At 64.6% G+C, this 56,558-nt stretch carries 54 protein-coding genes (2 of these 54 running past the window's edge); 19 read left to right on the forward strand and 35 right to left on the reverse strand.

What is annotated here, in order from left to right:
- A protein-coding gene (locus LDO41_RS23225; RefSeq protein WP_223992494.1) for a LysR family transcriptional regulator crosses the window boundary here: on the forward strand, positions 1 to 713 show its 3' portion. 223 nt of this gene lie to the left of the window's left edge; 713 of the gene's 936 nt are visible here — the last part of the coding sequence; the start codon falls outside the window, past its left edge; the stop codon is at positions 711 to 713.
- Between the two features lie 36 nt (positions 714 to 749).
- Here the strand turns inward: LDO41_RS23225 and LDO41_RS23230 are convergent, their stop codons facing one another.
- A complete protein-coding gene (locus LDO41_RS23230; RefSeq protein WP_223992496.1) occupies positions 750 to 1,094 on the reverse strand; it encodes a hypothetical protein in 345 nt (114 codons plus the stop codon).
- Between the two features lie 209 nt (positions 1,095 to 1,303).
- Here LDO41_RS23230 and LDO41_RS23235 point away from each other — a divergent pair, with 209 nt between their 5' ends.
- Positions 1,304 to 1,792, forward strand: coding sequence for a GFA family protein (locus tag LDO41_RS23235; RefSeq protein WP_223992498.1), 489 nt, complete (start codon positions 1,304 to 1,306; stop codon positions 1,790 to 1,792).
- 17 nt (positions 1,793 to 1,809) lie between these two features.
- Positions 1,810 to 3,141, forward strand: a complete 1,332-nt coding sequence (locus LDO41_RS23240) for a PQQ-dependent sugar dehydrogenase (protein ID WP_377742431.1) — start codon at positions 1,810 to 1,812, stop codon at positions 3,139 to 3,141.
- 12 nt (positions 3,142 to 3,153) lie between these two features.
- Here LDO41_RS23240 and LDO41_RS23245 read toward each other — a convergent pair whose 3' ends face one another.
- Complete coding sequence (locus LDO41_RS23245) at positions 3,154 to 3,669, reverse strand: DUF1993 domain-containing protein (protein ID WP_223992500.1); 516 nt, start codon at positions 3,667 to 3,669, stop codon at positions 3,154 to 3,156.
- A 57-nt stretch (positions 3,670 to 3,726) separates the two neighbouring features.
- Positions 3,727 to 5,013 (reverse strand): MFS transporter, encoded by a 1,287-nt coding sequence (locus LDO41_RS23250; protein WP_223992502.1) that lies wholly within the window; start codon positions 5,011 to 5,013, stop codon positions 3,727 to 3,729.
- 178 nt (positions 5,014 to 5,191) lie between these two features.
- Between LDO41_RS23250 and LDO41_RS23255 the strand changes: the two genes are divergently transcribed.
- The 5 genes from LDO41_RS23255 to LDO41_RS23275 all read left to right on the forward strand — a co-directional run bounded on the left by LDO41_RS23255 (position 5,192) and on the right by LDO41_RS23275 (position 10,701).
- Positions 5,192 to 6,112: a LysR family transcriptional regulator gene (locus LDO41_RS23255; protein ID WP_223992504.1), complete on the forward strand. Its 921-nt coding sequence runs from the start codon at positions 5,192 to 5,194 to the stop codon at positions 6,110 to 6,112.
- Positions 6,109 to 7,017 (forward strand): LysR family transcriptional regulator, encoded by a 909-nt coding sequence (locus tag LDO41_RS23260; protein ID WP_223992506.1) that lies wholly within the window; start codon positions 6,109 to 6,111, stop codon positions 7,015 to 7,017. The genes LDO41_RS23255 and LDO41_RS23260 overlap by 4 nt, the downstream gene beginning before the upstream one ends.
- 175 nt (positions 7,018 to 7,192) lie before the next feature.
- Positions 7,193 to 8,128, forward strand: a complete 936-nt coding sequence (locus tag LDO41_RS23265) for an N-carbamoyl-D-amino-acid hydrolase (protein ID WP_223992507.1) — start codon at positions 7,193 to 7,195, stop codon at positions 8,126 to 8,128.
- Positions 8,129 to 8,200: 72 nt separating this feature from the next.
- Complete coding sequence (locus LDO41_RS23270; RefSeq protein ID WP_223992508.1) at positions 8,201 to 9,229, forward strand: Bug family tripartite tricarboxylate transporter substrate binding protein; 1,029 nt, start codon at positions 8,201 to 8,203, stop codon at positions 9,227 to 9,229.
- Positions 9,230 to 9,234: 5 nt separating this feature from the next.
- Positions 9,235 to 10,701 carry an N-acyl-D-amino-acid deacylase family protein gene (locus tag LDO41_RS23275; RefSeq protein ID WP_223992509.1) on the forward strand — a complete coding sequence of 489 codons (1,467 nt, stop codon included), beginning with the start codon at positions 9,235 to 9,237 and terminating at the stop codon, positions 10,699 to 10,701.
- Positions 10,702 to 10,755: 54 nt separating this feature from the next.
- Here the strand turns inward: LDO41_RS23275 and LDO41_RS23280 are convergent, their stop codons facing one another.
- The 7 genes from LDO41_RS23280 to guaB form a co-directional block, all read right to left on the reverse strand.
- Positions 10,756 to 11,070 (reverse strand): hypothetical protein, encoded by a 315-nt coding sequence (locus tag LDO41_RS23280; protein ID WP_223992510.1) that lies wholly within the window; start codon positions 11,068 to 11,070, stop codon positions 10,756 to 10,758.
- Between the two features lie 103 nt (positions 11,071 to 11,173).
- Positions 11,174 to 11,434: a hypothetical protein gene (locus tag LDO41_RS23285; protein ID WP_223992511.1), complete on the reverse strand. Its 261-nt coding sequence runs from the start codon at positions 11,432 to 11,434 to the stop codon at positions 11,174 to 11,176.
- 207 nt (positions 11,435 to 11,641) lie between these two features.
- Positions 11,642 to 12,166: a helix-turn-helix transcriptional regulator gene (locus LDO41_RS23290; RefSeq protein WP_223992516.1), complete on the reverse strand. Its 525-nt coding sequence runs from the start codon at positions 12,164 to 12,166 to the stop codon at positions 11,642 to 11,644.
- Positions 12,167 to 12,169: 3 nt separating this feature from the next.
- On the reverse strand, positions 12,170 to 12,445 hold the full coding sequence (locus tag LDO41_RS23295) for a hypothetical protein (protein ID WP_223992518.1): 276 nt from the start codon (positions 12,443 to 12,445) through the stop codon (positions 12,170 to 12,172).
- A gap of 254 nt (positions 12,446 to 12,699) precedes the next feature.
- The gene (guaA, locus tag LDO41_RS23300) at positions 12,700 to 14,319 is read right to left on the reverse strand and encodes a glutamine-hydrolyzing GMP synthase (RefSeq protein WP_223992520.1); all 1,620 of its coding nucleotides are present in this window, start codon (positions 14,317 to 14,319) and stop codon (positions 12,700 to 12,702) included.
- On the reverse strand, positions 14,294 to 14,950 hold the full coding sequence (locus LDO41_RS23305; protein WP_223992522.1) for a hypothetical protein: 657 nt from the start codon (positions 14,948 to 14,950) through the stop codon (positions 14,294 to 14,296). The genes guaA and LDO41_RS23305 overlap by 26 nt, the downstream gene beginning before the upstream one ends.
- Before the next feature lie 141 nt (positions 14,951 to 15,091).
- Positions 15,092 to 16,555, reverse strand: a complete 1,464-nt coding sequence (guaB, locus tag LDO41_RS23310) for an IMP dehydrogenase (protein ID WP_223992524.1) — start codon at positions 16,553 to 16,555, stop codon at positions 15,092 to 15,094.
- Between the two features lie 113 nt (positions 16,556 to 16,668).
- Here guaB and LDO41_RS23315 point away from each other — a divergent pair, with 113 nt between their 5' ends.
- Positions 16,669 to 17,649, forward strand: coding sequence for a DMT family transporter (locus LDO41_RS23315; RefSeq protein ID WP_223992526.1), 981 nt, complete (start codon positions 16,669 to 16,671; stop codon positions 17,647 to 17,649).
- 104 nt (positions 17,650 to 17,753) lie between these two features.
- A complete protein-coding gene (locus LDO41_RS23320) occupies positions 17,754 to 18,299 on the forward strand; it encodes a DUF4124 domain-containing protein (RefSeq protein ID WP_223992528.1) in 546 nt (181 codons plus the stop codon).
- A gap of 12 nt (positions 18,300 to 18,311) precedes the next feature.
- Here LDO41_RS23320 and LDO41_RS23325 read toward each other — a convergent pair whose 3' ends face one another.
- Entirely contained in the window at positions 18,312 to 18,683 is a 372-nt protein-coding gene (locus LDO41_RS23325) for an RnfH family protein (RefSeq protein WP_223992530.1), read from the reverse strand.
- On the reverse strand, positions 18,667 to 19,107 hold the full coding sequence (locus tag LDO41_RS23330; RefSeq protein ID WP_223992531.1) for a type II toxin-antitoxin system RatA family toxin: 441 nt from the start codon (positions 19,105 to 19,107) through the stop codon (positions 18,667 to 18,669). The genes LDO41_RS23325 and LDO41_RS23330 overlap by 17 nt, the downstream gene beginning before the upstream one ends.
- Positions 19,108 to 19,222: 115 nt before the next feature.
- On the opposite strand from LDO41_RS23330, the gene smpB reads away from it, so the two are divergent.
- Positions 19,223 to 19,765, forward strand: coding sequence for an SsrA-binding protein SmpB (smpB, locus tag LDO41_RS23335; RefSeq protein WP_290370913.1), 543 nt, complete (start codon positions 19,223 to 19,225; stop codon positions 19,763 to 19,765).
- Positions 19,766 to 19,783: 18 nt separating this feature from the next.
- Here the strand turns inward: smpB and prpR are convergent, their stop codons facing one another.
- The gene (gene prpR / locus LDO41_RS23340; protein ID WP_223992534.1) at positions 19,784 to 21,772 is read right to left on the reverse strand and encodes a propionate catabolism operon regulatory protein PrpR; all 1,989 of its coding nucleotides are present in this window, start codon (positions 21,770 to 21,772) and stop codon (positions 19,784 to 19,786) included.
- 197 nt (positions 21,773 to 21,969) lie between these two features.
- Here prpR and LDO41_RS23345 point away from each other — a divergent pair, with 197 nt between their 5' ends.
- Both LDO41_RS23345 and LDO41_RS23350 read left to right on the forward strand, forming a co-directional pair.
- A complete protein-coding gene (locus LDO41_RS23345; RefSeq protein ID WP_223992536.1) occupies positions 21,970 to 22,854 on the forward strand; it encodes an isocitrate lyase/PEP mutase family protein in 885 nt (294 codons plus the stop codon).
- Between the two features lie 107 nt (positions 22,855 to 22,961).
- Entirely contained in the window at positions 22,962 to 23,885 is a 924-nt protein-coding gene (locus tag LDO41_RS23350; RefSeq protein WP_223992819.1) for a Bug family tripartite tricarboxylate transporter substrate binding protein, read from the forward strand.
- A 61-nt stretch (positions 23,886 to 23,946) separates the two neighbouring features.
- Here the strand turns inward: LDO41_RS23350 and ppsA are convergent, their stop codons facing one another.
- Positions 23,947 to 26,340 (reverse strand): phosphoenolpyruvate synthase, encoded by a 2,394-nt coding sequence (gene ppsA / locus LDO41_RS23355; RefSeq protein WP_223992538.1) that lies wholly within the window; start codon positions 26,338 to 26,340, stop codon positions 23,947 to 23,949.
- A gap of 246 nt (positions 26,341 to 26,586) precedes the next feature.
- Here ppsA and ppsR point away from each other — a divergent pair, with 246 nt between their 5' ends.
- Together ppsR and LDO41_RS23365 are read left to right on the forward strand one after the other, a co-directional pair.
- Entirely contained in the window at positions 26,587 to 27,492 is a 906-nt protein-coding gene (ppsR, locus tag LDO41_RS23360; protein WP_223992540.1) for a posphoenolpyruvate synthetase regulatory kinase/phosphorylase PpsR, read from the forward strand.
- 76 nt (positions 27,493 to 27,568) lie between these two features.
- Positions 27,569 to 28,042 (forward strand): hypothetical protein, encoded by a 474-nt coding sequence (locus tag LDO41_RS23365; RefSeq protein ID WP_223992543.1) that lies wholly within the window; start codon positions 27,569 to 27,571, stop codon positions 28,040 to 28,042.
- 4 nt (positions 28,043 to 28,046) lie between these two features.
- On the opposite strand, the gene LDO41_RS23370 is transcribed toward LDO41_RS23365, so the two are convergent.
- The 16 genes from LDO41_RS23370 to rpsB all read right to left on the reverse strand — a co-directional run bounded on the left by LDO41_RS23370 (position 28,047) and on the right by rpsB (position 43,999).
- A complete protein-coding gene (locus tag LDO41_RS23370) occupies positions 28,047 to 28,826 on the reverse strand; it encodes a TrmH family RNA methyltransferase (RefSeq protein ID WP_223992545.1) in 780 nt (259 codons plus the stop codon).
- Positions 28,827 to 28,841: 15 nt separating this feature from the next.
- Positions 28,842 to 29,522 (reverse strand): ribonuclease HII, encoded by a 681-nt coding sequence (gene rnhB / locus LDO41_RS23375; RefSeq protein ID WP_223992547.1) that lies wholly within the window; start codon positions 29,520 to 29,522, stop codon positions 28,842 to 28,844.
- A complete protein-coding gene (gene lpxB / locus LDO41_RS23380; protein WP_223992821.1) occupies positions 29,522 to 30,721 on the reverse strand; it encodes a lipid-A-disaccharide synthase in 1,200 nt (399 codons plus the stop codon). The genes rnhB and lpxB overlap by 1 nt, the downstream gene beginning before the upstream one ends.
- 57 nt (positions 30,722 to 30,778) lie before the next feature.
- Positions 30,779 to 31,582: an acyl-ACP--UDP-N-acetylglucosamine O-acyltransferase gene (lpxA, locus tag LDO41_RS23385; protein ID WP_223992549.1), complete on the reverse strand. Its 804-nt coding sequence runs from the start codon at positions 31,580 to 31,582 to the stop codon at positions 30,779 to 30,781.
- Between the two features lie 87 nt (positions 31,583 to 31,669).
- Positions 31,670 to 32,122 carry a 3-hydroxyacyl-ACP dehydratase FabZ gene (gene fabZ, locus LDO41_RS23390; RefSeq protein ID WP_223992557.1) on the reverse strand — a complete coding sequence of 151 codons (453 nt, stop codon included), beginning with the start codon at positions 32,120 to 32,122 and terminating at the stop codon, positions 31,670 to 31,672.
- Positions 32,119 to 33,222 carry a UDP-3-O-(3-hydroxymyristoyl)glucosamine N-acyltransferase gene (gene lpxD, locus LDO41_RS23395; protein ID WP_223992559.1) on the reverse strand — a complete coding sequence of 368 codons (1,104 nt, stop codon included), beginning with the start codon at positions 33,220 to 33,222 and terminating at the stop codon, positions 32,119 to 32,121. The genes fabZ and lpxD overlap by 4 nt, the downstream gene beginning before the upstream one ends.
- 62 nt (positions 33,223 to 33,284) lie before the next feature.
- Complete coding sequence (locus LDO41_RS23400; RefSeq protein ID WP_223992561.1) at positions 33,285 to 33,821, reverse strand: OmpH family outer membrane protein; 537 nt, start codon at positions 33,819 to 33,821, stop codon at positions 33,285 to 33,287.
- 21 nt (positions 33,822 to 33,842) lie between these two features.
- A complete protein-coding gene (bamA, locus tag LDO41_RS23405; protein WP_223992828.1) occupies positions 33,843 to 36,122 on the reverse strand; it encodes an outer membrane protein assembly factor BamA in 2,280 nt (759 codons plus the stop codon).
- Between the two features lie 156 nt (positions 36,123 to 36,278).
- The gene (gene rseP / locus LDO41_RS23410) at positions 36,279 to 37,673 is read right to left on the reverse strand and encodes an RIP metalloprotease RseP (RefSeq protein ID WP_223992563.1); all 1,395 of its coding nucleotides are present in this window, start codon (positions 37,671 to 37,673) and stop codon (positions 36,279 to 36,281) included.
- Positions 37,674 to 37,718: 45 nt separating this feature from the next.
- Positions 37,719 to 38,894: a 1-deoxy-D-xylulose-5-phosphate reductoisomerase gene (ispC, locus tag LDO41_RS23415; protein WP_223992564.1), complete on the reverse strand. Its 1,176-nt coding sequence runs from the start codon at positions 38,892 to 38,894 to the stop codon at positions 37,719 to 37,721.
- 21 nt (positions 38,895 to 38,915) lie between these two features.
- Positions 38,916 to 39,737: a phosphatidate cytidylyltransferase gene (locus LDO41_RS23420; protein ID WP_223992566.1), complete on the reverse strand. Its 822-nt coding sequence runs from the start codon at positions 39,735 to 39,737 to the stop codon at positions 38,916 to 38,918.
- Between the two features lie 58 nt (positions 39,738 to 39,795).
- Positions 39,796 to 40,566 (reverse strand): isoprenyl transferase, encoded by a 771-nt coding sequence (locus tag LDO41_RS23425; protein ID WP_223992829.1) that lies wholly within the window; start codon positions 40,564 to 40,566, stop codon positions 39,796 to 39,798.
- A gap of 14 nt (positions 40,567 to 40,580) precedes the next feature.
- Positions 40,581 to 41,141, reverse strand: coding sequence for a ribosome recycling factor (frr, locus tag LDO41_RS23430; RefSeq protein WP_223992568.1), 561 nt, complete (start codon positions 41,139 to 41,141; stop codon positions 40,581 to 40,583).
- Between the two features lie 109 nt (positions 41,142 to 41,250).
- The gene (gene pyrH, locus LDO41_RS23435; RefSeq protein WP_223992570.1) at positions 41,251 to 41,961 is read right to left on the reverse strand and encodes a UMP kinase; all 711 of its coding nucleotides are present in this window, start codon (positions 41,959 to 41,961) and stop codon (positions 41,251 to 41,253) included.
- A gap of 260 nt (positions 41,962 to 42,221) precedes the next feature.
- Positions 42,222 to 43,100, reverse strand: a complete 879-nt coding sequence (tsf, locus tag LDO41_RS23440) for a translation elongation factor Ts (protein WP_223992572.1) — start codon at positions 43,098 to 43,100, stop codon at positions 42,222 to 42,224.
- 155 nt (positions 43,101 to 43,255) lie between these two features.
- Positions 43,256 to 43,999: a 30S ribosomal protein S2 gene (gene rpsB / locus LDO41_RS23445; protein ID WP_223992574.1), complete on the reverse strand. Its 744-nt coding sequence runs from the start codon at positions 43,997 to 43,999 to the stop codon at positions 43,256 to 43,258.
- A gap of 300 nt (positions 44,000 to 44,299) precedes the next feature.
- On the opposite strand from rpsB, the gene map reads away from it, so the two are divergent.
- The 3 genes from map (at position 44,300) to LDO41_RS23460 (ending at position 49,892) form a co-directional block, all read left to right on the forward strand.
- Positions 44,300 to 45,118 (forward strand): type I methionyl aminopeptidase, encoded by an 819-nt coding sequence (gene map, locus LDO41_RS23450; RefSeq protein WP_223992576.1) that lies wholly within the window; start codon positions 44,300 to 44,302, stop codon positions 45,116 to 45,118.
- Between the two features lie 76 nt (positions 45,119 to 45,194).
- Entirely contained in the window at positions 45,195 to 47,768 is a 2,574-nt protein-coding gene (locus tag LDO41_RS23455) for a [protein-PII] uridylyltransferase (RefSeq protein WP_223992831.1), read from the forward strand.
- A 27-nt stretch (positions 47,769 to 47,795) separates the two neighbouring features.
- Positions 47,796 to 49,892: a pseudouridine synthase gene (locus tag LDO41_RS23460; RefSeq protein ID WP_223992577.1), complete on the forward strand. Its 2,097-nt coding sequence runs from the start codon at positions 47,796 to 47,798 to the stop codon at positions 49,890 to 49,892.
- Here LDO41_RS23460 and LDO41_RS23465 read toward each other — a convergent pair.
- Entirely contained in the window at positions 49,889 to 50,794 is a 906-nt protein-coding gene (locus LDO41_RS23465) for a helix-turn-helix transcriptional regulator (RefSeq protein ID WP_223992578.1), read from the reverse strand. The genes LDO41_RS23460 and LDO41_RS23465 overlap by 4 nt on opposite strands.
- 122 nt (positions 50,795 to 50,916) lie before the next feature.
- Here LDO41_RS23465 and LDO41_RS23470 point away from each other — a divergent pair, with 122 nt between their 5' ends.
- A complete protein-coding gene (locus LDO41_RS23470) occupies positions 50,917 to 52,383 on the forward strand; it encodes an MFS transporter (RefSeq protein ID WP_223992579.1) in 1,467 nt (488 codons plus the stop codon).
- A 26-nt stretch (positions 52,384 to 52,409) separates the two neighbouring features.
- Here the strand turns inward: LDO41_RS23470 and def are convergent, their stop codons facing one another.
- The 4 genes in view from def to smc are tightly spaced (at most 46 nt apart) and all read right to left on the reverse strand, a layout consistent with a single transcriptional unit that may run on beyond the window.
- Positions 52,410 to 52,943, reverse strand: coding sequence for a peptide deformylase (gene def / locus LDO41_RS23475; protein ID WP_223992582.1), 534 nt, complete (start codon positions 52,941 to 52,943; stop codon positions 52,410 to 52,412).
- A 16-nt stretch (positions 52,944 to 52,959) separates the two neighbouring features.
- A complete protein-coding gene (gene ligA, locus LDO41_RS23480) occupies positions 52,960 to 55,098 on the reverse strand; it encodes an NAD-dependent DNA ligase LigA (protein WP_223992583.1) in 2,139 nt (712 codons plus the stop codon).
- 10 nt (positions 55,099 to 55,108) lie between these two features.
- Entirely contained in the window at positions 55,109 to 56,500 is a 1,392-nt protein-coding gene (locus tag LDO41_RS23485) for a cell division protein ZipA C-terminal FtsZ-binding domain-containing protein (RefSeq protein WP_223992585.1), read from the reverse strand.
- A gap of 46 nt (positions 56,501 to 56,546) precedes the next feature.
- A protein-coding gene (gene smc / locus LDO41_RS23490; RefSeq protein ID WP_223992594.1) for a chromosome segregation protein SMC crosses the window boundary here: on the reverse strand, positions 56,547 to 56,558 show its 3' portion. The gene runs 3,504 nt beyond the window's last position; 12 of the gene's 3,516 nt are visible here — the last part of the coding sequence; its start codon lies beyond the right edge, outside the window; its stop codon occupies positions 56,547 to 56,549.

The raw sequence follows: 56,558 nt of genomic DNA on the forward strand, positions 1-56,558 counted from the left end.
CGAGCACGCTCACCGAAGCGCGCGCGGCGGTGCGCGCGTCCACTGCAAATGGCCCGGCGCAGATGGTCATCGCCGCGCAGCCGACCATCGCCAACACCGCGTTCGCCGCCATCGCGGCCGCGCTCAAGCAACGCTTTCCGGCGACGAAAGTCCGCTTCGTCGAAGGTCTCGCCAGCCCAATCCTCGCCTGGCTCGCGGCCGGGGAGATCGACGTGGCATTGCTCTATCTGCCCGAGCAACAGGGCGCGCTCAAGGTCGACGTGCTGCTCGAGGAAGACCTCACGCTGGTCACACCGACCTCATGGAGCCATCTGGGCGCAACGTTCCCCGCGCGACGCCTTGGTGAGCTACCGATGATTCTGCCCAGTACCGGCCACGGTCTGCGTGTGCTCGCGGAAACGCTGGCCGCGCGCGTCGGCACCGCACTCAATATGACACTGGAGTGCGATGCCTCGAATACCGTGGCGATGCGTCTGGTGGAGGATGGGTGTGGGGCGACGATGCTGCCGTTCGCAGCGGTCGCCGATCGCGTGGCGCAGGGGCGCCTGCATTCGGCGCGCATCGTCGATCCGGTGGTGACGCGTCAGGTCGCGTTGACCACCGCGCGCAACCGGCCGCCGGTACCCGAACTGTGGGACATCATGCAGGCCGTCCGTATGTCCGTGCGCAATATCGTGATGTCAGGCGCGTGGCCGGGCGCGCGCCTGGTGTAGGCACGCGCCCGACGCGCAACGCTCAATACCGCCGCATTACTGCTTGGTACCTTGCTGCAGGTCCTGCTTGGCATTCTCGTTGGCGGCCTTGTAGGCGTCCTTGCGCTCCTGCTTGGCGGCGCCCACGTCCTGCTTGTATTCGGACTTGGCGGCCTTCTTCTGCGCCGAGTATTCCTGACTTGCCTCGCGGCGTGCCTCACGGCGCTCAACCAGCGGATCCTTCGGCGGCTGCACCTGCGTGTAGCCCGGCGGCACGGTGTTGGCACCGGTGGCGCCCGTAGCCGGCGCGGTAGTCTGTGCAAACGCGGTCATGGACATCAGGCCGGCGGCCAGCGCGCCAACCAGCGTGGTGGTACGGAGGGTAAGGTTCTTCTTCGTCATAAGAGGCCTCTCTCAAGTTGTGGTGACCGAAGTTTAGAAGCGTGATCGTGCCCTGCGTGCCGCATTCACACATCTCCTTACAAAAACTCGTCGGCACTGACAGACATCGCCCGACAGCGCCACAGTTCAACGCCAATGTGGCGCGTTTCGGCTTGCGCACGCGCGCCCCGTGGACCACACTGAACGATGACGTCCTCTATGGAGGCACCATGCATCTGGAAGGATCCTGTCACTGCGGCGCGGTGCAATTCAGCCTCGAATCCGATTCGCCGTACCCGTATATGCATTGCCACTGTTCGATCTGCCGCAAGACCGCCGGCGGCGGCGGCTATGCCATCAACCTCGGCGGCGATGCACGCACGCTGCGTGTGCGTGGCAGAAAGAACGTCGCGATCTATCACGCCGTGATGCGTGAAGCCGGCAAGCGCGCCACACGCTCAAAGAGCCAGCGGCACTTCTGCATCCAATGCGGCAGCGCGCTGTGGATGTGGGATCCGCGCTGGCCCGAACTCGTCCATCCGCACGCGAGCGCGATCGATACCCCACTGCCCAAACCACCCGAAGTCACGGAAGCCGGGCTCGACTACGTCGCCCCGTGGGTCGACGTGCCGCGCGGCAAGGGCCATCGGCACGCCGCCACCTGGCCACACGAATCGCTGCATGACTGGCACGTGCGCCACGGCGTGCTGTCCGAATGAATTCCTGGAGATCCCCGATGGCACAACCCATGGTCCGCGTTCGCACCCTCACGCTGCCGATGATCGCGGTAGCGCTGCTTGCCGCCGGTTGCGGCGAATCGTCCAAGCTGCCCGAGTCGGCCGGCTTCGGTCCCAGTCCGCAACTGCCGGCGCCGAACAAGCAGACCATTCCCACCGTCCATGTCGCCACGGCCAAGGGCTGGTCCGCGGGGAAAACGCCCGTGCCCGCGGAAGGCATGACCGTGACCGCGTTCGCGGACAAGCTCGATCATCCGCGCTGGGTGTACGTATTGCCCAACGGCGACGTGCTGGTGGCGGAGTCGAACTCTCCTCCCAAGCCCGACGATGACAAGGGCATCAAGGGCTGGTTCTCCAAGATGTTCATGACGCGCGCGGGCGCCGCCGTGCCGAGCGCGAATCGCATCACGCTGCTGCGCGATGCGGACGGCGATGGCGTGGCCGAAGTCAAGACCGTGTTCCTGCAGAACCTGAACTCACCGTTCGGCATGGCGCTGGTCGGCGCGGATTTCTACGTGGCCAACACCGACGCGGTGGTGCGGTTCCCTTATACGCCGGGTCAGACCAGCATCGCCGAGCCGGGACAGAAGGTGGTCGATCTGCCCGCCGGCCCGCTCAATCATCACTGGACCAAGAACATTATCGCCAGTCCCGATGGCACCAGGCTCTACGCGACAGTCGGCTCCAACAGCAACGTCGCGGAAAACGGCATGGACAAGGAAGTAGGCCGCGCGGCCATCTGGGAGATCGATCCGCGCACGGGCCAGCATCGCGTGTTCGCAAGCGGCCTGCGCAACCCCAACGGCATGGCGTGGGAGTCCGCAAGCGGCATGCTATGGACGTCCGTCAACGAGCGCGACGAGATTGGCAACGACCTCGTGCCCGACTACATCACGTCGGTGCGTGACGGCGGCTTCTATGGCTGGCCCTATAGCTACTACGGCCAGCACGTCGATGAACGCGTCAAGCCGCCTGCGCCCGACATGGTTGCCAAGGCGATCGCACCCGACTACGCAGTGGGCGCGCATACGGCCTCGCTGGGTCTGACTTCGGCGCAAGGCAGCAGCCTGCCCGCGCAGTTTCAGCACGGCATGATCGTGAGCCAGCACGGCTCGTGGAATCGCAAGCCGCGCTCGGGCTACAAGGTCATCTTCGTGCCGTTCGATCAAGGCAAGCCGAGCGGCGCACCGTTCGATGTGTTGACCGGCTTTCTGAGCGAGGATGGCGATGCGCAGGGCCGTCCGGTCGGTGTGGCCATCGACAAGCGCGGCGGCTTGCTCGTTGCCGACGATGTCGGCAACGTCATCTGGCGCGTATCCGGCTCCAAATAGGCTCAGCGAGACTTAGCGCGGACCGAGATAGTCGTTCTTGCCGATCGGCACGCCCTTGTGACGCAGGATGTCGTAGGCGGTGGTCACGTGGAAGAAGAAGTTCGGCATCGAGAACGACAGCAGTAGCGTCTTGCCGTCGAACGAGATGGGACCCGTGCGCATCTTGATCTCGATCGCGCGCGATTCGCTGCCTTCGAGCTGCTCGGGACGAATCGTCTTCAGGAAGCCGATCGTCTTGGCGATGCGCTCCTGCAGGTCGGCGAACGTCGCCTCGTCATCCGCAAACGACGGCACTTCCAGACCCGCGAGGCGGGCACCGCAACCCTTGGCGGCATCGCTCGCGCGCTGAATCTGCGCTGGCAGTGCGTCCATGTCCGCGACCAGGCGCGTGTCGAGCAGTTCCTGCGGATCGATGCCCTGCTCTTTCGCATGCGCGACGCCCTTGTCGAGAATCGTCGACAGGTTGTTCAGGTACCGGATAAAAACGGGAATCGATGCGTCGTACATCGACAGCGGGGTCTGGCTCATGGGCATTGTCTCCTTGGGGGCAGGTAAAACGACAGCCGAAAGGATAGTGCAAATTCACTATACGTGCCGACGCCGTACCCAGCGGTTCAGGCCCGCGCACAGCAACAGCAACGCCGCCGTGGCAATGAATACATAGCGCAGCCCAATATGCGCCCCCACCTGCCCGCCCAGCAGCGGCCCAATCACCTGCCCTGAGAACTGCGCCGACTGCAGATAGCCCAGCGTCTTGCCCGAGCGGTTCTCATCGACGGACTGGCGCACGAGCTTGGCGATCGAAGGCAGCAGCCCGGCAATCGTCATGCCCATCAGGCCACGCAGGATCGCCAGTTGCCACCATTCGGTGACGAACGCCTGCGGCACCATCACCACCGCGGTCGCTACCAGACAGCCCACGATCACATTCCAACTGCCCACGCGATCGGCAAGCGCCCCGAGACGTGGCGCGGTCAGCATGCTGCCAAACGCGGATGCGGCCATCACGATACCTGCCATGCGTGCCTGATTGGCCGTCGGCACGCCAAGCTCGCCGATATACACGGTGATGATCGGCTCGATCGACATATTCGCCAGCAGTACCATCATCGCGGTGATCAGCAGCGCCACGATCACTATGCGCCGCGATGGATCGGCCGCCATGCCGTCCGTCTGCACGCGTGGCTTGGTGTCGACGCTGCGATCGAAATCCTCGCGCACCAGAAAGATCGTGGCCAGCGCCGCCACCGCGATGATCGCGCCGCCCACAAAGAATGTGCCGCGAATGCCGACCAAACCCGGCAGAAAGCCGCCCACGAGCGGGCCGATCAGGTTGCCGGCCAGCGCCCCCGTGGACAGCACGCCCAGTGCCCAGCCCGCGCGTTCGCGTGGCGCCTGTGTACCGATCATGACGATCGATGCCGAGGCATAGCCACCGATCAGCCCGGCAATCAGCCGCAGCACAACCAGCTCCGTCACGGTGTGCGCCATGCCGATCAGCGACATCACGATGGCCATGCCGATGGCCGCGCGCACGAGCATCGGCTTGCGGCCGAAGCGGTCCGCGAGCCGGCCCCACAACGGCGCGGTAATCGCCGTACCGAAGAATGTCGCGCCGAACGCCACCGCCGACCATTGCACGATGGCTCCGGGCGAGGTTTCGCCAAGCTGCTCCACATACAACGGCAGGAACGGCAGCAGCATGCTCAGGCTGATCAGCGTCGTGAACGAGCCGAACACGCAGACATACAGGTTGCGCCGCCAGTACGCGTGATTGCGTTCCGCGTAGCCGACCCGCGATAAGGCCGGTGCCGCCGCCGCGGCGCTCCCGGCTCCCGGCGCCGCCAGCGCCATATCGTCCTTGCTCGTCATCGCTTCTATCCATCGCCATCGCAGATAGCCAAAGGCTAGGCGCAATCGGCAATCCTGAGAACTAAAAAATGGAGATTACGGTTATCTGATTTCTTGATAGCCATGCATCAATGGCGGAAGCGCGCTACAGTCTTGGCCGTGACTATTGCTGGATAGCAACCTCCGGAGCCAGACCCAAATGGACGTAGCCGACCTGAAAACCTTCGAGGCCGTGGCCCGGCACGGCAGCATGAACAAAGCCGCGGCGGAGCTACATACTGTGCAGTCCAATGTAACGGCGCGCATCCGCGCGCTCGAGGAATCGCTCGGCACGCAACTGTTCGAGCGCCATGCGCGCGGCGTCAGCGTGACGCCGGCCGGCCAGCGCATTCTGCCATTTGTGCCGCGCATCGAGCGGCTGATTGCCGAAGCGCGGGCCGCTGCGCGCGATGACGGCGTGCCCGGCGGCACACTCGCCCTCGGTTCGCTGGAAACCACCACCGCATGGCGCCTGTCGCCACTGCTGACCGAGTTCGCGCGCGCCTATCCGGACGTGCGGCTGACTGTGACGGCGGGCAGCACGGCCAGCCTCGTACGCGATGTCGCGGCCTCGCGACTTGATGGCGCGTTCGTGGCGGGACCGGTCTCGCATCCGGACCTGCATCAGGAATGCGTGTTCACCGAGGAACTGGTGCTGGCCACAAGTCTCGCCATCCGCTCGCCCAGGGCGCTCGCATCGCTGCCCGATCCGCGCATCGTCGTGTTCCAGAGCGGCTGCTCGTACCGGCAGCGGCTGGAATCGTATCTGGCCAGCCTTGGCATCGTGGTGGCCCGGCCGCTCGAGTTCGGCTCGCTCGATGCAATCGTCAGCTGCGTCTCGGCGGGCGTCGGCGTCACGCTGCTACCGCGCGGCGTGCTAGCCCCCGCAGCCGAAGCGGGCCGCATCGCGCTGCACCGCATGCCGCGCGAACTGGCACGGGTAGAGACGCTATTCATCCGCCGCGAAGATGCCTACGCCACCAGCGCCATGCACGCGTTTCTGGCCCTGATCCGCCAGTTCCACGGCAAGCCGTCATCACGCCCATCTCGTAGAGACGTGGAGAGCGGAGTGGCAGCATGAACCTGCGGCAGATCGAGGTATTCCGGGCAGTCATGAGCACGGGCTCCGTGAGCGACGCCTCGCGCCTGCTGCACGTCTCGGTGCCCGCCGTCAGCCGCATGTTGTCCTATACCGAAAGCCGTCTCGGCTTTCCGCTGTTCGAACGGATCAAGGGTCGGCTCCATCCCACCGAGGAGGCGCGCCGGCTCTATCACGAAGTACAGCTGGTCTATCGGGGCGTCGACCGCATCGAAGATCTGATTCATGAGCTTGCCGATCGCCGCCATGGCCTGATCAGTGTCGGCGCCAGTCCCAGTATCGGCCAGATGCTCGTGCCGCAGGCCATCGCGCAGTTTCATATCGGCAACCCCGATGTGCGCATCCATTTCCAGTGCATGACCCATGCGCTGCTCAAGGAGCAGTTGCTGAACCGGCAGATCGAGGTGGGCGTCTCCACGCTGCCGATGGACCACCCCAGCCTGACCACGACGCCGCTCGCCTCGAGCCGCGTGGTCTGCATCTGCCCACCGTCGCACGCGCTGGCCACGCGCACTTCGGTCACCGTCACCGATCTGCTGCCGTATCCGTTGATCGCCTATCCGCCCGACACGCCGTTCGGCCAGCGCATAGACAAGCTCTATCGCGAGGTGGGCGAGAGTCCGCGCGTCGCCATCGAGGCCGGCCTGCCGCATACCGCCTGTGCGCTCGTCCATGCCGGCGCCGGCATTGCGCTCGTCGATGAATTCCTGCTGCGCGGCTGGCCCGGTGCACGCTTTCGCATCCTGCCCGTGGAGAATGCCGCGCCGATCGTCGCGGACCTGGTCCATCTGCGCACGGAATCCGTCTCGCCCGTTGCCGAAGCCTTCATTCGCGTGCTGCGCAATGTGCTCGCGCAGCATGACGTGGCCGCACCGCCAGCTCCGTAATCCCCCCACCCCGCGCCACCCCTGAATTCGTGCACGCCGCACCCTCCATGTGCACCGCACCAGCACGGGGCAACGCCTTAAGTCGCGATTAAGACCGACGTACAAACCGTCATTCGACGTGCCCGCATGCGATTCCGATAATGGCTCGCATCCGAATCAACACCACGGGACTCGAATGAACACCAAGCGCAGCCTGGGCATTGCCGTCGCGCAGATGGGGCCGGTCCATCTGGCCGACACGCGTGCCGCCGTCGTCCGCCGACTGATCGACATGATGCGCGAGGCGCGCGGCCGCGGCGCCACGTTCGTGGTGTTTCCCGAGCTCGCGCTGACCACGTTCTTCCCACGCTACTGGATGGACGAAGCCGAAGCCCAGGAACGCTTCTTCGAGCGCAGCATGCCCGGACCGGCCACGCAGCCGTTGTTCGACGAAGCGAAGCAGCTCGGTGTCGGCTTCTATCTCGGCTATGCCGAACTGACGCCCGAGGGACAGGCTTTCAACACGTCGATCATCGTCGGCGCGGACGGCGCGATCGTCGGCAAATACCGCAAGATCCATCTGCCCGGCCATAGCGATCACAAGCCCGACGCGCCGTTCCAGCACCTCGAGAAAAAGTTCTTCGAGGTCGGCGATCTCGGCTTCCGCGTGTTCGACAGCCAGGACACGCGCTTCGGCATGTGCATCTGCAACGACCGCCGCTGGCCCGAGACGTATCGCGTGATGGCGCTGCAAGGTGCCGAAGTCGTGGTGCTCGGCTACAACACGCCGTCGCGCAACATCCACTGGAACGAACCCGCGCATCTGCGCACGTCCACGCATCTGATCTCGCTGCAGGCCAATGCCTATCAGAACGGCATCTGGGTGGCGGCTGCGGCCAAGTGCGGCAGCGAGGACGGCCATCACATGATTGGCAATTCGGTCATCGTCGCTCCCACCGGTGAGATCGTTGCGCGCGCACTGACCGAGGAGGACGAAGTCATCTCGGTCAGCGCCGACCTGACGCTCGGCGAGCATTTCCGCCAGCACGTCTTCAATTTCGCGAAGCATCGGCGCCCCGAACACTACCGGCTGATCACCGAGCGCGTAGGCGTCGGCGACCCGCTGCCCTGATGCGCACGCTTGTTGCATTCCTGTTCCATCCCATCCCGACGATTGCCCTTGAGTCTCCTCGAAGGACGCCGCATGTTCCCTTGCACTGATTCCTCGCGCCCGCTTCGGCGCATTCGATCGCTGACGCGGCTGGCCACCATTGCCACCACCGCCATTGGCGCCTCGCTGGCACTAACGTTCTCGCTGCCCGCGTTGGCGGCCTGGCCCGACAAACCCATCACGTTCGTGGTGCCGTCGGCGGCCGGTGGCTCACCCGACGTGCTGTCGCGGCTCGTGACCAATGAGATGACGCGCACGCTCGGCGTGCCGATGGTCATCGAGAACCGCCCCGGCGCGGCCGGCAATATCGGCATTCTGCAGATCAAGGGCAAAGCCGCGGACGGCTATACCGTCGGCTACGGCAACGTGAACACGCTGGCCGTCAATCGCTCGCTGTTCAAGAAGCTGCCGTATGACGTGGACAAGGACCTCGTGCCGATCGTGCATGCGTTCGACCTCTACAACGTGCTGATCGTGCGCAGCGACGCGCCCTATCAGAATGTCAAAGGCCTGATCGATGCCGCGAAGAAGGCGCCCGGCACCTTGTCGTTCGGCGCGCCGGGCATCGGTACCACTGGCCACCTCGGCGGCGAACTGTTCAACCGCATGGCGAAGATCGACGTGCTGTTCGTGCCGTACAACGGCGGCCCGGCCGCGCTGCAGGACCTGCTCGGCGGCCGCATCGACTACCTGTTCGCCAATACGTCTGAAGTTGGCCCGCAGATCGCCGCGGGCAAGGTGCGCGCGCTCGGCGTCAGCAGCCTTAAGCGGCTGCCGATCCTGCCCGGCGTGCCGACGCTCGACGAGGCTGGGCTCAAGGGCTACCAGACCGTGGCATGGGGTGGCGTGGTGGCACCGCGCGGCACGCCGCCCGACGTGGTGAACAAACTCAATCAGGCCGCCAACGCGGCGCTCAAGACCGACGTCGTGCGCGACGGACTGGCCAAGCTCGGTGCGGTGCCCGCAGGTGGCAGCCCGGCTGAGTTCCAGGCGACGATCAACGAGGAAACGGAACGCTGGCGCAGGCTGATCGACGAAGCGCGTATCGAAAAGCTCGATTGACGACCATGGCATCTACCTCCACTTCGCGCCTGCTGCTGCGCGGCGGCATGGTGATCGACGGCACCGGCGCGCCGGCCCGCGCCGCCGACGTTCTGATCGAGGGCGATCGCATCGTTGCGCTCGTCGAGCGAGACACTCATTCCGGTACACCGGCCGGCGACATTGCCGTGCGCGATATTACCGGTCTGACCGTGGCGCCCGGTTTTATCGACTCGCATACCCACGACGACGGCTATCTGCTCTCGCATCGCGACATGGTGCCCAAGGTGTCGCAGGGCATCACCACCGTGGTCACGGGCAACTGCGGTATCAGCCTCGCACCCTCGCCAGATGCCGGAAAACTGCCGCAGCCGCTCGATCTGCTCGGTCCACGCGAACTGTTTCGCTTTCCGCGCTTCGCGGACTGGCTCGCCGCGTTGCAGGACACCCCGGCGGCTGTCAACGTGATTCCGCTGGTCGGGCACACCACGCTGCGCGTCGCGGTCATGGAGGACCTTCAGCGCCCCGCTACGCCCGAGGAAAGCGCGCGTATGCGGGACCTGCTGGGGGAGGCGTTGGAAGCGGGCGCGTTTGGCATGTCCACGGGCACGTTCTACCCACCCGCCGCACATGCCACCACGCGCGAGATCATCGACGTCGGAGACGCCATGCGCGCGCGCGGCGGCATCTACGCGACGCACTTGCGCGACGAAGCGGACCATATCGACGCGGCCATCGAAGAAGCACTCGAGATCGGCCAGGCGCTCGGCGCGCGCGTGGTGTTCTCCCACCACAAGCTCGCCGGCGAACGCAACCACGGCCACTCGGCCGTGACGCTCGCCCGCATCGGCCGGGCCAGCACATCGCAGCCGGTCTGTCTCGACTGCCACCCATATCCCGCGACCTCGACGATGCTGCGACTGGACCGCGTCCGCCTGGCTCGCCGCACGATGATCACGTGGTCGGACGGCTATCCGGCCGCGCAGGGCCGCGATTTCGACGAGCTCCAGCGCGAACTTGGCCTCGACGACGACCAGATGCTCGCGCACCTGTCACCAGCCGGCGCGATCTACTTTCTGATGAGTCAGGACGACGTAGACCGCATCCTCGCGGACCCGCAATGCATGGTCGGCTCCGACGGCCTGCCCTTCGACAAGCACCCGCATCCGCGTCAGTGGGGCACCTTCACGCGGATTCTCGCGGACACCGTACGCGAACGTGGCCTGCTGTCGTTGGAGACCGCCATCCACAAGATGACGGGACTCGCCGCCCGCTATTACGGCCTGCCCGACCGCGGCCAGCTGCAACCGGGCATGCGCGCCGACCTCGTCGTATTCGACGCTGCAACCGTCACCGACCGCGCCACCTTCGATGCGCCGATCCAGGCAAGCGAAGGCATTGCGGGCGTATGGGTCAATGGCGTATGCGTGTGGGATGGCAAACACCCGACGGGCGCATATCCAGGGCGGATGCTGGTGCCAATGGCGGTGTAGAAATGGCGGTGTGATCGCGCGGGGCAATGCCCAAGGTGCCGCGACAATTCCCCGCTACTGCTGCCGGATCGCCGCCCATAGCGGCCAGCGCCAGCTCGCGCACGGTCCATCGCGCCGTACCCATGACAGCAGCTTGGCTGACGGCGCCGCATGTGAGACGGCGGCTTGCGCGCCGAGCACGACTTCTTCCGCTTCCGGGGCCTTGCAGGCTAACTCCAGCGTTAATCGCCCAGCCCTCCCAATCCCCACCAACGCGTCCTTGTAGCCCTCCGCACTCAGACGCTCCGCGATCGCACTCAGATCATGCTCACCGCCGTTGAGTTGGTAGTTCAGGACGTAGGTGTATTCCACCGCCTTGGTCTTCGACATGGGATTGCCCTCACGAGTTGAATCATGCAAACCGTATCAGCACGAAACGGCTGAGTGGATCGCCATCCGCTGAAACCACCACGCGGCATGCGCCAGATCAAACTCAGAACAAATGCGCGCCATCACGACGCGTGCAGGAGAGAAACTTCGCCGAGGGCACGGTGGATTCGAGATGGACGACCGTAGCGGTCATGCTCGCGAGCGTTTCCGCGACGGGACACGAAAACGACAGCGTCAGACGCCGTTCACGCCCGATACGAATCAGCGCGTGGTCGAAGCAGGTCTTGCTCAGACGGTGCACTAACCCATCCACATCGCAATCAAACTCAGAAAGTTGGTAATTCAGGGTGAACGTGTAATACATCGATCCCATCCCAGAAAGAGTTGAGATCAAACCGTAGCAGCGCACCAAAACCGACTGAATAGCCGATCGCTCGAATTTGCTTCTTAGCTTCCCGCCAACGCGTCTTTCAGCAAAATCCGATTCGCAGAACGCGCTCCATCTTCCGAACAGCACGCCTGAAAGCCCTGACGGCTTATGCCAGCGTCAAAGAATCCTTAGTACCGACCCTCATCCAAACAGCCCCTCAAGCTCCTTGGCCGCCGCCCGCTGCACCCGCCGCCCCTCTTTCGCGACGTTGACCTGCAAGGCCACCCGCGCCACCTCGAGTACTTCCATCGCGAGCGAATAGCTTCCTCTAGCCTGCAGCCAGGCCAGCACGTCGGCCAGATGCCAGATCGAAGCGCTACCCTCATGCACCGGCACCGGAAAACTGCCCGAATGGGACAACATCAGCTTCCGCATGTTTTGCCGCGACACGCCCACAAGTTCCGCAACGTCGGTGAGTCCCACAAGATCCGGCGCCACCTCTATCAACCGCGCTTCGGGCACTGCGCGTCGCACGTCAGCAAGCGCACTACGCACTGCCGCATCCGCACTTTCTGCCTCGCGCGTAAATTCCAGTGCCAATCGTCCTGGCTGTCCGATGCCAACCAATGCATCGTCACAACCGGCCTCGCCCAGACGCTCAACCAGGGCATTCCCATCGCGCTCGCTGTCGGCCAATTGGTACTTCAACGTAAAGATGTATTCCATCGGCTAGTCCCTCCCATGGTCCGCAGCTTCGAGCAGCTTGCGTTGAATGGTGCAGTTGTCCACGGCACGTCGCAACGCACGTGCATGATTTCCTGAGTTTTTCGGCGTACTCCACACGCTGGAGATACAGAACTCACCGCAGCGGCAATCGCGTGTGTTGTAGGGGCAATAGATTCGCCCCCATGCGTGGCTGCCTCCGGTCTCCACGCGCCAACCTCGTTCCTCGGCATGCCTGAGAGCCTCCTCGACCTCCTTCTTCGGATGAACGTGACGGACCATCGACGATTTCCAGTATGGGGAGACCCCATTTAGTTGTCAAGTGACAACCATATCGCCGCAATGAAATCGCTTGAATAGCCGAATGCTCGAATTAGCGGGGAACAAAGAAAAGAGAGACATCGAGAGAGACATCGAGCGCGCCGCCCCCGACGACAACGCCGTCAGGAGCGGGACATCAACCGATGCATGGAAAGCCGAAGAACTCGGCTTTCGCGGGGCAAACTATACACTCAGGGCCGGGGATGGCCTGAGCTTTATTCCCATTCGATCGTTGCCGGCGGTTTGCCCGAGACGTCGTACACCACGCGGTTCAGGCCGCGGACTTCGTTGATGATGCGGTTCGAGCAGCGGCCCAGCAGCGAGTACGGCAGGTGCGCCCAGTGCGCGGTCATGAAGTCGGTGGTTTGCACCGCGCGCAGTGCCACCACATAGTCGTACGTGCGGCCATCGCCCATCACGCCAACCGACTTCACCGGCAGGAACACTGCAAACGCCTGGCTCGTCAGGTCGTACCAGCTCTTGCCAACCTGGCCGGGTTCGCACAGGCCCGCCGCCGCATCCTGTTCGGTCGCGATGGTCGTGCGCAGTTCTTCGATGAAGATCGCATCGGCACGGCGCAGCAGGTCCGCATAGTCGCGCTTCACCTCGCCGAGGATCCGCACGCCCAGGCCCGGACCCGGGAACGGATGGCGGTACACCATCTCCGGCGGCAGGCCGAGTTCGACGCCCAGCTCGCGCACTTCGTCCTTGAACAGGTCGCGCAGCGGCTCCAGCAGCTTCAGGCCCAGCGTCTCAGGCAGCCCGCCCACGTTGTGGTGGCTCTTGATCGTGGTCTGCTTCTTGGTCTTGGTGCCGCCCGACTCCACCACGTCCGGGTAGATCGTGCCCTGCGCCAGCCACTTCGCATTGCTCAGCTTCTTCGCCTCGGCCTGGAACACCTCGACGAACTCGCGGCCGATGATCTTGCGCTTCTGCTCGGGATCGGTCACGCCAGCGAGGTGGCCGAGGAACTGTTCCGAAGCGTCGATATGCACGACCTTCGCATGCAGACGGCCCGCGAACATCTCCATCACCATCTTGCCTTCGTCCAGGCGCAGCAGGCCATGATCAACGAACACGCAGGTCAGCTGATCGCCGATCGCGCGATGGATCAGCGCGGCGGCCACCGACGAATCGACACCACCGGACAGGCCGAGGATGACCTCTTCATCGCCCACCTGCTCGCGAATACGGGCAACCGCCTCCGCGATATGGTCGCGCATCACCCAGTCCGGCTTCGCGCCGGCAATGCCGAGCACGAAACGTTCGATCATGGCGCGGCCGCGCACCGTGTGCGTGACCTCCGGGTGGAATTGCACCGCGTAATAGCCGCGCGCCTCGTCGGCCATGCCCGCGATCGGGCAGCTCGGCGTCGACGCCATGAGCTTGAAGCCCGGCGGCAGCTCTGCAACCTTATCGCCGTGGCTCATCCAGACCTTGAGCATGCCGTGACCTTCCGGCGTGACGAAGTCCTGAATGTCCTTGAGCAGCGGCGTATGACCGTGCGCGCGCACCTCGGCGTAGCCGAACTCGCGATGGTCGCTCCACTCCACCTTGCCGCCCAGCTGCACGGCCATCGTCTGCATGCCGTAGCAGATGCCGAGCACCGGCACGCCGAGATCCCACACCGCCTGCGGCGCGCGCAACTGATGGTCTTCGTACGTGCTGGCGTGGCTGCCCGACAGGATCACGGCCTTCGGCGCGTACTGCCGCACGAACTCGTCGGACACGTCGTTCGGATGGATTTCACAATAGACGTGCGCCTCGCGAACGCGGCGGGCAATCAGCTGCGTGACTTGCGAGCCGAAATCAAGAATGAGGATTTTGTCGTGCATGATGGGGGGATGGCAGTTCTTCCGTCGCGGGGTCGGGCATCACTTCGGTACCGGGACCGTAGCCCGGCGGCGGCGTGATGACCGGCTCGCGCCGGTATTCGGGATAATCGCGCGATGCGCCGGCCGGACGGCGGCCCGCATCGTCATAAACGTCGTTAGGACCGGCGTTGGCCGGATGCACTGTCGTCGGGGTTGCGGCATTGCGCTCGGCCTCGCGCGCCAGTTGCTGCTCGCGCTCGCGCCGCCGCACGCGCTTGGCCGCCGGAATCTGCACGGCCGCAAAGAACGCGAGCACCGCGGCCAATGCCAGCATCCAGATCTTGCCGGCACCCTGCACGGGCACCTCGAGGAACAGCACCCACGACACGATCAGAATCGCACTGACCAGATTCACCTGCCCGACGGTGCGCGCGATCGCCACCGTCAGTTGGCCGTTGATCGTGGCCTGCACCAGCAGCCAGGCAAAACCGACCAGCGCCACACCGAGCAATTGCCCGTACAGCGCGGGTTGTGGCAGCGGCAATTGCAGCGCGGCATACAGCGTTGCAACAGGCGACAACAACAGCAGGATGCCAAGCAGCAATTGGAGCAAGGCATCGAGAAACAGCACCGCTCGCAGCAGTATTTTCATTGGCGCTCCTGTCGATGAAAACTGATGGGCGACTCCGGTGGGCAGGTCCGGTTTTGATGATCCGATTGTGCGCACGGCCGCGCAACCCCTCCCGCAATGCTGTGCGGGTGAAGCTTCACGCGGCCGTGCGTCCTGGCGCGATCAGTCGATATGGTAGTTCGGCGCTTCCTTCGTGATCTGGACATCGTGCACGTGCGACTCGCGCATGCCCGCTGCCGTGATCTGCATGAACTCGGCCGTCTCGTGCCATTGCGCGATCGAGCTGCTGCCGCAATAGCCCATCGACGCGCGAATGCCACCGGTCAACTGGTGGATGATCGCCTGCACCGGGCCCTTGTAAGGCACGCGACCCTCGATGCCTTCCGGCACGAGCTTGTCGACGTTCGCAGTGTTGTCTTCCTGGAAGTAACGATCCGCCGCGCCGTCCTTCATCGCGCCCACCGAACCCATACCGCGGTAGCTCTTGAACGAACGGCCCTGATACAGGAACACTTCGCCCGGCGCTTCCTCGGTACCCGAGAACATGCCGCCCATCATCACCGTGTGAGCACCGGCCGCGAGAGCCTTGGCCACATCGCCCGAGTAGCGCACGCCACCGTCGGCGATCAGCGGCACACCGGTGCCCTGCAGCGCTTCGGCCACGTTGGAGACGGCCGTGATCTGCGGCACGCCCACACCCGCGACGATACGCGTGGTGCAGATGGAGCCCGGACCGATACCGACCTTGACGCCATCGGCGCCATGATCGACCAGCGCACGCGCGGCGGCGCCGGTGGCGATATTGCCGCCAACCACCTGCACCTGCGGATAGTTCTGCTTGACCCAGCGCACGCGGTCCAACACGCCCTGGCTGTGGCCATGCGCGGTGTCGACCACGATCACGTCAACGCCGGCCTTCACCAGCAGATCGACGCGCTCGTCATTGTCAGGGCCTACGCCCACCGCCGCGCCAACGCGCAGCTGGCCGTGATCGTCCTTGCTCGCGAGCGGGTTGTCGACGGCCTTCTGGATATCCTTGACCGTGATCAGGCCACGCAGGTCGAAGGCGGCGTTGACGACCAGCACACGCTCCAGGCGGTGGCGGTTCATCAGTCGCTTGGCTTCTTCCAGCGGCGCGCCTTCGGCCACGGTCACCAGCTTTTCACGCGGCGTCATCTTCGCGCGAACCGGAGCATCCAGATCCTCTTCGAAGCGCAGATCGCGATTGGTGATGATGCCGATGACGGTCTTGCCCTCGAGCACGGGAAAGCCCGAGATACCGTGATGTTGCGACAGCGCGATCACATCGCGAATCTTCATGTCCGGCGAAATGGTGATCGGGTCACGCAGTACACCCGACTCGTAGCGCTTCACACGCGCGACTTCGCGCGCCTGGTCGGCCGGCTTCAGATTCTTGTGAACAATGCCGATGCCACCGGCCTGTGCCATCGCAATGGCAAGGCGCGCTTCCGTCACGGTATCCATGGCGGCGGATAGCAGCGGAATGTTCAACTCGATGGAACGGGTCAGGCGGGTGCGGAGGGAAACATCCCGAGGCAGGACGGCCGAATAGGCCGGTACGAGCAGCACATCATCGAACGTGAGTGCTTTCTGGACAAGACGCATAGCAAATCCTCTAGGCGCAAAAGCAGATTATACAGGATTGCAGGATTTGCTGATGCTTTCCTTCAAACCCTTTGTTATGCTCGCCTTCCTTTCAAGAAGCGAGAACCAACACGATGGGAATCGGCGTCTTGTGCGGCCTGCTGGCCGGCGCGTTCTGGGGCATGGTATTTATCGCGCCCAAGCTGCTGCCGGCCTTCTCGCCGTGGGAACTCGCGATCGGCCGCTACCTCGCCTACGGCATCGTCGCGCTGGTGGCCACGCTGCCGATCCTCCGTCGCGTGCTGCGCAAACTCACGCGCGCGGACTGCGTGGCACTGCTGCGCCAGGCGTTCACTGGCAACCTGCTCTACTACGTGCTGCTCGCCTTCGGTGTGCAGCTGGCCGGCGTCGGTCCCACCTCGCTGATCATCGGCGTCCTGCCCATCACGGTCACGATCATGGGCCGCCGCGACCATGGCGCGGTGCCGCTGCGGAAGCTGATCCTGCCACTGCTCGTGGTGGCCGCGGGCATCGCCTGCATCAACGTGGACCTGTTCTCGGGCGGTGGCGGTCACGGTGCCGCGGCCTCGGACATGACGGAGGCCGCGGTCCGGCCAGTCTGGCAGAAGCTCGCGGGCGTGCTGTGCGCGGTGGGCGCGCTGGCCTGCTGGTCGCTCTACGCGGTGGACAACGCGCGCTATCTGCAGCGAAATCCGCATTTCAGCGGCAACGAATGGTCGGCGCTCTACGGCCTGTCGACCGGTCTCGTTTCCGCGGTCCTGGCGGTTGCCGGCTGGACGCTCGGGTGGCTGTTCGCCGGCGACGCGCTGACGGCTACCGGTGGCCAGCGCGACTGGCAGTGGTTCTGGACCGTGAATGCCGCGGTTGCAATTGGAGCGTCGCTAATTGGCAACAATCTGTGGAACATCGCCAGCCGGCGTCTGCCACTGACGCTGTCCGGTCAGATGATCGTGTTCGAGACGCTATTCGCGCTGGCATATGGGTTTGTGTTCGATCATCGCTGGCCGCGCCCGCTGGAGATGGCCGCCATTGCATTGCTGATGGTCGGCGTGGCCTGGTCCGTGCGCTTGCACGCGCCCGACAAGTCTGCGTAGACTCTGGTGCATGCCGCGCAGGTCACTCTGGAGTGCCTCCGCATCGCAACGTTTCTTCCCACATTTCACGTTCCACGCTCACAACCCTGCCCGACGCCTTCGCCATGACACGCTCGTTCGCGCCGTTCCTGCTTGCCACCGCCTTGATTGCCGCCGTGCCCGGCGCCGCCCTCGCTGCCCAGTGGCAATGGCGCGACGAGGCCGGCCGCAAGGTCTACAGCGACACGCCCCCGCCACCGAGCGTGCCAGAGCGCAACATCCTCTCGGCACCGGGCCGCGTGGCGGGCGCCTACGTCCCTACCAATAGCGAGACCGCCGAGGGCAAGAGTGCCGGCTCGGTCAGCACCATCGCGACCACGCCGACCGACAGTCAGGCAGCCCTGCAGGCCCAGAAGGAAGGCTTCGAGAAACGCCGCGCAGCACGCCTGAAGCAGGAAGAAGACGCCGCGGCAAAGGATGCGAAGCAGGCCCAGCGCACCGCGCGCTGCCAGGAGCTGTCCAACTACGCGGCAGGCCTGTCGCAGAACGCCCGCATCGCCCGTATCAATTCAGAGGGCATGCGCGAGGCACTGGACGACGCGCAACGTGCCGCCGCGCTCGAACGCACCAATACCACCATGGCCGCGGAGTGCAACGGCACCAATGGCTGACCAGTCAGCCGGTCAGTCCGATTTTCCGCGGATCCATTTCTGACCTTCGCGCGTCCCGGTGGCGCGCGTCTTCTGCACCCGCCGACGCCGCGCCTGCTTGGGATCGGCGGTCAACTGACGGTACACCTCCACGCGATCGCCCTCCCGCACCACGGTATCGAGCGTCTTGAGCTTGCCGAAAATGCCCACGCGCATCGTGTTGGGATCGACTTCCGGACAGGCGCGCACCAGCCCGCTGGCCGCGATCGCCTGAACGATCGAGGCGCCCGCCGGCACTTCCACATCTTCCAGGAACACGTGGTCCGGCCGCGCGTAGCAGACCGCCAACCGCACCAGCGCGGTTGTCTCGCCGAGCGCTACAGGCAGCTCAGGCCTTGTTGTCATAGACCACCTCGGCCCGCTTGACGAACGAATCGACGAACGTATTGGCGATGATGCTGAACGCGGGGCCGATGATCTTCTCCAGCAGGATGCTCGAGAACTCGTAATGCAGGTGGAACTCGATCTTGCACGCATCGGCCCGCAGCGGCGTGAATTGCCACGTACCGTTGAACGTCTTGAACGGACCATCGGCAAAGGTCATGTCGATGCGGGTGGGACGCTCCTGCGTATTGCGCGTGCGGAAGTACTGCTTGATGCCGCTGAAGTGGATGTTGATGCGGGCGTCGAGCAGCGTATCGGTCTGCTCGAAGATCTCCACCCCGCCGCACCACGGCAGGAACTTGGGATAATCCTCCACGCGGGTTACCAGGTCGTACATCTGTTCGGCGGAGTATCCGAGCAGCACGGATTTATGGACGTCGGCCATGTATGGGGAATGCGGGGCGCTGCCGGTCTGGGCCGGCGCCTGTCTGGTTTGCTAGAATCGGGATTTTAGCCGACACGCGCGCGAAGGGCATCCCCAGCGGACACCCCGCTCGGTCCTGCCACCCGCCGCGGCCTGCCACCGCCCGACACGGCCCGACACGGCCCGACATTCCGCGGGCGCGCTCCGCAATCACTCATCGCACCGCATGACCATCGCAGACAACAAGAAAGCCTTTTTCGACTACTTCATCGAGGAGCGATATGAAGCTGGCCTCGTGCTCGAAGGCTGGGAAGTCAAGGCGATTCGCGCGGGCCGCGCGCAGATCAAGGAGGGCTACGTCGTGGTGCGCAACGCCGAGATGTTCCTGATCGGCGCGCATATCAGTCCGCTGCAGAGCGCCTCCACGCACGTCACGCCAGACCCGGTGCGCACGCGCAAGCTACTGCTCAAGGCCCCGGAGATCAGCAAGCTGATCGGCAAGGTGGAGCAGCGCGGCTATACGCTCGTACCGCTGAACCTGCATTACGCGCGCGGTCGCGTGAAGTGCGAGATCGGACTGGCCAAGGGCAAGAAGCAGTTCGACAAGCGCGAAACCGAGAAGGATCGCGACTGGCAGCGCGAGAAGGCGCGCATCATCAAGGGCGGCGCCAAGGAGTAACGGCCCCAGCCGCATCCGTCACGGGTTCGGCAGCGCCTTCAGCAGGCGCCATAGCGTCGTACGGCCAATGCCCAGCGCGCGGCTGGCGGCGGCCCGATTTCCACCATGGGCCGCGAGCGCGCGCCGCACGTCGTCCGGCGTGACACTCCGCACCTCGCCGTCCGGCGTGACACTACGCACCTCGCCGGCAACTGCCGCATCGCCAGCTTCGGCAAACATCTCCGGAAAGATCTCGCGCAAGTCATGCTGCGCGCTCCACGCGTCGTCGGTCAGATAGATCGCGGCGCGTGCCACGAGGTTCTCGAGCTCGCGCACATTGCCCGGCCATGCATAGGACGCGAACAGCGGCTGCAGGAACGCCACGATACGCGCGTCGTTTTTCCCGTCGCTGGGCGCGGGCAATCCGTACTTGCTGCGGCTCCGCACCAGCAACTCCCGCGCGAGCCCGGGGATGTCTTCGCGCCGTTCGCGCAGCGCGGGCAGCGCGATCTGCAGCAGATTCAGACGGAAATACAGATCCGCGCGAAAGGTGCCCTGCCGCACGAGCTCGCGCAGATCGCGATGGGTGGCCGCAATCACCCGCACATCGATCGGCGTGGCCCGTCCGGCGCCAAGCTTCATCACCTCACGCTCCTGCAACACCCGCAACAGACGGCTCTGCAGCGCGGCAGGCATCTCGCCCACCTCGTCGAGGAAGATCGTGCCCGTGTGTGCCACCTCGAACAGCCCGGGTTTGCCACCGCGCCGCGCGCCGGTGAACGCGCCCTCCTCGTGCCCGAACAGCTCGCTTTCGATCAAACCCTCCGGCAGTGCCGCGCAGTTGAACGCGACGAACGGATTGCCTCGGCGCGCGCTCGCGTTGTGCACGCCCTGCGCGACGAGCTCCTTGCCCGTACCGCTTTCGCCAATCAGCAGCAGCGTGGCATCGTGCGCCGCGCTCGCCTGCGCGAGGCGTCGGACGCGCGCGATCGCGGCCGAGGTACCTGTCAGATCGGCCAGCTTGTGGCGTGCCACGAGGTGCCGCGGCCGCTGGCTCGTGCGCAGGGACCGATCGATACGCTGCGCCACGAGCGCGTCCTGCGCCGTGACCACGATGCCCGCGCGCACGCCATGCTCGACGATCGGCAGACTGTTCATGATCAAGGCGCGGCCGCCGACCTGTTCGATGCGCTCGCTGGCCGGCGTATCGCTATCGCTATCGCCGGCATCCCGGACGCTGGCGTCCCTCACGTGCGGCGCAAGCGTGCGTATGAGTTGCCCGCTGACATCCTGCGCACGATCCAGCCCCAGCAGTTCGAGCATCGCGGGGTTGACCACCTCCACCTGCCCCGATTCGTCGAAGGCCGCCACACCATCGCGTAAGTGCGCCACGATCGTATTCAGACGCACGCGCTTCGATTCTTTCTGGCGGCTCATGCGCCCGAGTTCGATGGAGCGCTCGAACGCTTCTTCCACGGCGCCGAGGGAATACAGGAACACGCTGTGCAGGCCCGCGCGCAGTGCGAGGTCGCAGGCCATGCCCGGCCCGATGATCACCGTGCAGCCCTCGGCGGCCAGCGTGTCCACGGCCTCGCGCACTTCGTCGAGCGAGCGATAGGCGCGCTGACGCAGATCGAGCCGCAGGTATTTGCCCAGCGCCGCGAGTTCCTTCGAGATGGCCTCGTGCAACACCAGCCCCACCGACTCGCCCGGCCATAGCGAGATCGCCTGCGCGATCGCGTTCAGCACGTCGAAGCCATTGACCTTGACCATCACCACCGGCACGCTGAGGTTGTCCCGCAGATAAGCGCCGTTGGAACCCGCGGCCAGCACCACGTCGACCGTGCCGCCGTCGATATGGGTCTGCAGCGCCGCCACCGCCGCGCCGTAGCCGGCCCGCACCGAGAAGAAACGGGCCTGATCGGCATAGCGCGGCGCGACAGTTTCGCAAAGCGTCGCCAGTTGACTAAAACTGACAAGAGCAATGCCAGGGCGTCCCGGCACGGGATTCGATACGAGTTGGGACACGCGGGAGCACCTTGGAACCGGGCGTTCCAAACTTACTTGGAACGTTCCATGAAACAAATGGAACATTGTCGCATGTTGGCGTTGCGCGTGGCACTGCATGTAACTCGTTGTTTTGACTTGGTTTTATACATTCCAAGGTGACTGGCATGCTCCGTGCAATGCAAGGGCAACTTTCTGGAGACTTGGAGAACCCGAACATGACCACCTCCTCCGCGGCCCGCCGTGCCGCCTTCCGTGCCAAGGTCAATGCACGCCAGGGCCTGCTCGTGCCCGGCGCGTTCAATGCGATGAGCGCCCGCATCATCGAGGACGCCGGCTTTGAAGCGCTCTATCTGACCGGTGCTGGCGTCACCAATATGTCGCTCGGCCTGCCCGATCTCGGTTTTATCGGTCTGCATGAAATCGCCGAGCACACCGCGCGCGTGCGCGATGCGATCGAGCTGCCGATCATCGTCGATGCCGACACCGGCTTTGGCAACGCGCTCAACGTGCGTCGCACGATCCGTACGCTGGAGCGCAGCGGTGCCGATGCCGTACAGCTCGAGGACCAGATCATGCCGAAGAAGTGCGGACACTTCGCGGGCAAGGAAGTCATCAGCACCAGCGAGATGCTCGGCAAGATCCAGGCGGCCGTGGATGCGCGCGAGGATGAAAACCTGCTGATCATCGCGCGTACCGATGCCGCCGCCGTGCATGGCATCGAAGCGGCGATCGAACGCGGCCAGCGCTTTGTGGAAGCCGGCGCCGATGTGCTGTTCATCGAGGCCACCGAGTCGCTGACCGACATCGAACGCCTGCCCGGCCTGATCGATATCCCGCAACTGATCAACATCGTGATCGGTGGCAAGACCCCGACGCAATCGCGCGAGAAACTGGCTGGGCTCGGCTACTCGATCGTGCTCTACGCCAATGCCGCGCTGCAGGGCGCGGTGCTTGGCATGCAGCGCGCGCTCGGCACGCTGCAGGCGCAAGGCCGCCTCGACGAGGATGCTACGCTAGTGGCACCGTTCAGCGAACGCCAGCGCCTGGTCAACAAGCCGCTGTACGATGCGCTGGACAAGAAGTACGCCGCCCGCGACTGACGGGTGGCACTGAATTTCGATTTCGTTTTATCTGGAGACACGTTTTGCACAAGACCACCCGATTTGCCCGTTCGCTGTACGCCTCGGCGGCCCTCATTACCCTGCTCATGGTTGCGGGTCCCGCGTCCGCGGAAGACAAATGGCCGAGCAAGACCATTCGCTTCGTCGTGCCGTTCTCGGCGGGCGGCGCCAATGATCTGATGGCCCGCGCGGCCGCGGAAGGTGCATCGAAGGCGCTGGGACAAACGGTGCTGATCGACAACCGCCCGGGCGCCGGCGGCACGGTGGGCGCGGAGATCGTCGCTCGCAGCGCCCCCGACGGCTACACGTTCCTGATCAGCGCGGCAGGCGTGATCTCGAACAGCATGATCAAGAAGTCGATCCCGTTCAAGGACGATGCGCTGGTACCGGTTGTGATGATCGGCCTGGCCCCGTCGGTGATCGTGGTGCCGAGGAACTCGCCGTATAACAATCTGCGCGAGTTCGTCGAAGCCTCGAAGAAGGGCAACGGCTTCAACTTCGCGACGGCGGGTACCGGCAGCACGCCGCATTTCGTGGCCGAGATCCTCAACGTGAAGTACGGTGCCAAGCTGCAGCCGATTCCGTACAAGAGCGGTGGCGAAAGCACGACGGCAGTACTGGGTGGCCAGGTGGAAGGTACGTCGGAGGCCAGCATCATCGCGCTGCCGCACATCCTGCACGAAGGCAAGTTCAAGCCGCTGGCCACCACGTGGACGCAGCGCATCTCGGCGTATCCGCAACTGTCCACGGCCACCGAACAAGGCTTTGCCGATCTGCAGATCGCACACTGGGCCGGCGTGCACGCGCCCAAGGGCACGCCCGACGCGATCATGGACAAGGTGGCCGCCGCGGTCGATCAGGCCATGCGCGATCCGGCCACCGCGGCCAAGCTCAAGGAGGTTGGGATCGAGCCGATCGGCGGCACGCGCGCCGAGTTCAACAAGTTCGTCAATACCGAACGCCGCCGCCTGGGCGAGATCGTCAAGGCAGCGAAGATGCAGGAGAAGTAAAACGACCGCATCAAACAAAGAAGGCCGCCCCAGGGCGGCCTTCTTTGCATGGCAACGCAGATTACGAAGCCAGCTGACGCCAGGTCTCGACCACCGAATCAGGATTCAGCGAGATCGACTTGATGCCTTCCTTGGCCAGCCAGGCGGCGAAGTCCGGATGGTCCGAAGGGCCCTGACCGCAGATGCCGACATACTTGTTCAGACGCAGCGCCGTGGAGATCGCACGCGCGAGCATGAACTGCACGGCCGGATCGCGCTCGTCGAAGTCCTTTGCCAGCAGCTCCATACCGGAGTCGCGGTCGAGGCCCAGCGTGAGCTGCGTCAGATCGTTGGAGCCGATCGAGAAGCCGTCGAAGTACTGCAGGAACTCTTCGGCCAGGATCGCGTTGGACGGCACTTCGCACATCATGATGATGCGCAGGCCGTTCTCGCCGCGCTTGAGGCCGTTCTTGGCCAGCAGCTCGATCACCTTCTCCGCCTGTTTCAGGGTCCGCACGAACGGCACCATGATCTCGACGTTGGTCAGGCCCATTTCGTCGCGGACGCGCTTCATGGCCTTGCATTCCATCTCGAACGCTTCGGCAAAGTCTTCCGAGATATAACGCGATGCGCCACGGAAACCGAGCATCGGGTTTTCCTCGTCCGGCTCGTAGCGCGAACCGCCGATCAGCTTCTTGTACTCGTTGGACTTGAAGTCCGACAGACGCACGATCACCGTCTTCGGATAGAACGCCGCGCCAATCGTCGCGATGCCTTCGGCCAGCTTGTCCACGTAGAACGCGCGCGGGCTTGCGTGGCCACGGGCCACCGATTCCACGGCCTTCTTGAGGTCGGCATCGACCTGCGGATAGTCGAGGATCGCCTTCGGGTGAACGCCGATGTTGTTGTTGATGATGAACTCGAGACGCGCCAGACCCACGCCATGATTCGGGATCTGCGCGAAGTCGAACGCGAGCTGCGGATTGCCCACGTTCATCATGATCTTGACGTCGATCTCGGGCATTTCGCCGCGCTCGACTTCGGTCACCTCGGTCTCGAGCAGGCCGTCATAGATGCGGCCCTCGTCGCCTTCGGCACACGACACGGTTACGAGCGTGCCGTCCTTCAGCAGGTCGGTTGCGTCGCCGCAGCCCACCACGGCAGGCACACCCAGTTCACGCGCGATGATCGCGGCGTGGCAGGTACGGCCGCCACGGTTCGTCACGATCGCCGCCGCGCGCTTCATCACCGGTTCCCAGTTCGGATCGGTCATGTCGGCCACCAGCACATCGCCGGGCTGCACACGTTCCATTTCCGACGGGTCGTTGATCACGCGCACCGGACCGGTACCGATCTTCTGGCCGATCGCACGGCCGCTGGTCAGCACGGGTGCCGTGCCCTTCAGCTTGAAGCGCTGCTCGGCCTTGCCGGCGGACTGGCTCTTCACCGTTTCCGGACGCGCCTGCAGGATGTAGATCTTGCCGTCCTTGCCGTCCTTGCCCCACTCGATGTCCATCGGGCGGCCGTAATGCTTCTCGATGATCACCGCGTACTTCGCCAGTTCCGACACATCGGTGTCGCTGATCGAATAGCGGTTGCGCAGTTCGGGCGGCACGTCGACGGTCTTCACGCGGCCAGCTTCTCCCGGCGCCGTGAATTCCATCTTGATGAGCTTGGAGCCGATCGAGCGACGGATGATCGGATAGTGACCCGCTGCCAGCGTCGGCTTGAAGACGTGGAACTCGTCCGGGTTCACGGCGCCCTGCACGACGGTTTCGCCCAGGCCGTAGCTCGACGTGATGAAGACCACGTCGGGGAAGCCCGACTCGGTATCGATCGTGAACATCACGCCCGAGGACGCGAGGTCGGAGCGCACCATGCGCTGGACGCCGGCGGACAGTGCCACCACGTCATGGGCAAAGCCCTTGTGCACGCGGTACGAGATCGCGCGATCGTTGTACAGCGAGGCGAACACGTGCTTGATCTTGTCGAGCACGTCGTCGATGCCACTCACGTTGAGGTACGACTCCTGCTGGCCCGCGAACGAGGCGTCCGGCAGATCCTCGGCCGTGGCCGACGAGCGCACCGCGAACGAGGCCTCGGCGCCTTCGCGCGCCGACACGGTCGCGTAGAACTCGCGAATCTCCTGCTCCAGACGCGGCTGGAGCGGTGCGCGCACGACCCAGTCGCGAATCTCGGCGCCGGCCTCGGTCAGTGCCTTGATGTCGTCGACGTCGAGGGCCTTGAGGCGCTCCGAGATGCGCACGGTCAGGTTGTTGTGCGCGAGAAAGTCGCGGAAAGCGAGCGATGTGGTGGCGAAACCGCCGGGGACGCGGACGCCGGCTTGCGCCAGCTGGGAGATCATCTCGCCCAGCGACGAGTTCTTGCCGCCGACGATTTCCACGTCGTGCATGCGCAGCTGCTCGAACGGCAGCACGTAGGCATCAGCAATTGCCTGGTTGGCCTGGTTGGTCATGAAAGCCTCAAAACAAAGTAAGAAATCTTTCGTGTCGCCCGGTATGTTGTTGGAGTTCTGTTTCCGGGAGCGATCGCTTGGCTGAACAATGCGCTCATCCAATGCTGCGCCGCACATTGTTGACAATCGATCCAGAGATCGTTGTCCCGCTTGCGTCCGCGCAATTGCTTAGCCAAAAGATCGCCGCTATTCTACCGTGCCGCACCGCACTTTCGCGAAAAGGCGGCTTCAAATAATTGATCCGATATGTCCCTTCCGGAAGCGCCCAATGCGCCGCAGCCGGCGTCCGCAACGCCTGCCACTGTAACCTCTCCCGGCGCCGCGGCTGATCGCCCTGCCGTGCGTACGGTCTTTATCGTCTCCGATGGCACCGGCATTACCGCGGAAACGTTCAGCCACTCGATCCTCGCGCAGTTCGAGATGCGCTTCCGCAAGGTGCGCATGCCGTTCGTCGATACGCCGGAAAAGGCCCATATCGCCGTGGGCAAGATCAACGAAGCGTTCTACAACGAGGGCGTAAAGCCGATCGTGTTCACGACGCTGGTCAATGCCGAATCCAACAAGGCGCTGCGCCGCGCCAAGGCGATGATCCTGGACATGTTCCAGACCTTCATCGAACCGCTGGAGAAGGAGCTCGGCCTCAAGTCCACGCATGCGATCGGCCGCTTTCACCAGAACGCGGACACCGAGGCGTACAAGAACCGCATCGAGGCGATCAACTTCTCGCTCGCGCACGACGACGGGCAGTCGCACAAGAACCTGCAGGAAGCTGACGTGATCCTCGTCGGCGTGTCGCGCAGCGGCAAAACCCCGACCAGCCTGTACCTCGCGATGCAGTACGGCCTCAAGGCGGCCAACTATCCGCTAATTCCGGACGACTTCGAACGCGGCAAGCTGCCGTCGGCACTCTACGCGTTTAAAACGAAGATATTCGGTCTGTCGATCGACCCGCAGCGCCTGACGGAAATTCGCAACGAGCGCCGTCCCGGCAGCAAGTACGCCGCCCTCGAGAACTGCCGCTATGAGGTGAACGAGGCCGAGGCGATGATGCGCCGCGAGGGCATCAAGTGGCTGTCCTCGACGCACAAGTCGATCGAGGAGATCGCAACGACGATCCTGCAGGAGATCAAGGTCGATCGCGACAATTATTGACCTTCATTTTGAGAATCGTCTCCTGTTCGGAGGGTTGACACGGTGGCAAATTTCAATGGCAACGATTTGTTGTGCATTGGAGAAAAACATCGTGTCCCAGTTTGCTTCCACCATGTCCGCCAGCGACATGTCCCACACCGGCGCGCCGCGCGATCCCGATCACTACACGATCAAGGCTGGCGCCATGATCTTCTGCGGCATCCTCATGTCGCTGACCGCCATCTTTGCTGTCGTGGAGTTCAGTAACCGCGACCTCAAGGATGCCTTCGTCCGTCTGGACGACAAGCTCGAAAAGAAGTTCGAGCTTATCGACAAGAGGTTCGAGCTTATTGAAAAGAAGTTCGAGCGGATCGACCTGAAGCTCGATGCCCTCGATCGCAAGATCGAAGCGGTGGATCGCAAGGTCGATGGCCTGCAGATCGAGGTGACGCACGTGAAGCAGCACCTCGAAAAGGGCGAGCGCCGGCTGGACGCCGTGGAACCACGGCTCATCAAGCTCGAGAAACACGTTGAACTTACGAGACCTGCCGCGAGGAGCGGCTTGCGCTAAGCCGCTACGTGCGCCGCTGCCGTACCGCCTCGAACAGGCACACGGCAGTGGCCGCCGCTACATTCAGCGACTCGAGCCCGCCGGGCTGCGGGATGGTGACCGTGCGCGATACGCGTGCCATCCACCCTGCACTGACGCCCGCGCCCTCGTTGCCGACGATCCAGCCCACCGGTGTGCGCAGATCGGTGTCGAACACCGCCGCGTCCGCGTGCGACGACGTCGCCAGCAGCGGCACCTGCAAGCGGGCACCCAGCATCTCGAGCGTGCAGTGCTCGACGATATTGAGATGGAAGTTCGCGCCCATGCCGGCGCGCAAGGTCTTGATCGACCAGGCCGAAGCGCTGCCGGTGGTCAGGAACGCATGCGGAATGCCCGCCGCCGCCGCGCTGCGCAAAATCGAGCCGACATTGCCGGCATCCTGCACCCCATCGAGAATCACGCAGTCGGTATCGACCGCCTGTGGCAGATGGCCGCCCGGCGTGTCGATCACGAGCAGCAGATCGATGCCATTGGCCACCGGCGCGATCTGCGTGAACAACGCATCGGCCAACACGATCACGTGCGCCTCATCGATGCGATCACGCAACGCGCGGACTTCGGGATGATCGTAATGACGCTCGCCGAGCACGCACTGCACAGGCTGCCCCAGCGCGGCGACGTAGGCCTGCGCGAGGTGCACGCCATCGAGCACGCACTGGCCCGCCTTGCGCTGCTGGTGAGTGGAGCCCGTCAGCGCCTTCAGATGCTTGAACAGCGCGTTGTCACGCGATGTGATGTGCTTCACCGAATCACCTCGCTTTCAAAACGGTGGCGCTTCCTGCGCCACTACCTCACCCACCGCCATGCGGCCCAGCACAGTGCGCACCGGCGCGAACGTGCGGCGATGATGCGGCGTGGCGCCGAACTGCTCGAGCGCGGCCAGGTGTTGCGGCGTGGGATACCCCACATGGCTGTCGAAGCCGTACTCCGGATACTGATGATGCAGCGCGTGCAACTCGCGGTCGCGCGCTACCTTTGCGAGGATCGACGCGGCCGAGATCGCGCGCACCTTGGCATCGCCCTTCACGATCGCCTCGACCGGAAATGCCACCTGCGGGCAGCGATTGCCATCCACCTGCACGAGGTCGGGAATCACGCCTTTCGCCGCCAGTCCCTGCACCGCGCGCTGCATGGCCAGCATCGAGGCATGCAGAATATTCAGCGTGTCGATCTCTTCCACCGTGGCAAACGAGATATGCCAGCCCAGGGCGCGTTCGCAGATGCGTTCGTACAGCGTCTCGCGCTTTTCCGCGCTGAGAATCTTCGAATCGGCCAGGCCGCGAATCTGGCGCGCGGGGTCCAGCACCACGGCCGCCGCGTAGACCGGGCCCGCCAGCGGGCCACGGCCGGCCTCGTCCACACCGCACAGCCGCTGCACGACGGCAACGGTCTGCGTAAGCTCGAGGCCCAGTTGCGGCGACGGTGATTTGGCGCGCGGCATCAGCGAACGCTCCGTTGATGCATGAGGTCGACCACGACATCGGCCGCGATCGACGCGGTATTGCGCTTGAGAGTCTCGTGCATGGCGGTGAAATGCTCGCGCAGGAACGCGATATTGCCCTCGTCGTTCAGCTGCAGCAGCGTCTCGCGCGCGAGCGCTTCAGGCGTGGCATCGTCCTGCAGCAACTCTGGCACGACGAAGCGTCCTGAAAGGATATTCGGCAGGCCCACGTAAGGCAAATAACCCTGCCGCTTCATGATCTGCGCGGTCAGCCAGGGCACCTTGTACGAGATCACCATCGGCTTCTTGTACAGCGCCGCTTCCAATGTGGCGGTACCGCTCGCGAGCAACACGACGTCGGCGGCTTCCATCGCCAGGTGCGACTGGCCATCGACGATCGTGACGTCGAGTTCCGGATGGTCCAGGGCATGCGACTCGATGATCGCGCGCAGCGGCGGACTGGCCGCGGGCACCACGAACGCGAGATTGCCGTCCATGCGATGCATGCGCGCCATCGCCGCGAAGAACGTGGCACCGAGGTTCCTGACCTCCGACTGCCGGCTGCCCGGGAGTACCGCGACCACACGCTTGTCGTCGGGCAGGCCGAGCTTGGTACGCGCGCCGGCCACGTCCGGCACCATCGGAATCACGTCGGCCAGCGGATGGCCGACATACGTCGCGGGAATGCCCGCGCGCGCATAGATCTCGGGTTCGAACGGAAACAGGCAGAGGATGTGGTCCACCGCGCGCGCGATGGTGCGGATACGGCCGCCACGCCAGGCCCAGATCGACGGGCTGACGAAATGCACGACCGGAATACCCGCGCGGCGCAGCGGCACTTCCAGACCAAAATTGAAATCGGGCGCGTCCACGCCGATAAAACACAGCGGCGGCTGCGCAAGCAGCCGCTCGCGAATCGCACGCCGCGTGGCGAGGATTTCGCGCAGCGAGCCGAGCACCTCGACGTAGCCATTGACGGAGAGCGTCTCCATCGGCCAGTGTGAGACGAACCCCTGCTCCATCATGCGGCGGCCGCCGATGCCGGCAAAGTCCACCGACTCGCCGAGCCGCGCGTGCAGCCCCTCGAGCAATAACGACGCCAGCAGGTCGCCGGAAGCTTCTCCGGCCACCATCGCGACGGTCCCGCGTTTGGCACCCTGTCTGGCGCCCTGCTCGGTGACTTGTTCAACCGCCTGCATCGCGGATTTCCCGGGCATCTCGACCCCCACGGTGGCATCGACCATGATGCGCTCGGCTTAGCGAACGATGCCGCGCTGGGTGGTGGCCAGAAAATCGGCCAGCCGGCGCAGCGGCTCGGCCGTCGTGGCGTCCGATTGCGCGAGCAGCGCCGCGATTTCATTGCGCGCGTCGTCGAAGTTCAGATCCGACTTGTAAAGCAGCTTGTACGCCTGACGCAGCCCGGCAATCTGGCCCGCGTCGAAGCCGCGGCGGCGCAGCCCCTCGACGTTGACGCCATGCGGGGTCGCCTTGTTGCCACCCTTGTCGCTGGCCGCGATCACGAACGGCGGAATATCCTGCACGAGCGCCGAGGCGCCGCCGAGGAACGCGTGCGCGCCGATACGAACGAACTGATGCACGCCGCTCATGCCGCCGAGGATGGCCCAATCGCCAACCTGCACATGGCCCGCGATCTGCGCATTGCTGGAGAACACCACGTTGTTGCCGACATCGCAGTCATGCGCGATATGCACGTAGGCCATGATCCAGTTGTCATTGCCCAGGCGGGTCAGCCCGCGGTCCTGCACCGTGCCGGTATGGATCGTGGTGAATTCGCGAATCGTGTTGCGATCGCCAATCTCGAGCCGCGTCGGCTCGTTGGCGTACTTCATGTCCTGCGGCGTGCCACCGATCGAAGCGTAGGGACCGATACGGTTGCCCTCGCCCACGGTGGTATGGCCTTCGACGGTGGTATGCGAGCCGATCCGGGTACCGCTGCCAATCCTCACGTTCGGTCCGACGATGGAAAACGGGCCGACGGTCACGTCAGCGGCAAGCTCTGCCTTCGGGTCGACCAGTGCGGTGGGATGGATTTGCGTCATACGTCCTGTCCTGTGGTCTGATGCGTGTATAGCAGCCATGCCGGGACCGGCCCGGCAGGCGAGATGAGCGCGAAAATCAGGCGCGGCTCAGGCGTCGGCCTGCTTGACCGTGCACATGAGCTCGGCCTCGCAGGCGATCTCGCCATCCACGGTGGCGTTGGCCTTGAACTTCCAGATGCCGCGGATATAGCGCTCCACGGTCACGTTCAGGTGCAACTGATCACCCGGGTACACCACGCGCTTGAAGCGCGCGCCGTCGATACCGACGAAGTAGTACAGCGAGCCTTCCTTGCGCTCCATGTCCGCGCCGAACGTCAGCAGTCCGGCGGACTGGGCGAGCGCCTCCAGGATCATGACGCCAGGCATCACCGGCTGCTCCGGGAAGTGGCCCACGAAGTACGGCTCGTTGATGGTGACGTTCTTGAGCGTCTTGATCCGCTTCTGCGGCTCGAGTTCGAGCACACGGTCGACGAGCAGGATCGGATACCGATGCGGCAGCAGCTTCAGGATCTTGCGAATGTCGATGTCGGATGCGTTCATGATGATTTCTCTTGGTCTTGTGTTGGGGCGGGATCCGGGGCCTGGCCGCGCAGACGGCGCTCCAGCTGGATCACCCTTTCGCGAAGCTTCGCGAGCCCGCGTACGATGGCGGCATTGCGTTCCCATTCGCCATGCGGCAGGAACGGGAACACGCTGGTGAAATGGCCGCCAGGCTTGCTGATCGACTTCGTGATCGAGGTACCGCCCGAAATCGTGGTCCGGTCAGCAATGGTCAGGTGACCGGCAAAATTGGCCGATCCGCCGATCACGCAGAAGCGGCCAACCCGGGTACTGCCCGCGATCGCGGCGCAACCCGCGATCACGGTATGCGCGCCGACCCTTACGTTATGCGCAATCTGGACCTGGTTGTCGAGCTTGCAACCTTCCTCGATCACTGTATCGGACATCGCGCCACGGTCGATGGCGGTATTGGCGCCGACTTCCACGTCGTCGCCAAGCACCGCACGGCCGGTCTGCGGAATCTTCACGTAAGCCACGCCAGCCGCGCCGATGTCCGGCGCAAAGCCGAAACCGTCCGCGCCGATCACCGCGCCGCTATGCAAAATATTGCGCTTACCTACTATGCAGCGATGATATACCGATACATTCGCGTAAATCAGCGTATCGTCGCCGATCTCCGCATTCATACCGACAAAGCTGTTGCCGACGATGCGCACGCGCTCGCCCAACCGCGCACCCGCTTCGATGACGACATTCGGGCCGATAAAGCACGATGCCGGCACGATCGCATCGGCCGCCACGCTGGCGCGGGGATCGATGCCAGTCCGGGTATCCGCGTTGGCGCGATCGAACCGCTGTGCTACGCGCGCGAAGCATACGTACGGGTTGCGCGCCACCAGCCAGTTACGGCCGTCGGCGTGACCTTCCGCGCGAATACGCTCAAGGTCAGCGGGCGACACGATGATCGCCCCCGCACCGGACGCCACAGCCTGCGCAAGGTACAGCGGATTGGAAAGGAATGACAGGTCGCCGGGACCGGCCTGGTCGAGCGGCGCGAGGCCGGCAACGGACAGGTCGGGATCACCCACAACCTGCGCGCCGTTCTCGGTGGCGAGCTGCCCCAGTGTGGGTGTCTGCATGGCGGTACTTCCTGAAATAAAACGTCGAATCGACAGCGTAACGAGCGGGCTGGCCGACGGGCTTACTTGGCGCCCGCGGTGGCCGCGTTGAGCGCCTTCATCACGTCATCGGTGATGTCGATGCGCGGATTCACGTACACCGCTTCCTGCACGATCAGGTCGTACTTGCGCTGCTCGGCGATGCTGCGAATCACACGGTTGGCGCGCTCGAGCACCTGGGCCAGCTCCTCGTTACGGCGCTGGTTCAGGTCTTCGCGGAACTCGCGCTGCTTGCGCTGGAACTCGCGATCGAGGTCAGCCACTTCGCGCTGACGGCGCTGGCGATCCGAGTCCGCGAGCACCGCGGTGTCCTTGTCGAGCTTGTCGGCCATGCCCTTGATCTTCTGGGCCATGTCCTGCAGTTCGCGGTCACGCTTGGAGAATTCCTGCTCGAGCTTCACCTGCGCGGCCTTGGCCGGCTGCGAATCGCGCAGGATGCGCTCCGAGTTGACCGCGGCAATGCGCGCCTCCTGAGCCATCGCCGGGGCTGCCGCGCACAGGGCCGCAGCGGCCAGCGCGGCCGCGCTCAGGGATTTCATCAGTGGGGAATGGAGTTTCATGAAACGAATCCTTTGTCGCAATCAGAACGCGGTACCAATCTGGAACTGGAAGCGCTGGACCTTGTCATTGTCGTCCTTCTTGAGCGGGAAGCCGACGCTGACCTTGAGCGGGCCGATCGGGGACAGCCACGACATACCGAGACCGGTCGAATACTTGAGGTCGCTGACCCGGATCGGAGCACCTTCCTGATACACGTTACCGAAGTCGAAGAACGTGAACAGCCGCAGCGTGCGATCCACACCCGAACCGGGCAGCGGGAACACGAACTCGACGTTACCGATAAGCTTGGACGCGCCACCCACCGGGTTGCCGTTCTGGTCCTTCGGACCCAGCGTGCTGGTCTGGTAGCCACGTACCGAGCCGATACCACCGGCATAGAAGTACTTGAACACCGGGAACGGCGTGTCACCGTAACCGTGGCCGTAGGCAAACTCGCCGTTGAACGCCAGCGTAAAGGCCTTCGACAGCGGGTAGAAGTACTGCTGCTGGAAGCTGGCGCGATAGTACTGCGTATCGCCGCCCGGCACGCCCACTTCCAGGTTGGCCTGCGTGTACGGACCCTTGGTCGGGATCAACGCGCTGTCGCGGCGATCACGTGCCCAGCCGATCGTGAACGGGAAGTTGTTGATCGGATCGCCGCTGCTCTTGCCGACCTTGCGCAGCCATTCCTGATACTGCGTCGGCGTGTTCGTCGACGTATAAACCTGCGTGCGCTCGTAGCCGATACCGAAGAACACGGTGTCGATTTCCGAGAACGGCACGCCGAACTTGAAGCCGCCACCCGCGGTGACGATCTTGTAGTCCTGGTCACCGGTGTAATACAGCGGACGCGCCGTACGATAGTAGATATCGGTCGAGCGGCTGATGCCGTCCACCGTGAAATACGGGTCGTACTGCGTCAGCGAGATCGTGCGGAACGACTTCGAGGTGTTCACATCGAGGCCGAGGCTGGTACCCGAGCCGAACACGTTGTCCTGCCGCAGGCCGGCCTGCAGCACGAGCTTGTCGGTCGAGGAGAAACCCAGGCCCAGGCTGATCTGGCCGGTCGGCTTCTCGGTCACGTTCACGTTGACATCGACCTGGTCGGGCGCGCCTGGCACGTCCTCGGTGGTGATGTTGGTGTCGGTGAAGTAGCCGGTCCGGTTGATACGTGCCTGCGACTGCGTGAGCTTCTCGCTGTCGAACCACGAGCTTTCCATCTGGCGCATCTCGCGACGCACCACTTCGTCACGCGTCTTGCTATTGCCGACTACGTTCACGCGGCGCACATAGACACGGCGACCCGGATCGACCATCAGCGTCAGCGCGACTTCGCGCTTGCCCTGGTCGATGTTCGGCTGCGGATTGATCGTGGTGAACGCGTAGCCGTACGTGCCCAGCAGATCGGTAATGGCCTTGGTGCTCGCGGTCAGCTTTTCGGACGAGAAGATATCGCCCTTCTTGAGCTGCAGCAGCTTTTCCATTTCCTCCTGCTTGCCGAGCAGTTCGCCGGCCAGGCGGATGTCGGACACTTTGTACTGATCGCCTTCCTTGATGTTCAGCGTCAGGTAGATGTCCTTCTTGTCCGGCGTGATCGACACCTGCGTCGATTCGATCTGGAACTCGAGGTAACCGCGGTTCAGGTAATACGAGCGCAGCGCTTCCAGGTCGGCCGTCAGCTTCTGCTTGGAATAGAGATCGTTCTTCGTGTACCAGGACAACCAGTTCGGCGTCGACAGCTGCATCTCGTCGCGCAGCGTGCTTTCCTTGAATGCCTTGTTACCGACGATATTGATCTGACGGATCTTGGCAACCGGACCTTCGTCGACATTGAACACCACCGACACGCGGTTGCGGTCCACAGGCGTCACGGTCGTCTGCACGTCGGCCGCGTAGTAACCGCGTGCGACGTACTGGCGCTTGAGCTCCTGCTCCGCCTTGTCGATCAGTGCCTTGTCGTAGTAACGCGCTTCGGCCACGCCCACTGCGCGCAGCGAACGGCGCAGCGTGTCCTTGTCGAATTCCTTGATCCCGACGAACTCGAGCTGCGAGATGGCGGGGCGTTCCTCCACCTGCACCACCAGCACGCCGTCCTCGGCACGGATCTGGACGTCCTTGAAGAAGCCCGTGTTGTAGAGCGCGCGAATGGCATCGGCGCCCTTGTCATCGGTGAAGGTTTCGCCGACGCGGACCGGAAGATAGCCAAAAACGGTGCCCGGCTCGACGCGCTGCAGACCCTCGACGCGAATGTCCTTGACTACGAACGGATCGGCGGCGAAGCCCAATGGGCTCCAGGCCGCGATAATCGCACTCGTCAGCATGCCCAGCGAGATGCGCTTATTTCTGATCAATGTCGATCCCCTCTCTCTCTCAATTCGATGCCGGAATATGTAGGCGCCCGACTAATCGTCGCTGTCGATTTTGTCGCTGTCCTGCCTATCAACGCTTTGCGTACCAACGCCCCGGCCCGTGCGCAGCTAGCCGCGCGCCAGGAACAGTCGGCTGACGTCATTGAACAAAGCGAGTGAGGTCAGGAGCAAGATGCAGGCGATGCCGACCTTCTGCAACGTCGCCTGCCAGTGATCTGGTACGGGCCTGCCAGTCAAAAATTCCACGCAATAATACAGCAAATGCCCCCCATCCAGAACCGGAATAGGTAACAAATTCAGTACACCGAGGCTGACACTGACGAGTGCCAGAAAGCTGATGAACGGCTGCCATCCGAGATTGGCCGCGCGTCCGGCGTAGTCGGCCACGGTCAGCGGACCGCTGAGGTTCTGCAGCGAAGCCTCGCCGATCAGCATCTTTCCAAGCAGCTTCAGCGACAGCACGCTGGTGTTCCAGACCTGCGCCGCGGCGCGGCCAGTGGCCTGCCACAGCGGATAACGCACGATCTCGGTCTGCACGGCCTGGCTCAGCGCCGCGCCAAGCTTGCCGGCGGGAACGGCCGCCCCGCCATTTTTCGGTGTCTCGCCAGGCGCGGTGTCCAGCGTGACCGGGACCTCCAGCCGTTTGCCATCGCGCTCTACGCCGAGTACCACCGGCTGGCCCGGCTGCGCGCGCACCGCGCGAATCAGCTCGCTGGCCTGCGTCAGCGGCTTGCCCTGAAACGCCACCACCTGATCGCCCGCGCGCAGACCGCCACGTTGCGCGGCGCTGTCCGGCAGCACCTCGGCCACCGTGACGGGCCCACCCTTGAGGTTCAGGCCCAGCGTGGCCAGCGGGTCCTGCTCCGGGTTGCCGCCGGTATTGGGCAGACGCCCGAGCCGCACGTCGCGCTCGGCACCGTCGGCGCCGCGCACGCGCAGCACCGCCTGGGCATCGTCGAATCCGTTTGAGAAAACGGCCATGCGCAGATCGTTCCACGAGCGCACCGCCTCGGTGCTGTCATGCGCGGTCAGCGACAGCACGCGATCGCCCTCGCGCACGCCGGCCTCGGCCGCCACCGTGCCGGCCGCGGGAGCCGCCACCACGGGCACCGGCTCGCTCATGCCACCGGCGAACAGCACCATATAGAAGAAGATCGCCAGCAGGAAGTTGGCCACCGGGCCAGCGGCCACGATAATGAAACGCTTGCCAACGGGCTGGCGGTTGAACGCGCGCGGCAGCTCGGCCGCGTCGATCGGCGCATCGACCTCCGGATCGCGCTCGCGCTCGTCCAGCATCTTGACGTAGCCACCCAGCGGAATCGCCGCCAGCGTCCACTCGGTACGATCACGCCCCTTCGAGACCCAGCGCGCAAGCGGCCGGCCAAAGCCGATCGAAAAACGCAGCACCTTGACGCCGCAGGCGCGCGCCGCCAGGTAGTGCCCCATCTCGTGCACGAAAATCAGTATGCACAGGGCAACGATGAATGCGATCACGGTTTGCATGGCATGTCATCCGTCAAGACTGCAAGGTTTGGCGTCGCCGCCAGATCAGCGGGCGAGGCTCGCCACCAGTTGTTGCGCGGCCGCGCGCGCGGCGGCATCCGCCACGAGCACACCCTCGATCGACTCCGCCGAGCCATCATGCGGCTGCGCCAGAACGTCCTCGACCACGCGCGCGATATCGGTGAAACGCGCGCCACCGGTCAGGAACGCTTCCACCGCCACCTCGTTGGCCGCGTTCAGCACCGCCGGAGCCACGCCGCCCGCGCGCAGCGCGGCGAACGCGAGAGCCAGGCACGGGAAGCGGTTCAGATCGGGCGTCTCGAAATGCAGGCCGCCCGCAACAGTCAGGTCCAGCGGCGTCACGCCCGAGTCGATGCGCTCGGGATATGCCATGCCGTAGGCGATGGGCGTGCGCATATCGGGATTGCCGAGCTGCGCCAGCACCGAGCCATCGGCGTAGGCGACCATCGAATGCACGATGCTCTGCGGGTGGATCAATACCTCGATCTTGTCCGCGGGCGCACCGAACAGCCAGTGGGCCTCGATGACCTCGAGACCCTTGTTCATCATCGTCGCCGAATCTACCGAGATCTTGCGCCCCATCACCCATTTGGGGTGGGCGCAGGCCTGGTCCGGCGTGATGTCGTGCAACGACGACGGGTCGCGCGTACGGAACGGCCCGCCCGACGCGGTCAGCAGCACCTTCGACACGCCGGCGCGATAGCGCGGATCGTCGGTCGGCAGGCACTGGAAGATCGCGTTGTGCTCGCTGTCGATCGGCAGCAGCGTGGCGCCATGCTCGCGCACCGCGTCCATGAAGATGCCGCCCGACATCACGAGCGATTCCTTGTTGGCGAGCAATACGCGCTTGCCCGCGCGCGCCGCCGCCAGCGACGAACGCAGACCCGCGGCGCCAACGATGGCGGCCATGACGGCGTCGGTAGCGTCGTCGGCAGCGACCGATTCGAGCGCTTCGGGGCCGTAACTGACTTCGGTGTTGACCCCGGCCTTGCGCAGCAGGCCCTCGAGTTCGCGCGCGGCTTCGGGGCTGCCCATCACGGCCCGTGCCGGACGAAATTCGACGCAGGCGGCCGCAAGCTTGTCGACCTGACGATGCGCTGACAGCGCGTGAACCGTGTAGCGGTCCGGATGACGGCGCACGACGTCAAGCGTGCTTTCGCCAATGGATCCGGTTGCGCCGAGAATGGTGATGCGTTGCATAGAAGCCAGTTCAGATAAGGATCACAGCCACGCCAGCAGCAGCGCCGCCAGCGGAAATACGGGAATCAGCGCGTCGATGCGGTCGAGCACGCCACCGTGCCCAGGCAGCAGGCCACTGCTGTCCTTCATGCCCACCTGCCGCTTGAGCAGCGATTCGAACAAATCGCCAATCACGCTCGCGGCCACCAGCACCGTCGTCAGCACCGCCACCACGCCCAGGCCATGACGGTCGGCCAGCGCGGAGAACCACGTCGGTGCAAAGGCATGCGTGATTGCCAGGCCGAGGCCGAGCGCCATCACAAAGACCCAGCCGCCGATGGCGCCTTCCCATGACTTGCCTGGACTGATCGTCGGCGCGAGCTTGCGGCGGCCAATGGCCTTGCCCACGAAATATGCGCCGATATCGGCCACCCAGACCAGTACCGCCACCGACAGCAGCACCGCGATGCCCTGCCCGCGCAGCACCATGACCGCATGACCGAACGCCGGCAGCATGATAATGCCGAGAATCGCACCCAGCCCGGTAAAACCCGGCGTGGCCGTGCGCACACCTCGCGCCAGCAGGATCAGCGCCACGCCCCAGGCGACTACCGCCGCCAGCAGCAGCACCTCCACGGCGCGCGGATCGGGCGCGGCGTCCCAGACCAGCAATACCAGCAGGCACACCACGGCATAGGCGTACGGCATGCCGCGACGCAGGCCGATCAGGCGGCCGAACTCCCAGCCGGCGAGCAGCACGATCAGCGCAATCAGCGCGGCCAGCGCCACCGGCGGTGCCAGAAACAGGATCGGCAGGATCAGCAGCAGCAGGCAGACGGCGGTGATGACGCGGGTAATGAGCATGCGCTGCGGTGTCCCTTGAAAGAATGGCCCGTGGGCGGCTTGAGCAGCCCGACGGCGCTCAGGCGGTTCCCGACAGACCCGGCGCGACCAGCTGCGCGCTGGTACGTCCGAAACGCCGCTCCCGCTGCCGGTACGAGGCAAACGCCTTGTCGAGCTCGGCGGCGTCGAAATCGGGCCAGAAGGTGTCGGTGAAGTAAAGCTCGGAATAGGCGAGCTGCCACAGCAGGAAATTGCTGATGCGTTGTTCGCCGCCCGTGCGGATGAACAGATCCGGCTCCGGCGCGTAGGCCATCGACAGGTGCGGTGCCAGCACCGCCTCGTCGATCGACTCCGGGTCCAGCATCGGCTGGCGCGCAAGCATCTTGCGCATGGCCTGCATCAGATCCCAGCGGCCGCCATAGTTAGCGGCGATGGTCACCGTCAGACCGGTGTTCTGCGCCGTGCGCGCCTCGGCATCGGCGATCAGCTGCTGAATGCGTGGGCTGAAGCGAGCCAGGTCGCCCACCACGCGCAGGCGGATATTGTTGGCGTGCATCTTGACCACCTCGCGACGCAGGGCGGTCATGAACAGACGCATGAGAAACGAGACCTCGTCGGCCGGACGGCGCCAGTTCTCGGAGCTGAATGCGAACAGCGTGAGGAACTGCACGCCACGCGCGGCGCTCGCCTCCACCACCGCACGTACCGCGTCGAGGCCACGATTATGGCCGGCGATGCGGGGCAGATGGCGCTGTGTCGCCCAGCGGCCGTTGCCATCCATGATGATGGCAACGTGCCGGGGCACATAGGTGGTATCGGGGACGCCGAGCGTAGAACTGATGTGCTGCATGGTGACAGACGGCTTCACACCGTCATGATCTCCTTCTCTTTTTCGGCCACGAGCTTGTCGATTTCCGCGACGAACTTGTCCGTCAGCTTCTGCACGTCGTCCTGGCCACGACGATCGTCGTCTTCGGAGATCGTCTTGTCCTTGACCAGCTTCTTGAACTGTTCGTTGGCGTCACGGCGCAGGTTCCGCACGGCGATCTTGGCGCCCTCGGCCTCGCTCTTGACGACCTTGATCAGCTCCTTGCGGCGCTCTTCGGTCAGCGCGGGCATCGGCACGCGAATCACGTCGCCCATGGTCGACGGGTTCAGGCCGAGGTCCGCGTCGCGGATGGCCTTTTCAACCGCCTGCACCATCTTCTTTTCCCACGGCTGCACGCTGATCGTGCGCGCATCGGCCAGGCCAACGTTGGCCACCTGGCTGATCGGCACGGGCGAGCCGTAATAATCCACCTGCACGTGATCGAGCAGACCGGCATGGGCACGGCCCGTGCGGATCTTTGCCAGATCGGCCTTGAAGGCCTCGATCGACTTCTGCATCTTCTGCTCGACGCTCTTCTTTGTGTCGGCGACGGTCATGTTTACCTCCGGAAATGCCAGACAGGATCCCGCTCAGGGCAGGATCGAAAATGAACCATTCTACTCTCAAGGACCGCGCGAATTCGCATTGTGGCGCGGTCCGCTTACGTCAAACGTGCACCAGCGTACCTTCGTCCTCGCCCTGGATCACGCGCAGCAGCGCACTCGGCTTGACGATCGAGAACACCTTGATCGGCAGCTTCTGGTCACGGCACAGCGCGAACGCCGTGGCGTCCATGACCTGGAGGTTGCGGGAAATGGCCTCGTCGAACGAGATCGTGGTGTAGCGCGTGGCGCTCGGATCCTTTTTCGGATCGGCGGTGTACACGCCATCCACCTTGGTGGCCTTGAGCACGATCTCGGCACCGATTTCCGCGCCACGCAGTGCGGCGGCGGTGTCGGTCGTGAAGAACGGATTACCGGTACCGGCCGCGAAAATCACGACCTTGCCTTCCTCGAGCTGGCGAATCGCGCGCGGGCGGATATACGGTTCGACCACCTGGTCCATGCGCAGCGCGGACTGGACGCGGCCTTCGATATTGGCGTGGCGCATGGCATCCTGCAATGCCAGCGCGTTCATCATCGTGGCCAGCATGCCCATGTAGTCGGCCGTCGCGCGGTCCATGCCGGCGGCGCCGCCGGCCACGCCGCGGAAAATGTTGCCGCCGCCGATAACCACGGCAACCTGGACGCCCAGCTTCACGATCTCGGCAATGTCGTTGACCATGCTTTCGATGGTGGCGCGATTGATGCCGAAGGCATCGTCGCCCATCAGGGCCTCACCGGACAATTTCAGAAGGACGCGCTTGTAGGCTGGCATGTTCACCCTCGGGCAGAATCCTGATCGCTCTGCCGAGTCGATTCAGGAGGATTGGATGGGCACCGGTCAGAAACCGGCTTTCGTCGTGACCCGAAGGTCAGATCACGACGAAAACTGGCTGCAAGCTGCAGACAACCTTTGCTACTTGTTTGGCTACTTGTTTGGGTACTTGTGCAGAGGGGCACCTCGCGGCGCCCCTCGGCATTATACGGTGGCAGCGCTGGCATTCCGCCAGGAACACCCGCTTGCCACCCGGACGATCAGCCCTTCTGGGCGGCGGCCACCTGGGCAGCCACTTCAGCAGCGAAGTCGTCCTGCTTCTTCTCGATGCCCTCGCCCACCACGAACAGCGTGAAGCTCTTCACGGTCGTGTTGACAGCCTTGAGCATCTGCTCGACGGTCTGCTTGTCGTTCTTCACGAACGGCTGGTTCAGCAGCGAGACTTCCTTCAGGTACTTCTGCACCGAACCCTCGACCATCTTGGAGACGATCTCGGCCGGCTTGCCCGATTCGGCAGCCTTCTGCTCGGCGATGCTGCGCTCCTTGGCAATCAGCTCGGCCGGCACGTCGTTCGACGACAGCGACACGGGCTTCATGGCGGCCACGTGCATGGCCACGTCCTTGGCAGCGGTTTCATCGCCGTCGAACTCGACCATCACGCCGATGCGGGTACCGTGCAGGTACGCGGCCAGCTTGCCGCCATTGGCGTAGCGCTTGAAGCGACGGATCGCCAGGTTCTCGCCGATCTTGCCGATCAGGGCGGTACGGGTAGCTTCCACCGACACGCCGTCGATCTCGAGCGCCGACAGCGCGGCCACGTCGGCCGGGTTCTGCTTGGCGATCAGTTCAGCGATCTTGGCCGAGAAGGCCAGGAAGTCGTCGTTCTTCGACACGAAGTCGGTTTCGCAGTTCAGCTCGACCAGGGCGCCGGTCGTGCCATCGATGAACGTGGCAACCACGCCTTCGGCGGTCACGCGCGAAGCGGCCTTGCTGGCCTTGTTACCCAGCTTGACGCGCAGCAGTTCCTCGGCCTTTTCCAGGTCGCCATTGGCTTCCGTCAGGGCCTTCTTGCATTCCATCATCGGCGCGTCGGTCTTTGCGCGCAGTTCTGCAACCATGCTTGCGGTAATTGCCGCCATTTGTCACTCCTTGGATGTCACCGGCGGGAAAGGGTACACACCGCTGATGACAGCTCGATAATTTGAAAAAAGGGGGCGACGGATGTGCCCCCTATTCGGGGTTCGACCCCCGGATTCCCGGCATAGGCGCCACCAGGGCGCCCGTGCCCGGAATATCAGCCTTCTTGCACTTCGACGAAGTCGTCGCCTTCGCGAGCGGCTTCCACCACTTCCTGAACGGCGTTCGCACGGCCTTCCAGGATCGCGTCGGCCACGCCGCGCACGTACAGTGCCACAGCCTTGCTCGAGTCGTCGTTACCCGGAATCACGTAATCGATGCCTTCCGGCGTGTGGTTGGTATCGACCACGCCGATCACGGGGATGCCCAGCTTGTTGGCTTCGGTCACGGCAATCTTGTGGTAACCGACGTCCACCACGAAGATGGCGTCAGGAATGCCAACCATGTCCTTGATGCCGCCGATCGACTTCTGCAGCTTGGTCATCTCGCGCTCGAACATCAGCGCTTCCTTCTTGCTCATGGTATCCAGCGCGCCGGCTTCCTTGGCGGCTTCCATGTCCTTCAGGCGCTTGATCGAGATCTTGACCGTCTTGTGGTTGGTCATCATGCCGCCGAGCCAGCGGGCATCGACGTAAGGCATGCCGGCACGGCCAGCTTCCTCGGCGAGCACTTCACGCGACTGGCGCTTGGTGCCCACGAACAGTACGGTGCCGCGATTTGCAGCCAGCTGACGCACGTACTTCAGTGCGTCCTGGAACATCGGCAGCGTCTTTTCGAGGTTGATGATGTGAATCTTGTTGCGATGGCCGAAGATATAGGGGGCCATCTTCGGGTTCCAGAAGCGCGTTTGGTGGCCAAAGTGGCAACCGGCTTCCAGCATTTCGCGCATGGTCACGGACATGAGAGGTGCTCCAATAGGGTTAGGTCTGAAGTCCGCCCCGACATTCCTGAAAAGGAACACCCCGGATGGGCGGACCAGCGATTTACCAAAAGTTTCGTTGTACAAGTTTCTTCGCACAACCATCTGACTGTGGCGAAGCCGCCAGCAAGTCAGCCCGCGATTGTAGCAACAAATCGGCGTTTCCTTCAAGCGAGCCAGCAAATCCCTGCCAAGCGCCCGGGTTGGTGAGATAATCCCACTTTGCGATTCGATTTCCGACAGGGTTTTTATGATCTTGTCGTCACATTTTTCCAGCGCAGCATGAGCATCTACCTGAATACGGCCGAGGACGTCGCGCAAATGCGCGTGGCCTGCCGTCTGGCCTCCGAAGTTCTCGACTACATCACGCCGCACGTCAAGGCGGGGGTTACCACCGGCGAACTCGATCGCCTGTGCCATGCGTATATGCGCGACGTGCAGGGTACCGTGCCCGCCCCGCTCAACTATGCGCCGCCGGGCTACCCGCCGTTTCCGGGTGCGATCTGCACGTCGGTCAACGACGTGATCTGCCACGGGATTCCTGGCGACCGCGTGCTGAAGGTCGGTGACGTGGCGAACCTCGACATCACCGTGATCACGAAGGAAGGCTATTACGGCGACACCAGCCGCATGTTCGTGGTGGGCGAAGGCTCGATTCTGGCCAAGCGACTGGCGCAGGTGACCTACGAATGCATGTGGAAGGGCATTCAGCAGGTGCGCAACGGCGCGCGCCTTGGCGATATCGGCCATGCCATCCAGACGCACGCGGAAGCCGCCGGCTATACCGTGGTACGTGAGTACTGCGGCCACGGCATCGGCAAGAACTTCCATGAAGATCCGCAGATCCTGCACTACGGCCGCCCGGGTACCGGCGCCGAGATCAAGAGCGGCATGATCTTCACGGTGGAACCGATGATCAACGCGGGCAAGCGCGACATTCGCACCATGCCCGACCACTGGACCGTGAAGACGCGCGATCGCAGCCTGTCCGCGCAATGGGAGCACACGGTGCTGGTCACCGATACCGGTTACGAGGTGCTGACGCTCTCGGCGGGGTCGCCGGTGCCACCCACCTTCATTACCGAATCTGTCGCGGCCTGAGGCCGCAAACCTGACCGGGGCGCCGATGATGGCGCCCTTTGTGCTTTCAGCCGTGAAGAATTCACTCGCCCACGCCATGGACACCACGCCGGAACTGCTGCTGTGCCAACGCATCCGCGACCGGTTGCGCGCCGACAAGCAGGCCCTGTTCGCCGAATTCGAGGCGAGCAATCAGGTGCATCCGCTCGTCACGAAGCTGCGCCGCGCGGTGGACGCCGCACTGATCGAGGCATGGGTCGGACTCGAGCTGCCGCGCGACGCCGCGCTGGTGGCCGTCGGCGGCTACGGGCGTGGCGAGCTGTTCCCGCATTCGGACGTCGACGTGCTGCTGCTGTTGCGCGCCGAACCCGATGCCGATACCGCATCGCGGCTCGAGCGCTTTATCGGCCTGTGCTGGGATCTCGGGCTCGAGATCGGTTCGTCGGTGCGTACCGTCGATGACTGCATCCGCGAGTCGGCCGCGGACATTACGATCCGCACGTCGCTGCTCGAGGCGCGCCTGCTGACCGGCAGCCGCAAGCTGTTCGACGAACTGCGCACGCGTTATGACGCGGACATGGACGCCGGCGACTTCTTCCAGGCCAAGCTGCTGGAAATGCGTCAGCGCCATGCCAAGTATCAGGACACGCCCTACGCGCTGGAGCCGAACTGCAAGGAAAGCCCCGGTGGTCTGCGCGACTTGCAGGTCATCCTGTGGATGACCGAGGCGGCCGGGCTCGGCGACAGCTGGAAGCAGCTGTTCGAGCGCGGTCTGCTGACCGAGCGCGAGGCGCAGGAACTGACGCGCAACGAACGGCTGCTGCGCACGATTCGCGCCCGCCTGCATCTGCTGGCGGGACGCCGGCAGGACGTGCTGGTGTTCGATCTGCAAACCGCATTGGCGGAGGCGTTCGGTTATCGGCAGAACAATCACAAGCGCGCCAGCGAGCAACTGATGCGCCGCTACTACTGGGCGGCAAAGGCGGTCACCCAGCTCAACAGCGTGCTGCTGCTCAATATCGAGGCGATGCTGTTCCCGAGCGAGTCCAAGGTGACGCGCGTGCTGAACGATCGCTTCGTCGAGCGCCAGGGCATGCTCGAGATCACCAGCGACGACCTCTATGAGCGCGAGCCGCATGCGATTCTCGAGACCTTCCTGCTGTATGAGCGCACGCCCGGCATCAAGGGACTGACGCCGCGTACGCTGCGTGGGCTCTACAACGCGCGCACCGTGATGGATGCGAGCTGGCGTAATGACCCCGAGAACCGGCGCCTGTTCCTGGCGATCATGCAGGAGCCGCAGGGTATTACGCATGCGATGCGCCTGATGAACCAGACCAGCGTGCTGGGGCGGTATCTGATCAACTTCCGTCGCATCGTCGGGCAGATGCAGCACGACCTGTTCCACGTCTATACCGTGGACCAGCACATCCTGATGGTGCTGCGCAATCTGCGGCGTTTCGCGATCGTCGAGCATACGCACGAGTTTCCGTTCTGCAGCCAGTTGATTGCGAGCTTCGACCGTCCATGGGTGCTGTGGACGGCCGCGCTGTTTCACGACATTGCCAAGGGACGCGGCGGCGACCATTCGAAGCTGGGGGTCGTCGATGCGCGGCGTTTCTGCAAGCAGCATGGCATCTCGCGCGAGGACACCGATCTGATCGCCTGGCTGGTCGAGCATCACCTGACCATGAGCCATGTAGCGCAGAAGCAGGATCTGACCGATCCCGAGGTTGTACATGCGTTTGCCAAGGTGGTGGGCAACGAGCGCTACCTCACCGCGCTGTATCTGCTGACCGTGGCCGATATTCGCGGCACCAGTCCCAAGGTGTGGAATGCGTGGAAGGGCAAGCTGCTCGAGGACCTGTACCGCATCACGTTGCGCGTGCTGGGGGGCGCGCAGCTCGATCCGCATTCGCTGTGGGCGCAGCGGCGTGACGACACGATCGCGCAACTGCGGCTCAAGGCGTTCGATCCCGAGCTTGGCAAGCCGCTGTGGGACAAGCTCGATGTGTCGTTCTTCCTGCGGCACGATGCGCGCGATATCGCCTGGCTGACGCGCCATCTGTTCAACAGGGTGGATAGCGAGACCGCCGTTGTGAAGGCGCGGATTTCGCCCGCTGGCGAAGGGTTGCAGATTGCGGTGTACGTGAAGGATCAGCCCGATCTGTTTGCGCGCATCTGCGGCTACTTCGAACGCAAGGCGTTCTCGATTCAGGACGCCAAGATTCATACCACGCGTCATGGCTATGCACTGGATACGTTTCAGGTGACCGACCCCGGCCTCGCTGGCGACTATCGCGACATTCTCGCGTTGGTCGAGCACGAGCTGGCCGAGCGGCTGCGTCTGGAATGCCCGTTGCCCGAGCCGACGCAAGGCCGCCTGTCGCGCCAGTCGCGCAGCTTCCCTATCAAGCCGCGCGTGGACCTTCGTCCCGACGAGCGCGGCCAGTATTACCTCCTTTCGCTGTCGGCCAACGACCGTACGGGTCTGCTGTATTCGATTGCGCGCGTGCTTGCGCGCCATCGCGTATCGGTGTTCTCGGCGCGGATCAATACGCTCGGCGAGCGCGTCGAGGATGTGTTCCTCGTCGATGGCGGGCGCCTGTCTTCGGACAACCGATTACAGCTTCAGCTCGAGCAGGATCTGCTCGATGCGCTGGCGGTCTGAACGACCGCCGCATTCGTACCCTACAAGATGACCGATAGCAAATCGCCCGGGCGCAAGACGCTGGGCATCAAGACTTCCACTACCGATACGGCCCCGCGCAAGGCCACGCGCCCGGTGCGCGTGTCTGACCTGAACCGCAAGCGCGTGCAGGAGGTACAGGAAGGGATTAAGCAGGCGAGGGAACGGTCCGGTGGCAAGTCCGGCCGCCAGCAGACGGCACCCGCTGACCGTGGCGAGCGCGCACCGCGCCGATTCGGCGACGGTGATTCGCGCCCTCCTCGCCGTGACGGTGACTCACGTCCGCCGCGCCGCGATGGGGATTCGCGTCCGCCGCGTCCCTACGGGGGCGACGATCGGCCGCCGCGTCGGTTCAACGACGGTGACTCGCGCCCGCCGCGCCGCGATGGCGATGCGCGTCCGCCGCGCCCCTATGGTGGCGATGATCGGCCGCCGCGCCGGTTCAACGACGGTGACTCGCGCCCGCCGCGCCGTGATGGCGATTCGCGTCCGCCGCGCCCGTATGGTGGCGACGATCGGCCGCCGCGTCGGTTCAACGACGGTGACTCGCGCCCTCCTCGCCGCGATGGCGATGCGCGTCCGCCGCGCCCCTATGGTGGCGATGATCGGCCGCCGCGTCGGTTCAATGACGGTGACTCGCGCCCGCCGCGCCGTGATGGCGATGCGCGCCCGCCGCGCCCATACGGTGGCGACGATCGGCCGCCGCGCCGATTCAACGACGGTGACTCGCGCCCTCCTCGCCGTGACGGCGATGCGCGCCCGCCGCGCCCCTACGGTGGCGACGATCGGCCGCCGCGTCGGTTCAACGACGGTGACTCGCGCCCGCCACGCCGCGATGGCGATTCGCGTCCGCCGCGCCCGTATGGTGGCGACGATCGGCCGCCGCGTCGGTTCAACGACGGTGACTCGCGCCCGCCGCGCCGCGATGGCGATGCGCGTCCGCCGCGCCCGTATGGTGGCGACGATCGGCCGCCGCGCCGGTTCAACGACGGTGACTCGCGCCCGCCGCGCCGTGAGGGCGATGCGCGTCCGCCGCGTCCCTATGGTGGCGACGATCGTCCGCCGCGTCGGTTCAACGACGGTGACTCGCGCCCGCCGCGCCGTGATGGCGATGCGCGTCCGCCGCGTCCCTATGGTGGCGACGATCGTCCGCCGCGCCGATTCAACGACGGCGACTCGCGTCCGCCGCGCCGTGAGGGTGGCTACTCGCGAGACGACAACCGTGGCGAGCGTGCCGCGCCCACGCGCGAGCGCCGCTTCAGCGATAACGCCGATCGCGCTCGCCCGGCTGCCACCGCGCCGCGTGCCGATGACCACGCCGAACGTACCGAGGACGACGGTCTGGTGCGTCTGTCCAAGCGCATGTCCGAGCTCGGCCTGTGCTCGCGTCGCGAAGCCGACGAATGGATTCCGCGCGGCTGGGTGCTCGTCGATGGCAAGGCCGTGACCGAACTCGGTTCGCGCATCCGTCCCGAAGCCGAGATCGAGATCCTGCAGGAAGCGCGCTCCGAGCAAGGCGAGCGCGTGACCGTGCTGCTGAACAAACCCGTTGGCTACGTGTCGGGCCAGGCCGAAGACGGTTATGAACCGGCCGCCGTGCTGTTCGCGCCGGAGAACCAGTGGGAACAAGATCCCACGCGCAAGCGCTTTGCGCCGTGGCAGCGCAAGAACCTCGCGCCGGCTGGCCGCCTGGATATCGACTCCACCGGTCTGCTGGTGCTGACGCAGGATGGCCGCGTCGCCCGCGCGCTGATCGGCGAAGACTCGACGGTCGAGAAAGAGTACCTCGTGCGCGTGGTGTGGGAATCGCCGGAAGGCGAAGTCGAGCGCAACATCAGCGAGGTGTTCCCGCCCGAGCAACTCGAGCGGTTGCGCCACGGGCTGTCGCTCGATGGCGTGGCACTCAAGCCCGCCAAGGTCAGCTGGCAGAACGAAGAGCAGTTGCGCTTTGTTTTGCGCGAAGGCCGCAAGCGCCAGATTCGCCGGATGTGCGAGCAGGTGGGGCTCAAGGTGGTTGGCCTCCGGCGCGTGCGCATGGGTCGCATCGTGCTGGGCGATCTGCCGCCGGGGCAGTGGCGATTCCTCGGAGCGTTCGAGAAATTTTAAGGGTTGGGGGCTGCCGGCACTGACGGCAGCCTTAACAAGCCTTGCTCGCTCTGCTCGTCCACCGGCACGTACACCAGCATCCGCACACCATGCCGCGGTGACGACCACCAGTTGTTGCTGTGCAGATTCAGCATGCCGGTCTCCGCGTGGAAAAACCGTTTGTTCTGGTTCTCGAAGCCCCGCACCTGATAACGCGGCCACAGTTCGCGAAAGATCGGCGATACGGCCATGAAGCGTTGCAGATGCCCCTGCCAGATCGGGTCCTGCGTATGTTCCGCCATCTGCGCGCGGAACAGCGCAACCATCGCCGCGACCATACCGTCGTAGTCCACGACAATCGACTTCCATTGCGGATGCGATAGCGCCAGATACAGGCAGTTACGGTCTTCCGTGGGAATGCGGCCCAGGTCCATGCCGACCAGACGGCAATACGCATCGTTGTAGCCCAGAATGTCGAACCGCGTGTTCTCCACCAGCGCCGGCAACGGATCAAGCTGATCGAGGATGCGTTGCGTCGCCGGCAGAACGGCTTCGCACGGCGCACGCACGCCCGTGGGACGCGGCATGCCGGCCAGCACGAACAGATGCTCGGTCTCCGACTCGGTGCATTGCAGCGCGCCGGCCACAGCGCTCAGCACCTTGGCCGACACGCGAATCGGCCGCCCCTGCTCCAGCTTCGTGTACCACGTGATGCCGATATCGGCGAGCGCGGCCACCTCTTCGCGCCGCAACCCCGGGGTGCGCTTGCGCCCGATGCGTCCAAGCCCCATTTGCGCGGGATCGAGACTCTCGCGACGTGCCCGCAGGAACGCGCCGAGTTCCTGCGAGCGGCTATCGAAGCCCCCGTCATCGGTCATATCGTCAAGCGACACCGCTTCGAGCAGAGCCGGGCGTGCAGTCATGCAAGAACTCCTGTGAACCTAGGCTGACACAATTTATACCAGTCTAGACTGACTCTTGTACCAGTCTAGATGCGCCACGATACTACCGCACACCAAGTAGCACAAGGCAACCCCGGATACCCATGAGTACGTCTACTACCTCCCCAACGCTGGCCAAGGCCGGCCTCTATGTGCTGCTGGCAGGCCAACTGCTGCCACAGATCGATTTCTCGATCGTCAACGTGGCGCTCAACAGCATCGAGCAATCGCTGCATGCCACGGCGACCGAGCTCGAACTGATGGTCGCCGTCTACGGCGTGGCCTTCGCGGTATGCCTCGCCATGGGCGGCCGCCTCGGCGACAACTTCGGCCGTCGCCGCGTCTTCAACATGGGCGTGCTGTTGTTCGGCATCGCCTCGCTGCTATGTGGCATCGCCGATTCGATGTTGATGCTGCTGGCCGCGCGCGTGCTGCAGGGCGCCGCCGCGGCACTGCTGGTACCGCAGATTCTGGCCACCATCCATGTAGGGCTGCGCGGCCATGCGCATTCGCGCGCGATCGCGCTGTTCGGATCGGTCAGCGGTATTGCCTTCATCATCGGACAGGTGCTTGGCGGCGTGCTGGTCTCGGCCGATATCGCCGGACTGGGCTGGCGTAGTGCCTTCCTGATCAACCTCCCGGTCTGCGCCGTCGTCCTCGCGCTATCGCCGCGGCTGATTCCCGAGACGCGCCGCGAGAACGCGTTCGGCATCGACGTGCCTGGCACCGTGATCCTGGCGGTGGTGATCATCGCGATCCTGCTGCCGCTCGCCATGGGCCCGACCATGCACTGGTCCTGGCCACTGCTGGCCACCATGGCAGCCGCGGTGCCGCTGCTCGCGCTGCTGTGGCGCGTCGAACTGCGTCAGGAGCGACAAGGCCTGCACCCGCTGTTGCCGCCTTCGCTGATGCGCCTGCCCAGCGTCCGCTTCGGCCTCGCGATCGCGATCCTGTTGTTCACCAGCTGGAGCGGCATGATGTTCGTGCTGGCGCTGGCCCTGCAATCGGGCGCGCATCTGTCGCCGACCGAATGCGGCAATGCGTTCATTGCGCTCGGTACCGCCTACTTCATCTGCGCGGTGTTCAGCGCGCGCATCGTCGCGCTGATCGGGCGCACGCGTACGCTGATTGCCGGCTGCGCGATCCATATCGTGGGCATGCTGGCGCTGTGCTACACGCTGCATCACGTATGGCCGCACCCGACGTGGCTGGACATGGCCGCGCCGACCGTGGTGATCGGCTTCGGCAATGCGCTGATGGTGGGTTGCTTCTATCGGATCGGGCTGGCCGATATTCCGCCCGACCACGCCGGTGCGGGCAGCGCGATGCTGGCAACGATGCAGCAGGCGTCCTTTGGTCTGGGCTCGGCGTTGCTGGGCACCGTGTTCGCACAGGTGCTGCATCACGCGGGCGGTGCCAGCGTGGCCGGCCCGGCCTACTATCTCGACGCGACGCTGGCGGGCCTTGGCGCGGAGCTGGCGCTCGTCACGCTCCTGCTGGCTGGCGCCGTGCGCTATCACGCGCGGCACGGGCAGCCGGTGCTCCCGGCCGCCGCCTGTCCGTCGTCGTGATTAATCGTCGTACTCAGTCGTCGTAGTCAGTCGTCGTAGTTCGCGGGCAGTTCGGGAAAGAGGACTTCGGTGAAGCCAAAGCGCGAGAAGTCCTCGATCCGCATCGGGTACAGCACGCCCAGCAGGTGATCGCATTCGTGCTGCACCACGCGCGCATGAAAACCATCCGCGACGCGCTCGATGCGGTGGCCCTCGATGTCGTAGCCCGAGTAGCGCAGATGCGTGTAGCGCGGCACCACGCCGCGCAGGCCCGGCACCGACAGGCAGCCTTCCCAGCCGTCCTCGCGCTCTTCCGATAACGGCTCGATGACCGGGTTGATCAGCACGGTCTTCGGCACCATCGGCCGGTCCGGCTGATTGGGTGCACGGTCGAAGCCAAAGATCACCACCTGCAGGTCCACGCCGATCTGCGGCGCGGCCAGCCCCGCACCGTTCGCATAGGCCATGGTGTCGAACATATCCTCGACGAGCGCGCGCAACTCCGGGGTATTGAAGCGCGTCACGGGCTGCGCGATCCGCAGCAGGCGCGAATCGCCCATCTTCAGGATGTCTCGAATCATCTTGCTTTCCTCCGGTTCAGCCAGCGTCCGGCTGTTCTGCACCCGCCGCTAACAGCGCCAGCATGCCATCCTCGTCGATCACGGCCACGCCGAGTGCCTGTGCCTTTTCCAGCTTGCTGCCCGCCTCGGCACCGGCCACTACGTAGTCGGTCTTCTTCGACACCGAACCGGCCACCTTGGCGCCCGCGGCTTCCAGCCGCTCCTTCGCATCTTCGCGCGAAAGCGTGGGCAGCGTGCCGGTCAGCACAAACGTCTTGCCCGCGAGCGGCGCCGGCACGCGCGCGGCCGGTTCGCTCTCCGACGGCGTCACGCCCGATGCCAGCAGATCCTCGATGACCTGACGGTTGTGCTCCTCGGCGAAGAAATTGGCGATCGACTGCGCCACCACGGGGCCCACATCGTTGACCTCGAGCAGCGCCGCTTCGTCGGCATCCATCACCGCCTGCAGCTTGCCGAAGTGTTTGGCCAGATCCTTGGCGGTAGATTCCCCGACGTGGCGAATGCCCAGTGCGAAAATGAAACGATTGAGCACCGGTGCGCGCGAGTTCTCGATGGCCGTGACGATATTGGCCGCCGACTTGTCCGCCATGCGATCGAGCGCCGCGAGCTTCATCACGCCGAGCTTGTACAGATCGGCTGGCGTGCGCACGATGCCCTGGTCGACGAGTTGCTCCACGAGCTTGTCGCCGAGCCCTTCGATATCCATGGCGCGACGCTGCGCGAAATGCAGCAGCGCCTGCTTGCGCTGGGCCGCGCAGATCAGGCCGCCGGTGCAGCGCGCAATGACCTCGCCTTCCAGCTTCTCGATATGCGAGCCGCACACCGGGCATGCGGTCGGCATGACGAACGCGCGCGCATCCGCGGGCCGGCGTTCGAGTACCACGGCCGCGACCTCGGGAATCACGTCGCCCGCGCGACGCACGATCACGGTATCGCCGATATGCACGTCCTTGCGGCGAATTTCGTCCTCGTTGTGCAGCGTGGCGTTGGTCACCGTGACGCCGCCGACAAACACCGGCGCCAGCCGTGCCACCGGCGTAATCGCGCCCGTGCGGCCCACCTGCACTTCGATGTCCTCGACCACCGTGGTCATTTCCTGCGCGGGGAATTTGTGCGCCAGCGCAAAGCGCGGCGCGCGCGAGACAAAGCCAAGCTGCTCCTGCTCCGCCAGCGCATTGACCTTGTAGACCACCCCGTCGATGTCGTACGGCAGTTGGTCGCGGCGCGCGCCAATCTCGCGATAAAACCCGAGCAGGCCTTGCACGCCCTTGACCACCTTGCGCTCGGTGCAGACCGGCAAACCCAGTTGCGCGAAACCGTCCAGCATCACGCTGTGCGTGACTGGGCGGTCCGCCCCCTGCAACTCGCCAAGGCCGTAGGCGAAAAACGACAGCGGCCGCTTGGCGGTAATGCGCGGATCCAGCTGCCGCAGACTACCGGCGGCCGCGTTGCGCGGATTGACGAAGGTCTTCTCGCCGGCTTCCGCCTGGCGTTCATTGAGCTTATCGAAGTCCGCGCGATACATGAATACCTCGCCGCGCACTTCGAGCACTTCGGGTGCCTGACCCCGCAACTTGAGCGGAATCGCCTTGATCGTGCGCACGTTGACGGTCACGTCCTCGCCGGTCTCGCCATCGCCGCGCGTGGCGGCCTGCACGAGCTTGCCGTGCTCGTAGCGCAGCGACATGGCAAGGCCATCGAACTTGAGCTCGGCCGCGTATTCGACCGCACCTGCGGAGGCATCGGCCTGACTGAACAGATCCTGCGGCGCTTCCTCGGCGGCCGGTGCCGGACGGCCGAGGCCCTGCGCGCAGCGGCGATCGAAGTTGACCACGTCGTCGTCTTCGAAGCCGTTGTTCAATGACAGCATCGGCATGCGATGGCGCACCGCGTCGAACGCGGCCAGCGGCGCGCCGCCCACGCGTTGCGTCGGCGAGTCGTCGGTCAGCAGTTCGGGATGTTCGGTCTCCAGCGCCTGCAACTCGCTGAACAGCGCGTCGTATTCCGCATCGGGAACGGTCGGCGCGTCGAGCACGTAGTACTCGTAGCTGTAGCGATCGAGTTCGTCGCGCAGCCATTGCACACGGGTTGCCGCGTCAGAAGCGCCAACCGGCGCGGAGGACTGTGCCTGCGCGCCACGGGTATTTCCGGTCATCGCGGCGCTCCTACAGACTGAACAACCGTTGCGCGACGGGCGAACCAGCCGGCATGCCACGCGCCTCGAGCTTTTCGTAAAGCTTTTCGAGGTGACCGAAGATCGCGACGAACGACGCTTCGCTCAGCGGACGCATGTTGTCATCGACGAGCTGCGCGCCCATGCGCTGCGCCAGGCTGTAGCCGTACTCGCACACCGTCTTGAACGGCTTGGTCGCCTGAGCGGCCACGGGCACATCCAGCAGCAGCGTGATCTGGCCGCCGGCGTTGATGGTCAGATCGTCGCGCAGGAAGTTGGTATCGCCGAACTGCAGCGTGAACAGCGGACGCTGCACACCGTCGACATCGGCCTGATAGCGCGAGAAGCGCGTGCCGTCGCGCGACAGTACGAGCCCATCCTGCGTGGCCACGTTCTGCACGTACGCGGCCGACCACGGCGCGCCATCGGAAATCACGTTGACGCCCAGCTGCACATCGCAGCCTGCGGCAAACCCATCGAGCTCGCGCGCATTGGCCACGGTCTCGGTCATGTCCGGCAACTCGGCCGAGGCATCGAGCGCTTCCGCCAGCGCCTCCACCGCGTTGACGAATTCCGAGAACTCGAGCGCGTTGAGCGGGCCGCTGCGATTGGCCAGCTGCACCGCCACCTGCAGGTCCTCGTACTGGTGGCCCGCGGTCACGGGCTCCCATGCGTTCGCTTCCACGCGCAGGCCTTCGATATGCACCTGCTTGGTCCCCGCGCGGCGCAGGCGCCCCGTGAGCGGCAGGATGCGATCGCCTGACGCCTTGCGTTCGAGGTGCATCGGCACGATACAGTCGATGAGCGGATCGATCACGGCCGGCAAAGGTTGGCCACTGAGTTGGCCAGCGAGTTGGTCATCGAGCTGGCTCGACTCCGACCCGGATTCCGCTTTGCCGATCGTCTCGGCCTGCGGCAGCGGTTGCGCGGACCGCGCCTCCGCGCGTGCCGTGGCCTGCGTGGCCGCGGCAATTTGCGCGGCGTCGCCGGCTGCGTCATCGGCAGCGGGCTGCTGGGCCACCGCGACGGCCGCGGCGACTTCATCCGCCACGGCCTCGTCGGCCTCCGCGCCACCGGCCGCGGCATGCGCTGCCGCAGCGGCCACCGACGCGTCATGCGCATCGCCGGCACCCATGGACACCTTGCCGGCATCGCCGAGCGTCGGTTCGCGGCGCGCGACATGCTCGGGCGGCGTTTCCTGGAGCTTGGCCGCCGTCTCCGGACGCACGGTCTTGCCCACCACCGGCTCGCGCATCGGCGGCAGGTCGTCTTCAGGCATCAGCGGCCGCACGCGGCGCGACTTGTGAATCTGCCAACGGTTGTACGCCACCAGCAACAGCAGCAGTACGACACCGGCGATGATCAGGGCATTCTGCAATTCCATCAGGCGGCGGCCTCCCATCCCAGAGTGGTAGTGGTCGTCATCGTGATCATGCTGCCTC

It is taken from the genome of Cupriavidus pampae (assembly GCF_914271485.1).
Classification (GTDB): Bacteria; Pseudomonadota; Gammaproteobacteria; order Burkholderiales; family Burkholderiaceae; genus Cupriavidus; species Cupriavidus pampae.

Excerpts from the sequence above, each read along its gene's own strand:
- LDO41_RS23230 (WP_223992496.1), bottom strand. The coding sequence starts at position 1,094 with ATGACGAAGAAGAACCTTACCCTCCGTACCACCACGCTGGTTGGCGCG.
- LDO41_RS23235 (WP_223992498.1), top strand. The coding sequence starts at position 1,304 with ATGCATCTGGAAGGATCCTGTCACTGCGGCGCGGTGCAATTCAGCCTC.
- LDO41_RS23240 (WP_377742431.1), top strand. The coding sequence starts at position 1,810 with ATGGCACAACCCATGGTCCGCGTTCGCACCCTCACGCTGCCGATGATC.
- LDO41_RS23245 (WP_223992500.1), bottom strand. The coding sequence starts at position 3,669 with ATGAGCCAGACCCCGCTGTCGATGTACGACGCATCGATTCCCGTTTTT.
- LDO41_RS23250 (WP_223992502.1), bottom strand. The coding sequence starts at position 5,013 with ATGACGAGCAAGGACGATATGGCGCTGGCGGCGCCGGGAGCCGGGAGC.
- LDO41_RS23255 (WP_223992504.1), top strand. The coding sequence starts at position 5,192 with ATGGACGTAGCCGACCTGAAAACCTTCGAGGCCGTGGCCCGGCACGGC.
- LDO41_RS23260 (WP_223992506.1), top strand. The coding sequence starts at position 6,109 with ATGAACCTGCGGCAGATCGAGGTATTCCGGGCAGTCATGAGCACGGGC.
- LDO41_RS23265 (WP_223992507.1), top strand. The coding sequence starts at position 7,193 with ATGAACACCAAGCGCAGCCTGGGCATTGCCGTCGCGCAGATGGGGCCG.
- LDO41_RS23270 (WP_223992508.1), top strand. The coding sequence starts at position 8,201 with ATGTTCCCTTGCACTGATTCCTCGCGCCCGCTTCGGCGCATTCGATCG.
- LDO41_RS23275 (WP_223992509.1), top strand. The coding sequence starts at position 9,235 with ATGGCATCTACCTCCACTTCGCGCCTGCTGCTGCGCGGCGGCATGGTG.
- LDO41_RS23280 (WP_223992510.1), bottom strand. The coding sequence starts at position 11,070 with ATGTCGAAGACCAAGGCGGTGGAATACACCTACGTCCTGAACTACCAA.
- LDO41_RS23285 (WP_223992511.1), bottom strand. The coding sequence starts at position 11,434 with ATGTATTACACGTTCACCCTGAATTACCAACTTTCTGAGTTTGATTGC.
- LDO41_RS23290 (WP_223992516.1), bottom strand. The coding sequence starts at position 12,166 with ATGGAATACATCTTTACGTTGAAGTACCAATTGGCCGACAGCGAGCGC.
- LDO41_RS23295 (WP_223992518.1), bottom strand. The coding sequence starts at position 12,445 with ATGGTCCGTCACGTTCATCCGAAGAAGGAGGTCGAGGAGGCTCTCAGG.
- guaA (WP_223992520.1), bottom strand. The coding sequence starts at position 14,319 with ATGCACGACAAAATCCTCATTCTTGATTTCGGCTCGCAAGTCACGCAG.
- LDO41_RS23305 (WP_223992522.1), bottom strand. The coding sequence starts at position 14,950 with ATGAAAATACTGCTGCGAGCGGTGCTGTTTCTCGATGCCTTGCTCCAA.
- guaB (WP_223992524.1), bottom strand. The coding sequence starts at position 16,555 with ATGCGTCTTGTCCAGAAAGCACTCACGTTCGATGATGTGCTGCTCGTA.
- LDO41_RS23315 (WP_223992526.1), top strand. The coding sequence starts at position 16,669 with ATGGGAATCGGCGTCTTGTGCGGCCTGCTGGCCGGCGCGTTCTGGGGC.
- LDO41_RS23320 (WP_223992528.1), top strand. The coding sequence starts at position 17,754 with ATGACACGCTCGTTCGCGCCGTTCCTGCTTGCCACCGCCTTGATTGCC.
- LDO41_RS23325 (WP_223992530.1), bottom strand. The coding sequence starts at position 18,683 with ATGACAACAAGGCCTGAGCTGCCTGTAGCGCTCGGCGAGACAACCGCG.
- LDO41_RS23330 (WP_223992531.1), bottom strand. The coding sequence starts at position 19,107 with ATGGCCGACGTCCATAAATCCGTGCTGCTCGGATACTCCGCCGAACAG.
- LDO41_RS23345 (WP_223992536.1), top strand. The coding sequence starts at position 21,970 with ATGACCACCTCCTCCGCGGCCCGCCGTGCCGCCTTCCGTGCCAAGGTC.
- LDO41_RS23350 (WP_223992819.1), top strand. The coding sequence starts at position 22,962 with ATGGTTGCGGGTCCCGCGTCCGCGGAAGACAAATGGCCGAGCAAGACC.
- ppsA (WP_223992538.1), bottom strand. The coding sequence starts at position 26,340 with ATGACCAACCAGGCCAACCAGGCAATTGCTGATGCCTACGTGCTGCCG.
- ppsR (WP_223992540.1), top strand. The coding sequence starts at position 26,587 with ATGTCCCTTCCGGAAGCGCCCAATGCGCCGCAGCCGGCGTCCGCAACG.
- rnhB (WP_223992547.1), bottom strand. The coding sequence starts at position 29,522 with ATGCCGCGCGCCAAATCACCGTCGCCGCAACTGGGCCTCGAGCTTACG.
- lpxB (WP_223992821.1), bottom strand. The coding sequence starts at position 30,721 with ATGCAGGCGGTTGAACAAGTCACCGAGCAGGGCGCCAGACAGGGTGCC.
- lpxA (WP_223992549.1), bottom strand. The coding sequence starts at position 31,582 with ATGACGCAAATCCATCCCACCGCACTGGTCGACCCGAAGGCAGAGCTT.
- fabZ (WP_223992557.1), bottom strand. The coding sequence starts at position 32,122 with ATGAACGCATCCGACATCGACATTCGCAAGATCCTGAAGCTGCTGCCG.
- lpxD (WP_223992559.1), bottom strand. The coding sequence starts at position 33,222 with ATGCAGACACCCACACTGGGGCAGCTCGCCACCGAGAACGGCGCGCAG.
- LDO41_RS23400 (WP_223992561.1), bottom strand. The coding sequence starts at position 33,821 with ATGAAACTCCATTCCCCACTGATGAAATCCCTGAGCGCGGCCGCGCTG.
- bamA (WP_223992828.1), bottom strand. The coding sequence starts at position 36,122 with ATGCTGACGAGTGCGATTATCGCGGCCTGGAGCCCATTGGGCTTCGCC.
- rseP (WP_223992563.1), bottom strand. The coding sequence starts at position 37,673 with ATGCAAACCGTGATCGCATTCATCGTTGCCCTGTGCATACTGATTTTC.
- ispC (WP_223992564.1), bottom strand. The coding sequence starts at position 38,894 with ATGCAACGCATCACCATTCTCGGCGCAACCGGATCCATTGGCGAAAGC.
- LDO41_RS23420 (WP_223992566.1), bottom strand. The coding sequence starts at position 39,737 with ATGCTCATTACCCGCGTCATCACCGCCGTCTGCCTGCTGCTGCTGATC.
- LDO41_RS23425 (WP_223992829.1), bottom strand. The coding sequence starts at position 40,566 with ATGCAGCACATCAGTTCTACGCTCGGCGTCCCCGATACCACCTATGTG.
- frr (WP_223992568.1), bottom strand. The coding sequence starts at position 41,141 with ATGACCGTCGCCGACACAAAGAAGAGCGTCGAGCAGAAGATGCAGAAG.
- pyrH (WP_223992570.1), bottom strand. The coding sequence starts at position 41,961 with ATGCCAGCCTACAAGCGCGTCCTTCTGAAATTGTCCGGTGAGGCCCTG.
- tsf (WP_223992572.1), bottom strand. The coding sequence starts at position 43,100 with ATGGCGGCAATTACCGCAAGCATGGTTGCAGAACTGCGCGCAAAGACC.
- rpsB (WP_223992574.1), bottom strand. The coding sequence starts at position 43,999 with ATGTCCGTGACCATGCGCGAAATGCTGGAAGCCGGTTGCCACTTTGGC.
- map (WP_223992576.1), top strand. The coding sequence starts at position 44,300 with ATGAGCATCTACCTGAATACGGCCGAGGACGTCGCGCAAATGCGCGTG.
- LDO41_RS23455 (WP_223992831.1), top strand. The coding sequence starts at position 45,195 with ATGGACACCACGCCGGAACTGCTGCTGTGCCAACGCATCCGCGACCGG.
- LDO41_RS23460 (WP_223992577.1), top strand. The coding sequence starts at position 47,796 with ATGACCGATAGCAAATCGCCCGGGCGCAAGACGCTGGGCATCAAGACT.
- LDO41_RS23465 (WP_223992578.1), bottom strand. The coding sequence starts at position 50,794 with ATGACTGCACGCCCGGCTCTGCTCGAAGCGGTGTCGCTTGACGATATG.
- LDO41_RS23470 (WP_223992579.1), top strand. The coding sequence starts at position 50,917 with ATGAGTACGTCTACTACCTCCCCAACGCTGGCCAAGGCCGGCCTCTAT.
- def (WP_223992582.1), bottom strand. The coding sequence starts at position 52,943 with ATGATTCGAGACATCCTGAAGATGGGCGATTCGCGCCTGCTGCGGATC.
- ligA (WP_223992583.1), bottom strand. The coding sequence starts at position 55,098 with ATGACCGGAAATACCCGTGGCGCGCAGGCACAGTCCTCCGCGCCGGTT.
- LDO41_RS23485 (WP_223992585.1), bottom strand. The coding sequence starts at position 56,500 with ATGGAATTGCAGAATGCCCTGATCATCGCCGGTGTCGTACTGCTGCTG.